Source organism: Amycolatopsis alba DSM 44262 (genome assembly GCF_000384215.1).
GTDB lineage: Bacteria > Actinomycetota > Actinomycetes > Mycobacteriales > Pseudonocardiaceae > Amycolatopsis > Amycolatopsis alba.
In genome coordinates this window covers 6,721,911-6,777,658 of sequence record NZ_KB913032.1, presented here as the reverse complement: position 1 = coordinate 6,777,658, position 55,748 = coordinate 6,721,911, and the positions used below count along the sequence as shown (strand labels likewise).

Here is a 55,748-nt window from a genome sequence, read left to right as displayed (position 1 = left end):
TGCCACTGGTCCTGATGTTCTCGTTGTCGCGCAGTCGGCGTTCGAAGTCGAGAACGTTGTCCGCTGGCCGGGACACCGACGTCAGGAGCAGAGATCGAGGTCGGCCTGCGGCGGTCTTCGTGGCGAGATCGAACAGCCCGCTGCTCAGCGGATAGCTGAGTTTCTCCTCGTCGATCCCGAACACGGTGGGCAGCCACACGCACCGACCGTAGGTGAGGCGTATCAGCCTCGCGAGCGCGAAGTCCTCGGCGGAATCGCCCAAGACGGCGACGGCGGGCCAAGCATCGAGGGCTGGTGACTGGACGGCCACGAGCCCGGTGGTCGTGGCCGTCCAGTCACCAGCCCTCGATGCGCAGAGCAGCTGCCACAGCGTGGCCGTGTCAAGCTCTGGTTCGGCGGACGTCAAGTCGGGTGGTGATGCGACACCCGCGTGTGAGGCGACCGCCGCTCCCGCCAGACCACCCCACGAGGGAGGACAATGCAGCACGTGACCGGCATACGCGCCTGGTATCGACTCGGCCGCCGGGAACTCCGCCGATGAGGCTTCCAGGAAATAGCTCACTTTTGGTGACTCATCCCCACCCGTCAACCGGTACGGCGAGCAAGCTCGTGCGACGGCCTCCCGCGCTTCCATGGCGCCGGGACCGGGCTCAAGTTCTTCGTCGAAGTGTTCGGCGATCTTCGCGGCGCGCGCTTCGCCGGTTAGTGGGTTTCCGGAGTCGTCGTTGACAATGAAGCTTCCTGACGCGAAGTGACAATATTCGCCGACGGTGTGACTGAATGCGACGATGTAGTCCGGGTCGTAGGCGCGGCACGCTCGCAGCAAGATCGGGTCGACAACACCGGCTCGATGCGGAACAAGGGCGAAACCAGCTCCGCCCCAGATCTGTCCGGCGAGGAAGAGGGCGCGACGGGCCCAGTAGGACCAGTTGTCGCCCCCGTCGAAAACGATCGCCACCCGGGCGGGTCGCAGACCACGGTTGATCACCGAGTACTTCATCGGTGTCGCGTCGCTCACAGTCATGTCGTGACAGACGGGTACAAGATCGAAGTCGTTACAGGCAGGTCTGGTGACCGTCGGGGGTCCGCTTCTGCAGACAGTAAACTACTCTCAGTCACCAGCAGTGGGGGTACTGCCCTGATCATAAGACAGGGAGACCGGAACAGGCGGTGAGGGTGACCGCCGCGGCCGCCGCGGTGAAGAGGGCGACGCCCTTGATCATGAGGATGCTCCTTGGCGCGAGGTGATTTGTAGTCGTGTGTGGTGTTCTGTGTGTTACGCCGGTCATGTCTGACCCTCGAGAGGTGGGCCGTGTCATGCCAACCGTGTAAGCCAGGGATGGACCAAGATCGGGTCGCTGGCGGCGAAGGCCTGGGTGGGGTCAGGCGTTATGACCAGTCCCGTTACGGACGGCTTGTAGACCTGCGTCGGCAGTGCGCGGCAGGACTGGCGTAAGTTCGACCGCGCCCAACGACGGCCAACGCCGCTGCTTGATCGAGGCGTGTCATGCATCGCCTATAACGCTGGCGATGCATAATCGGCGTCATGACCATGACGTTTCGCGGACAGGTATTGAGGGGCCGCAGCCTTGTCCAGCCCAGATGTGACGTCTAGTGGCTGCCGCAGTGGTCCGGCGGTCATTAACGCTCGGGCCTGCAGCTGAGTCGTGGCATGCACGCCGCACGGTCGCCGAGAAGAACGCGGCCTGGACCAGCCAACCCGACACGTTCCTGCTGGCCTGGGCTGAGGGCGTACTGCGCGACGCGCTGCGCCGGTCGCCCCTGCTCGACGCACGATCGTACGAGATCTTCGGCCAGGGCTCGCGGGTGAACAACACTTATATCGAGCAGGCGAGCGACATCGATCTCGTCCTCATGGTCAAGATGCCGTTCGAATCGAACGTTGATGCCCTCGACGAGCCCAGCATGGACAACTTCAGGGAAAGCTACCAGGTCGGCCCCTACAGCTGGGAGGAGTTCCGCGAGGACGTCATGGCCGCCCTGGGTGAGTCTTACCTCGTGCGCATGGGTCGCCGATGCGTCAACGTCGATGCCCCGAACTCGATCTTCGGTGCGATGGTCGACATCCTCGTCGCGACGGAATACCGCTTGTACTCGGCGTTCCCGTCGCCGGGCGTCGAGGTCTACGAGCAGGGCGTCTTCTTCCGCGACCGCGAAGGTCGACGGATCGTCAACTTCCCCAAGCAGCACAGGCGCAATGGCGACCAGAAGGACCTATGTACCGGTGGCCGTTTCAAAGAGGCTGTCCGGACGGCCAAACGCGCCCGGAGGCTGGCCGAGCGAGAGCGGATGATCGCTGAAGGCGCGGCGCCGTCATACCTGCTTGAGTGCCTCCTGTACAACGTTCCTGACATTGTCTATCGGACGTCCTCGCCCGGGGATGCCTACCGCGGCGCCCTTGAGTGGCTGCGCCGGAGTCACCGCGAGGATCCGATGTTTTTCGCCGAGTTGCCATGCCAGAACGGCATCAATCGGCTCTTCGGCGAAAGCCCTGATCAGTGGGAGGCCTGTGAGGCTGGAGGGATCGTCGATGTCCTTCACGAGATCAGAAGTCCCAGGCCGGTAGTCGCAGCATGACTTGGATGGCGGCGCAGACGACAGCGGTGCTCGCGATCTTAGGCGCCGCGCTTACCGCCCTGCTGAGCTACGGGTTGAACCGGCGCGCCGCGCGCCGTGAGCGTCGCGCCCTTGCGTTCAGCGAGGCGCTCAGCGTCATCGAGGACTACGCGGAGATGCCATACCGCATCCGGCGACGCCCGGGAACTTTGGAGGGGCGTCAGCAGCTTACCGAGGAGGTGAGCAGGATCTATTCGCGGCTGGCGTTCCACCAGGCGCTGCTCGACATTGAGACGCCCAAGGTCGCGGCCGCTTACCGGCAGCTCGTGAACGAAGCGAAGGTCCAGGTCGGCGGACAGATGAAGACAGCATGGCAGAAACCTGTTCGCGTCGACGATGCGGCGATGAATCTCGAGGAGCACTACGATCGCAAGCGCGTGGACCACGCTCGGGATCATTGCGTGGCGACCATGCGCGCCGTGCTTGGGCACAGGCGTATTCCTGCGGCGCTTCCCTACGAGCCTCCCGCACAGGAGGGGCAGTAGATTCATGAACCCACCACACCTGGACGTTGCTGTGGCGGCAGCACTGGAATAGCGAGGATGAGGCACAAGTAATCCGAAAATAACTAATATTACATTACTAGGAAATAAATGAGTCTGGGTCACTACATCGATGGGTGCGAGAGCCTAGAATAGCTAGCTGTAGAGGCGTTTTGAGCCTTGATGATCAGTTTGTGTAACGCGCAACGCGACAGTGCCCGCGCTCGGGAAGCGAAGCGTGCACCTGACTCGTGAAGACGTGCTCGTGCCGGAGGACTTCGCTGCCGAACTCGGCCCGGCGATGACTGTCGCTCCCCGACGGCGGGATCTCAGGCCCTATAGGCTGGCTGTGGTCCTGACGATCGGACGTTGTTGAGCCGTTAACCTGGGAAGAGGCCAGGTGCTGCTGCCGGCGGGCTAGCGGACCCGTGTATCGAGCACTGAACAGCTGGCTGGACAGTCTGGGTAGGTAGGTGTCGCTCCGCGGTCTCGTCAGAGTTGAATCCCCGTGTAGGCGGTCTGGCCATAGCCGCCGTTTTCGACGTCGACGAACCCCCATTTGTCAGGGGCCGCGCTATCGGGGATGCGGTAAGCCCACGTCATTTCCGCCGATTCCTCGGGTTGGATCGCTCCTGTGTTACATTCAGGGTTTCCCTTGATCTTGTAGAGGCTGTCGATCGTGTCGAACTCGCGTCCTTTTTTGTCGACGAACCTGGTGGCGACAGGAAGAGCGCAGGTAAGGTCCATGGAGCGGGCTCCGTTATTGCGCACATGTGTTGTGACAACGAAGAATTTGTAGCCGGTGCCTGCGGGCTCTGCCGTGTACTTCGCGTTGGGGCTTCCCTGACGATAGCTGGTTTTGTTCAGCTGAATGAAGCTTTCAAGCCGCGTGGACTTGACTGTTATCTGGGCTCCGCCCTGAGTGAGTGTCGCAGGCAGTTGTGACGGTTCGACAGGTTTCGATGGGCTTACTGATGTTGACGAGTTCGATGGCGCCGAGCGAGTGCTACCTCGAGAGGATGACGTGTCGATGCTTCCGTCAGCTCGGACCCAGTGGCCTGAGCCGTCGAAGCACGGCGGGGCCTGACTGCTCGTCTGGCAGGGATTGCCGGCGCCGCTGGTCGCGGAACAGGCTGCGGAAACCGCTGCCACGACAGTAAGTGCGGCGATCAAGCACGATTGAATCCGGTGCGTCTTCGGGCTGTGATGTGTTGGCGTTGACGTACTGGGTTCATTCATAAGGGGGAGACACTCCGTGCACGACGTGGGTGCACCCTCATGGGCGCACGCTACCTCGAACGTCGCGCAGGCCGACTGGGTCGTTAGCGCCTGTCGGTAGAGACAGGTCGAAATGCCCGGGTCCACTAGGGCCGAACGGCCCTGGTCTGACGGTGGCTGCGAAGGGCTGCCTCCCGACAGGAAGTCTACGAGTAACGTTTCGTCCTTCGCGTGAGTCATTGAGCGTGTTCGCGCGCCTAGACTGGTTCACATGGCCAAGGTCGCTCGGCATCATCACACCGTGCCTCGCTTCTACCTGGAGCGGTTCGCGCGTGACGGCCGCGTGGGAACAGTCGAGCTTCCAGGTGAAAAACGGTTCGTGCAGCGGATCGGAGACGCTGCGACGAGAAACAACTTCTACACGCTCGACACAGTGAAGGCCGAGGACGCAGACCTTTTCGAGCGTGAGCTAAGCAAGCTGGAGGCTAAAGCAGCGTCCGTCTTTCGGGAAGTACTCGATAAGGGCACGTGGCCACTCTGTGAAGAGGCGCGGCGATCTGTAGCCGAGTTCGCCGCAGTCCAGTATCTGCGTGGCCCAGATCAGCGGCGCCTCATGGAACAGATCATCGCGCTGACAACGAAACTGGAACTGAGCCTGGCCGGCAAAGCCAGCATCTTCGACCATGCCAAAGAGCGACTGGGGAGAGAGATCACCGAGGAGGAGGCGGACCTGCTCTGGGCTGATGTAATCAGGGAGAGCGGCCCGCCAATCGAGTTGTCCGCTCGAGGTCACATCGAGCAGCTGCTGCGTGTCGTTCCGGATGTGTTTCGTTACCTCATCTGCCGTCCATGGGTCTTGACGAGGTTCAGCCGCCGGAGGTTGTTCACCTCGGACACGCCGCTCGCGCTTCTCAGACGCCCTGACGATCAGTCAGGGGTCGCGCCAGCCTTGGCGACAGCGTGGGGGCTCGCGCTGCCGCTGTCGCGCGAGGTCGGGCTGCTCATGGCCGACTCGTTGCCGATCGCCGAACACACGGCTTTCGAGGTCATCGTGGCAGGGCGCTTCGACACTGAAGGGCCACCTTCAACGCGCCTCGCTGCGCTGTTCAACGGTGTCACCATGAGAAACGCTCGTAGATGGCTGTTCCATCATCCCGATGATCACGCACTGATAGGCACGAGCTTGCCGACGGCGCGCGATGTCGAGATCGGGATGTCGTCCGTTGACTTCGTCGCGATGGGCGAATCGTTCCGGACTCAGCTCAGGCGGGACCGGTAGGCCGTGTGCAGGTCTCCGTTCTTGTGCCCGTGGTGAACCGCAACGCGGGTGGCTAAAGGTGCTCCGGACCGCGAGTGGCCGGGGCACCGGGTCGTGGGAGAAGATGGGTGAATGGTCCGTCGACCTGCCTCCGCGAGGACCGCGAGCGCCGGGGTGACCCAGACTAGGCACGCGGTCGAGTCCGGCCTGCAATGGGTGTTCCGTGAGCAGCCGCTCGAGGACTACGGGATCGATGCCCATGTCGAACTGGTCGACGGCGAAGAGATGCTCGGCAGGCTGATCGCGCTGCAGATCAAGAGCGGTCGAAGCTACTTCGGTTCCCCGGCTGATGGCGGCTGGTGGTTCCGCGACCAGGCCGCTCACTTCAAGTATTGGCTCCGGTTCTCGGTCCCGGTGATCGTGGTGCTGGTCGACCTGGACACCGGACTGTGCCACTGGCAGCTGGTCACCGATGCGACAGTCGAGAAGTCGGGTTCGAAACAGTGGAAGCTGTTCGTGCCGGAGGCGCACGTCCTGGACAGCTCCGCCGTCTGGCCGTTGAGGGAGGCCGCCGAGAGCAGTGCCGGACAAAGCCGCCAACCGCTCGGCGGGCCGATCGGTTCGTTCTCCGCGTCGGATCTCGAGGTGCACAGCGCGGTGCAGGGCGACGGCGTGCTTCCCGCGTACGTGGTCCGCGCCCATGACCGCGCTCTGGACGAGCTGGTCGCTGGCGTGACGAGCCCAGCGGCCCGGTCGGGCTGCGCGATCCTCATCGGGGATTCCTGCACGGGCAAGACCAGAGCTCTGTACGAGGCGTTGCACCGGCGCGGGAGCGGGCCGGGCGCGACCAGCCTGGCCGATGCGGGCTGGCGCGTGTGGCCCGAAATGAATCCTCTGCCGCCCCGGCGATTTCTCGAGGAGCTCAAGCTGGTCGGGTCGCGGACGGTCGTCTGGCTCAATGAGGCGCAGCGCTACCTGGCCGACCCGGCGGAGGACGTTCGAGCCGGGATCGCGGCCGAGCTACTGGCGCTGCTCGGCGACGAGTCTCGCGGACCTGTCCTCGTACTGGGCACGTTGTGGCCTGACCGCTGGCAGGAACTCACCCACGAGCCCGAAAAGGCCGAGGTCGACCCCTTTGCCTCGGCCCGGCAGCTCCTCGAGGGCAACCACCTTCGCGTGCCGGACCGGTTCACGAACGCCGAGGTCACCGTGGCGCGGCAGTCAGGTGATCCGTTACTGGTGGCCGCGGCGAACCGGTTGGCGGGGACCTCGGTGACGCAGGAACTGGCCGGGGCGACAGACCTCTTGCGTCGGTACGAGACGGCTGGCGCAGCGTCGCAGGCCGTCGTGCACGCTCTGATGGACGCACGCAGGCTCGGGCACGGCGAATGGTTCTCGACGTCGTTCTTGCACGCCGCGACGCGCTGCTATCTGCACGGCGACGCCCGGCGCGGTGCCGACGAGGATCCGTCCTGGTTCGATGCGGCGATCGCTGGCCTGCTGGAGCCGGGGGCGGCAAGCGGTCCGTTGCTCCGCCGTGATCTTCCCGGCTATCGGCTCGACGATTACCTGGACGAGCGCGGCCGGGTGCACCGCCGGTTCGAGTTTCCGCTCGCGGAGTTCTGGACGGCTGTTGCCGAGAGTGAGATGACTTCGGACAGTCGGCTGCGGATGGCGGCCGGTGCCGCGGCACGGCTCCGGTGGCGGATCGCCGCTGCTCTGTACGAACTTACCGGTACGATCGACGCCGGTAAACAGCTGAGTGCGCTCGCATCGCATCGCCTGTTCGAGGCAGCACCGGACGCCGCCGAGCGCTTCGCACGACTGGCTGCCGCAGCTGGTGTGCCGGAGGCTTTGACCTTGGTGGCTTTGCACGGTAGTGGCCGTGGTCGCGGTGATGGGATGTCGTTGCTGCGGCAGGCCGGGGAACTTGGTGATCCCAAGGCCCTTGACCACCTAGCCTTCAAACTGGAAAGCACTGGGGACAAGGAAGGTGCGGAAGCCGTCGCACGGCGGGCCGTCGCGTTCGGGTCATGGGTAGCGACCGTGTCTGTCGCCGAATGGCGGGACGGCGACTTCCCCCGTGAAGCGGAGAAATTGGTCCAAGGCCTGCCCGAAGATCTGCGATGGGCGGCGCTGGCGGAATTCGCGACGAGACGGGACGGGCTCGAGGACGCCGAGGGCGCGGAGCGGCTCGCCTTGGAAGCAGCAGCCGAGGGCCACCCCGGCGTGGTGTGGACGCTCGCGGACGAACGGCAAGACAGAGGCGACAAGACCGCGGCTCGCCGGTTACTGGCACGAGTCCCTGATCCCGACGCGCCCGAGGACGCGTTGCGCGTTGCGTTGATCGGTGCGCGTGCCGGCGACTATGAGCGGGCGAGGAGGCTGCTGGCGAGAGTGTCCGGTGCGCGTGAGGTCGACGACCAGGCCGCGGTCATCGCCGAAGCGTCGCCGCACCTTATCCGAGTGCTCCGTGACGTCCTGGAAGCACTCGGTGAGCACAAAGTCGTCCGGCGGCTGCTCGATCGGCTCGAAACCGGTCAGCCGCGTGAGCTCTCGACGGGCGCGGACACCTGGTCGACGGCGGACACCGCGCAGACGGAAGACGACGTCGTCCAGGCGTACGTGACCCTTGCTGGCTTCCACGCCCGGCGGGGTGATTTCACCCAAGCCGAGTCTCTGGCCATGGCGGCCTCCGTTCTGGGAGAAACGGCGGGGCTGGTGGCGGTCAGCGAGCAGTTGCTGGATCGGGGCGATCAGCGAAGCGCCGAGCGGCTCGCGCTGTGCGCTGTGAACTCAGCGGACACGGAATGGTCTGATGCGTCACCAGGAAAAGCGCTGGCCGCGGCGCGCGGAGACGATGCTGTGCTGAAGTGGGGTCTCGAGGCGGACGGCAGCACGGCCCAGCCGTGGTAGACAGCTTGATCCGCACAGCCGCCCCAGCAACAGCAGCCCACGTAGGTCTTCCAGCGGCGAGTCGAGGGCGACTCGAACCTTCCTGTCGAGACTGGGACGACGGGTCCAGCCGGATGTCGGCGTCCCGGCTGAGTGGGGTGCAGTGATCAGTGCGGTGTGATCTCGTTCGGCAAAGGCCAGCCCTGTGAACGCCACCTCGACGACGGAAGTCGCCATCATCTTGCCGACGCTGACCGCGATCATGATCACCACTGTTACAAGCCGCCGATCTGCCGCCGCTGATGGTCGTGGAGACAGGGCTGGTCGAGGCGCTCAAAGCGCTGGCGAGTAGCCAAGTAGCCAGGCTGCCGATATTTGGCAGACGACCGCCAGCTTGTCGGCTGGATCACTCACCAGCCGCACTGGTGGCCCTGACCTCTTCCAATGGACGAGTGATCCGGATGTGAATTACTGCGGCCTCGGAAGGCATGTCGTGAACTTACGTCCAGATGCCTTCGAGGCCGTTGTCGGTGGGTGGCTAGCCTCCGGCCTGGGCGAAAGCAGTGAGCACGTCGATGGGACCCTGCCGGGCTTCGTCCGGCATTTTCGCCAAGAGTTAGCGATCTCCTTGCACCGCCGGTTGGTGACCTGGCGTACGACGCGATCTCCCTCACGGGTGAGGGCGACCACGATCTCTCGTCGGGTGCCGGTGCTGTGCTGTCGGTCGACCATGGGACTGGCCGTAGAGCACGTCACGCCGAGATGCTTGGCCAAGTCGACCTGCCGGACAGCGCGGCATCGGCGATGGCGTCGATGATCAAGGTGGCCACCTCTCGCAAAGCGGACGACATGAGGACGCAGCGTGGCCGAGCAGAGTCCTACTTGGATGCAACTACTCTCAGTCATCAGAAGCAGGGTACTGCCTGCTTTTGAAGCACGGAGTATGCGAAGCATGAAGTCACTGGGAAAAGATCCACAAAGACTGAATACTTCTGCGCGCACGAATTTGTTTAGGATGTGTCGTTTAAGCGGTGGAAAACCTTGAATGTTGGACGGCTTTCAGAGTGTCGATTCGCGCTGCAACCCAATTTTCCGTCGTTCGGCTTGGAGTGTCCACTCTGGATCTTCTCGTTCGTTCCTGGGCCGTTTCACGATCGGTAGCACTTGCACCTGTCCGCCCCCGGGTGGTCACCACTGAAGATCCGACCCGCTGGATGCTCTGAGTTGGGCGCAGGTGCCCGTTGTCTCTCGGTGGCTCTACCGGCGCATGGCCAGGCCGGATCTCTGGGGCAGAATGGAGGTCAATGTCGACCAGACTGGCGACGTCTGCGCTGGTCAGATGGTTCTTGGACTAGTCTGAGATGCGTCTCAAGTCCTACCCGGCCAACCCTGCAGACTGGGCGTCTCCGGTTAAAAGCCCGGTCGGTGTTCACCAGGTGAGGCACTGCCCGATTCGTCTGCGGCTTGCCGTTGCCGGTGGCCCCGAACGTCGTTCGGGGCCACCGGTTTCATCTAGCCACATATAGAAGTCAGCCGTGCTGGCTGGCCCACCATTTCTGGCCGGTTTCGGGCAGCGTGGCGATCGGGTCGTAGTACGGGTAGTGACGCTGCAAGGCTTCGGGGTCCTCGTGCTCGATCCCGGTGCGGTAGTTCTTGGTCCAGTAGGAAATCCCCAGCTCACGGTCATATTCGGTGAGCTGGTGGACCCAGCGTTTCCCGACGTACGGGACGTCGCAGACGATGCGCGGCGTGGCGTAGCCGGGCAGATATCCCATGATCGCGTGCTGCAATTCTTGGGCTTCCCAGACGGCCACGCGCCAGTGTTCGGCATTGGGGATGCTGTCACACATGTAGAAGTAGTACGGCAGGATGCTCGCTTCGCCCTGCAGCGCGAAGCACAGGTCCAGCAGCTCGGCCGGGGTCGCGTTGACGCCCTTCATGAGCACGCCCTGGTTGCGCACGTCGCGAACGCCGACGTCGAGTGCGGTCCGGGCGGCTTCGGCGACCAGCGGGGTGACCGACTGCGCGTGGTTGACGTGGGTGTGGATCGCGAGGTTGACGCCGCGGCGCTGGGCGGTGCCGGCGACGCGCTCGAGGCCTTCGACGACCTTCGGCTGGATCCAGTGCTGCGGCAGGGCGGCGAGCGCCTTGGTGGCGAGCCGGATGTCGCGGACGGTGTCGATGTCCATGAGCCGCATCAGGAACGACTCCAGCTGCGGCCACGGCACGTTGGCGACGTCGCCGCCGGAGACCACCACGTCACGCACGCCGGGGGTCTTCTTCAGGTACTCGATCATCGCGTCCTGGCGGTCGACCGGCTTGAGCGAGAGCTTGTGCTTCTCGACCTGCTCGGTGGAGTTGCCGACCAGGTCCATCCGGGTGCAGTGCCCGCAGTACTGGGGGCAGGTGGAGATCATCTCGGCGAGGACCTTGGTGGGGTAGCGATGGGTCAGCCCCTCCACGACCCACATCTCGGCCTCGTGCAGCGAGTCCCGCTCGGAGTGCGGGTGGCTCGGCCATTCGGTGTCGCGGTCGCTGCGCACGGGGAGCATGTAGCGGCGGATCGGGTCGGCGTACCAGGCCTCGGTCACCTTCGCCGGGTCGGTGCCCGCGTTGGGCGCCATCGTGTTGATCATCTGCGGCGGCAGCAGCATCGACATCGTGGCCATCTCGCGCTGGTCGGCGAGCATGTCCTCGTAGAAGCGCTCCTCGAGCTGGTCGCCCATCAGGGCGCGCAGCTGCTTGGCGTTGCGGATGCAGTGCACTCGTTGCCACTGCGCGTCGCGCCACTCCGCCTCGGTCACGTCGTGCCAGCCGGGGAAGCGGCGCCAGTCGGGTTCGATCAGTTCGACTCGGGTGTAGTCGTAGGGCTGATCGTAGGCGGCCACCGGCGAGGTCGGTTCCTGGATCGCAGTCACTTGTACTCCTCGTCGTCGGAAACGCGTGAAAATATCCTGTCACATCGTTCGAACGACGTAAATATTCCTGTCTTGCTGGGCGTGTCAGGCAGACACTGCCTCCTGCTTCGAACGGTCGCGAAGATGTTCGACGGCAGCGATTCCGGCGATCAAGGCAGCGGCGAGGAACAGCAGACCGGCCGAATAGTCGAGGTGATGAACCGCTTCAAGCCGCGTCGATGGCGCGTTCTGCTCGCGGACGCCGACCGCGGTCATCACACCGGCGCCGCCGAACACCAGCACCGAGACCAGCGGCCCGAGCACGGGTACGACGACACCGTTCTCGGCGAGACGAGGACCGGTCGTGACGACCACCGCGACGACGGTGGCGCACAGCAGCGCCAGCAGGAGCGCGCCAGGGATCGCCGCGTCGTGGTCGATCAGTTTCTCCGGCACCCCGCCGGTCCCCAGATCCAGGATGAACAGCACGAGCGCGGACAACACGGCCCCGCCGACGGCGAACTGCACCCTCCACCGCGACGCCCCCACCAGGCATCCGGCGGCGACACCCACCGCGGCCGCCAGCCAGCCCAGCACCGGCTGGAACGCCACGGAGTACACCGCCAGCAGCAGGGGAGCCATCGCCCCGACCTGCACACTCGCCGAGGTCGCGGCGGCGAAGAACGCCCGCGATCCGGCGATCGCGCACGCGATGATCCCGCCGACGAGCACGATCAGCCCGCCGATGGCCACGACGACCTCCGGATGCCTGCCGATCGATTCGACCGGCAGATCGAGGAGTTCACTGACCTTCAGCACGTCGACAGCCTGCGCGGCCATCGGCAGCAGCACCGCCAGGATCGCGGCGACGGCGAACCTCGCCGACAGCGGACGCGGCTCGGGCCACTCCGGATCCAGCGCACGGGCACCGCGCGTGAGAACGGCCAGCACCGCTCCGGCCACGCTCATCGCGGTGAGGATCAGATGCCAGACCAGGCCACCGGTCGCGAGCATCAGCCACGACGCACCCGCCAGGCTCGCGGCGAACAACTGCGTCCCCACCGTGAGCCCGATCAGCACGAGCCCGGCCGTGCGGGCGCCCCGCCGATGAAGATCCTGCGCCGCGGCGAGCACCGCCAGCAGCACCACCGGCGGCCCTGCCGGCGCGATGATCGCCAGGGATGGATGCCCGCCCAGGTCCGGGAAGAGATGGACGAGAGCCGTCGGGAGGGACAGCACGACTCCCGCCACCAGCAGCCACGGCCACCATCTGGTCAGGAACACGGCGGCGAGCACCGCGACCAGCGGCACCAGTGAGACCGCCACCAGATCGGACGGCCAGCCCTGCGGTGCCGCCAGCGCGATGAGTGGCCGCAGGATCGAGGTGCCCCGGACAGCGGTGAAAACGACCACCGCCCCGAGCCCCAACGCCGCCGACAAAGTGGTCCCGACGACGGCCGACTTCGTTTTTTCAGCTCCCCAGCTCATTTCATCGACCCTAACCACGGCGTGATCATCCGCACGCTGCAAACTCGGAAGGGTGACCAAAGCGCGAACCACGCTCCTGCTCGGCGGGCGCATCTACAGCCCCTCCGCCCCCGACGCCACCGCCATGGCGATCACGGACGGCACCGTCGTCTGGGTGGGGCAGGACGGCCCGGCCAAGGCACTGCATCCCGACGCCGAGGTGGTCGACCTCCACGGCGCTTTCGTGGCACCCGCCTTCGTCGACGCGCACGTCCACGCCACCGCGACCGGCCTGCATCTCACCGGGTTGAACCTCGCCGGCGTCCTCGGCGCCGCTGACCTGCTCGCCGCGGTCCGCGACGCCGTCCGCCCCGGTCAGGTGCTGGTCGCGCACGGCTGGGACGAGTCCCGCTGGGCTGACGGCAGGCTGCCCAGCCGCGCGGAGATCGACGAGGCCTCGAACGGGACCCCGGTCTATCTGAGCCGGGTCGACGTCCACTCCGCGCTCGTCTCCAGCGCTCTGGTCGCACTCACGACCGGCGTGCACGACGCGCCGGGTTGGTCGCCCGACGGACCGCTGACCCGCGACGCGCACCACCTCGTCCGCGCCGCGATGCGCGAGGCGATCACCCCTCGGCAACGACGTGAAGCCCAGCGCGCCTTCCTCGCCGAGGCCGCCGCACGCGGGGTCGCCAGCGTCCACGAATGCGCGGGCCCGGACATCTCCGGCGCCGACGACCTCACCGACCTGCTCGCGCTCGCCGCGGAACCGGGACTGCCGGAAGTCGTCGGCTACTGGGGTGAACGCGGCGGTGTCGACGCCGCCCGCGCACTGGGTGCCAGGGGAGTGGCCGGCGACTTGTTCGTCGACGGCGCCCTCGGCTCCCGCACCGCCGCGTTGCACGAGCCGTACACCGACGTCCACGGCACCTCCGGGACGCTCTACCTCGACGCCCCCGCGATCGCCGAGCACATCAGCGCCTGCACCGAGGCGGAACTGCAGGCCGGCTTCCACGTCATCGGCGACGCCGCCGTCGCCGAGGTCGTCGAAGGATTCCGGCTCGCGGAGAAGACCGTCGGCCGCCGGGCACTGGCCGCCCGCCACCACCGGCTCGAACACGTCGAGATGATCGACGTCGCCCAGGCGCGGGAGCTCGCAGGCTGGGGTGTGGTCGCCTCGGTCCAGCCGCAGTTCGACGCGGAATGGGGCGGCCCGCACGGCATGTACGTCGATCGCCTCGGTACCGAGCGGGCCCCGAAACTCAATCCCTTCGCCGCCATGGCCGCCGAAGGGCTCCTGCTGGCTTTCGGCTCCGACGCCCCTGTCACGCCTGTCGACCCCTGGGCCACCGTCCGCGCCGGGACCTACCACCGCACCCCCGGATCGGGACTGTCCGCTCGCGCGTCCTTCACCGCCCACACCCGCGCGGGACACCGCGCCGCCGGAGTCAACGACGGCGTCACCGGCAGCCTGGTCCCCGGCGCTCCCGCGCACTACGCGATCTGGGACGCCACGGACCTCGTCGTCGCGACACCGGACTCGCGGGTGCAGCGCTGGTCGACCGACCCGCGGGCGGGCGTGCCGCCGCTGCCGAACCTGGAGGAGGGGGCGACGCTGCCCCGCTGTCTGCGCACGGTCCGCGACGGGCAGGTCATCCACGACGTGTTCACCCGCACGGCCTAGGGTTCAGGCGTGTCTGAGACCGTCACGAACGTGGCCCCCGAAGCAGCGTCCCGGAAGCGGTTCTCTCGCGCCTGGCTCCTGCGTTTCCTCGTCGCCGCAGCGTCGGGCTTCACGCTGTACCTGAGTTTCGCGCCGCGTCCGCTGTGGTGGCTCGCACCGCTGGCGTTCACCGGCTTCGCGCTGGTGGTCCACGGACGCCGGTTCCGTGGCGCGTTCGGCTACGCGTTCGTTTTCGGGATGGGGTTCTTCCTGCCCCTGCTGACCTGGCTGCTGGACTTCCTCGGTCCGGACTTCGGGCCGTGGCCGTGGCTCGGGCTGGCGATGGCGCTGTCGGTGTATCTCGGCTTCGGCGGCGCTTTCGCCACCGTCGTGTGGAGGCTGCCGCTGGGACCGCTGTGGGCGGCGCTGGTGATCGTCGCCCTGGAGACGCCCCGCGCCTGGTTCCCCTTCGGTGGCTTCCCGTGGGGCCGCGTCGCGTTCAGCCAGCCCGAAGGCGCGTTCGTCTCGCTGGCCTCGATCGGCGGCGCTCCGCTGGTCGGTCTCGCCGTCGTGCTGACGGGGTTCGGTCTCGCGGCCCTGTGCCTGCGGCTGAAAGGTGCCGATCCCGCCCGGTCGCTCGTGGCCACGTCGGCACTGACGCTCGTGCCGGTGGTGGCCGGGCTAGCGGTGTGGCCGACGGTCGGCACCGAGGCCCAGGACGGCGAACTCACCGTGGCCACGGTCCAGGGCAACGCCCCCGACATCGGGCTGGCGCTGGAAGGGCGCCGCGACGAACTCCGGAACAATCACCTCGACGAGAGCGCCCGGCTGCTCGAACAGCTCAAGGCGAGCAACACCAAGGTCGATCTGCTGGTCTGGCCCGAGACCGCGATGGCCATGCGCACCGGCGACGCCGGCGTCGACCAAATGGTCCGCGACTACGGCACGCAGGCGATCATCGGCGCGCTGGTCCGGCTGCCGGACGGTTCGGCGCAGAACTCCGCGCTCGTGTGGGATCCGGTCACCGGCCCTGGCCAGCGCTACGCCAAGCAGCAGCTCGTCCCGTTCGGCGAGTACGTCCCGGCCCGTGAAGTCGCGAAGCTGGTGACCCCGTTCGTCGACAGCGTCGCGAACATGAAGCCGGGCAACGGCGCCAACGCCGCGCTGTCGGTCGCGGGGACCAAGGTCGGCGTCTTCATCTGTTACGAGACCGCGTTCGACTACCCGGCGCGCGAATCGGTCGCCGACGGCGCGGAACTGCTCGTCGTGCCGACCAACAACGCTTGGTACGGACCGGGGGAGATGAGCTACCAGCAGCTGGCGATGTCGCGGCTGCGGGCGGTCGAACACGGTCGGGCTGTGATCGTTTCCGCGACCAGCGGAGTCAGCGCGATCGTCGCCCCGGACGGTTCCATCACGGCCTCCACCAGCCTGTTCACCGCAGACTCCCTGGTGGGGCGCGTACCGCTGAGGCAGCAGACTACGCTGTCGGATCTACTCGGTGTAACGACGGAGTACGGGCTGCTGGCCCTGGCGATCGCCGGGGTTACCGGCGGGTACGTGCTCCGTTTCCGCACCCGGCGCGCGAGCGCCGCCAAGGCAACGAGGGAAGCGGCGGGCTGACCCGCCGGAACACGGAGGAAAAGCGGATGGCGCAGGCGCCACGGGGGGCCCAGGGAATCGACCCGGTGCTGGTGGTGGTCCCGACGTACAACGAGCGGGAGAACATCGGCCCGATCCTGGAACGTCTGCTCAAGGCACTCCCGGACGTGAACGCCCTCGTCGTCGACGACGGCAGCCCCGACGGGACGGGCGACATCGCCGACGAACTCGCGAAGGCCGACGAGCGGATCCAGGTCATGCACCGGACCGAGAAGGCCGGTCTGGGCGCCGCGTATGTCGCCGGATTCCGCTGGGGTCTCTCCCGTGACTACGCCACCATCGTCGAGATGGACGCCGACGGCTCGCACGCGCCGGAGGATCTGCCACGGGTGCTGGCCGCACTCGAGGACGCGGACCTGTCCATCGGCTCCCGCTACGTTCCCGGCGGCAGCACGGTGAACTGGCCATTCCAGCGCAAGGCGCTGTCCTGGGTGGCGAACTTCTACGCAAGGATCGCGCTCGGCACCAAGATCAACGACATCACCGCCGGCTTCCGCGCGTACCGCCGCACGGTGCTGGAGAAGCTGCCGCTCGACGAGATCGCCTCGCGTGGCTACTGCTTCCAGATCGACCTCGCGTTCCGCACGGCGCTCGCCGGCTTCGAAGTGGTCGAGGTGCCGATCACCTTCACCGAACGTGAGGTCGGTCAGTCGAAGATGAGCGGTTCGGTCGTGCGCGAGGCGATCGTCCTGGTCGGCGTGTGGGGGATCAAGCGTCGCTGGCAGCAGCTTCGCGGGCTGGTCAAGAAGGGCTGACGCCCAGCACGCTCACGCCGAGCTTCCCCAGCGCCTGCACCGTCGGTTCGTCCGGCGCCGCGTCGGTGATCACGCCCGCGACGTCGGACAGGGGGAGCACGGTGAACGGCGAGGCCGCGCCGATCTTCTCCGAACTGGCCAGCACGTAGGTGTCGGCGGCACGTTTGGCGAGCGTGCGTTTCATCGCGGCCTCGTCCGAGTCGCCGGTCGTGAGTCCCGTCTCGGGGTGCACGCCGGTGACGCCGAGGAAGAACAGGTCGGCGTTGATCCCGTCCGCCGCCTCCGCCGCGGCCGCTCCGCAGGTGACGGCGGAATGTTTGAAGAGCCGTCCGCCGATGAGGAACACCTCGACCTTCGGATGCGTGACGAGCGCGGCCGCGACCGTGGGACTGTGCGTGACGATCGTCGCTTCGAGGTCGATGGGGAGAGCCTTCGCCAGCGCGAGCGCGGTGGTGCCGCCGTCGAGGATGACGGTCGATCCGAGCCGGATCAACGCTGCTGCACGTTTCGCGATCCGTTCCTTGCCCGCGACGCTGACCGCCATCCGCGTCGCGTAGTCGGCGGTGGCGGGGGAGACGGGCAGAGCTCCGCCGTAGACCCGCTGACAGAGTCCGGCATCGGCGAGTTCTCGCAGGTCACGGCGGATACTGTCTTCTGATACGCCGAGTTCGGCGGCGAGGTCCTTGGCCACGATCCGGCCTTCGGTCTTCAGGCGTTCGATCAGCAGGTCTCGTCGTTGCGCAGCCAGCATTTGCACGTTCCTCCTTGTTCTTGCCGATTGTTGCACATTATGCTCCGCCGCATGAGCAAACCTCTGATGATCCTCATCGCCGGCCCGTTCCGCTCCGGCACCGGCGACGACCCCGAACTCCTCGCCCGCAACCTCGCCCGGCTCGAAGAGGCCGCCTGGCCGATCTTCCGCAGCGGACACGTGCCGATGATCGGCGAGTGGGTCGCGCTCCCGGTGCTGCGCGGCGCGGGCGGGAAGACCGTGGCCGACCCGGTCGCCAAGGAGGTCATGTACCCGACGGCCGACAGGCTGCTGCACCACTGCGACGCCGTCCTGCGCCTGCCCGGTGAATCCACCGGCGCCGACCAGGACGTCGCCATCGCGCTGTCCCGCGGCCTCGACGTCTACCACCGGGCGGAGGACATCCCCGGATATCAAGCCGCCTAGTTCCTGGCCGACCCTCCTAGTTCCTGGCCGACCCTCCTCGACCGTCCATAAAGGATGCTTTCGCGACGCGCGGTGCCGCCGGGCCGCGCTGGGCAGGGGTGATCGTGAGTGGCGATTCGGGTTAGAACCCGAATCGCCACTCACGATCACCTGGACCGACGCCGCACTGCGCTAGAGCGGACGCTGGTGTTGTGAAAGCCACTTTCGCAACACCAGCCGGCGAGACCGGCCTGCCCTTTCTGTCGAATCGCCGCGCACACCCCTCGATCAAGCCGCCTGAAGTTCCGCCAGCACGGCCTTGATCGCCGGGCTGGCCTCGGCGCTGCGACGCCACGCCGCGTGCACCTCGCGCGTCGGCGGGCGCCGCAGTGGCCGGGCGACGAGTCCGTCACTCAACGGTGGGCGCGCCAAACGCGGGATCAGCGCGAGGACCTCGCCCGAGGCGACCAGCGACAGCTGCGTGGAGAAGTCGTCCACCAGATGCCGCACGTCGGGTTCCTCGGGCGAACCGGCGAACAGCCGCCGGAACCACTGATGACACACCGTGCCGGGCGGACTGGTCACCCACGCGTGCCCGGCGAGGTCCGCACCCTCCAGCGGTGACCCGGCTCCGGCCAGCGGGTGCGTCTCGGCCATGACGACATCACCGAGGTCGGTGTGCACCAGGTGCCGGGACAAGGCGGGCGACAGCGGGACCGGCAGACCGTCGGCGTCGTGCAGGAGTGCGAGATCGGCGGTTCCGGCGTCGACACTGTGCAGCGCCTGGCCGGGATCCTGCTCGGTGATCCGCAGGCGGAGGTCGGGGTGGCGCTTCAGCAGCCGTGGATGGACGGGAGCGAGCAGTCCGCGGATCGCGGTGGAGAACGCGGCCACCCGCAGGACGCCACGAGGCGCGCCCTCCGCGACCGACTGAGCGGCCTCGGTGCAACGCTCGAGCGCCTGGAACACCTCCAGAGAGGAGTCGACGACGGCTTGCCCGGCCGGAGTCAGCACGACGCCGCGCCCCGCCGGAGCGAGCACCGGCGTCCCGATCTGGCGTTCCAGCCGTTTGATCTGCTGCGACACCGCCGAGGAAGTGAAGCCCAGCTCGTCCGCGGCTCGTGCCAGCGTTCCCAGCGCGGCCACCGACCGCAGTGCCCGTAAGGCTCCGACCTCGATCATGAAGCCAGGCTACGCACTATTGGCCAAAAAGCATCGCTGGACCGCAGGTATCGGCGCCGACAGGATCGGCAGCATGACCGAATCGCTCTTCGGCTCCAACCTCGTCGCCATGGTCACCCCGATGGAACCCGGCGGCACACTCAGCGAACCCGGCCTCGCCCGCCTGGTCGACCACCTGCTCGCCACCGGCTGCGACGGCATCGTCGTCGGCGGGACCACCGGCGAGTCACCCACCCTGACCGACACCGAAGCCGCCCTGCTCGTCCGCGCCGTGGCGAACCAAGCCGGGAACCGGGCACGCGTGATCGCCGGCGTCGGAACCTACGACACCGCCACCAGCATCCGCCGCGCGCGGGACGCCGAGGCGGCCGGGGCCGACGCGCTCCTGCTCGTCTGCCCCTACTACTCCAAGCCGACACAGGCCGGAATTGTGGCGCACTGCCTGGCGGTGGCCGACGCCACCGAACTCCCGGTGATGCTCTACGACGTCCCCGCCCGCACCGGGACGACCATGGAAGCGGCCACCCTCGTCGAACTCGCCCGCCACCCCAAGATCCGGGCCGTCAAGGACGCCAAGGGCGACCTGTTCGAAGCGATGTCCGTCATGACACGCACCCCGCTGGCCTACTACTGCGGCATCGACGAACTCAACCTGCCCTACCTCGCCGCCGGCGCCACAGGGCTCGTGAGCGTCGTGGGCAACGCCTTCGCCGACCGCAACGCCGAGCTCATCCGCGCCGTACGCGGGGGAGACCTCGACACCGCACGGGCGCTCAACGCCGCACTGCACCCGCTGGCGGACGCGATCATGCGGACTTCGCAGGGGGCGATCATTACCAAGGCGGCACTCGCCGAACTCGGCGTCATCCCGCACGCGACGGTCCGGCTTCCGCTGCTCGAATCACCGCCGGAGCACCTGCGGCGACTGCGAGAGGCGCTGGCACCGCTCGTCGCGGTCGCCTGACCCCGGACATGACGAAACCCCCGCGGAGGGAGGTCGCGGGGGCTTCGCCGTGTTCGTGGTGGGGCTAGCTACTTGTGCCGTGCGTCAGGCGGACCGGGTGGTCCTTCGTCCCTTCAGCTCGGCGAGACGTTCGTTGAGCAGATCTTCGAGCTCCGGAATCGAGCGGCGCTCCAGGAGCATGTCCCAGTGCGTCCTCGGGGGCTTGACCTTTTTCTGCTCCGGCTGCCCGCCGTCCACGATCTCGGACTCGCTGCCGTGCAGCCTGCACTCCCACACCGAGGGGATCTCGGCGTCGTCGGAGAAGGGCACCTCGAACTCGTGGTTCTTGGGGCAGGCGTAGCGCACGGTGCGCCGAGGGGCGAGGTCGTGGTTGCGGTCGGTCTCGTAGCTGACCGCTCCCAGCCGGCTTCCACGGAGAACACGGTCGGCCATGATGGGGGTCCTTTCAGTCAGCTCCGGGTGGAGCCAGGGTGATGCTCACCCTATGCAACGACGGAGTGGGCCAGAGGATTCCCTGGACACCATGTCCTTGCTCACGATGAGCTGTGTCACCCGGTGGCAACAGCTTCTCCTAGTAGGAGTGGTTTCGCGCTCTGGCGTGACGTCAATACGGCCATCTTGGTGCGGATATCCCCCAGATGGGCTAGTAGTACGCCTGTCACGTCAACCGTAACTGACCGTGTTGGGCCGAGGTAGGCCCCAGGTCGCCCAGTCGAAAGTGCCGACGGCACAATACCTGATAACGGACAGTGTTCAGTTCACCCTCGGAACGTGATACCGATGAACTTTCAACTAGCGCTTGCTCGGTATCCGCCACCACCACGGTGTCCCCGGCCCGCAACACCTCACCGTCGGACACCCTCGCGTTGAACCGTCCCGTCTGCCCGCACCAGCACAACACCTCGACCTGCACCGGCTGCAACTCGTCCGCCAGTTCGAACAACCGCGCCGCCCCCGGAAACAACACACTCCGGAAATCCGTCGCGATCCCGAAGCAGTACACGTCTATCTGGACGTCATCGGCCAGTTCAGCCAGCTGATCCACCTGAACAGGTGACAAAAACTGGGCCTCGTCGACGATCAGGTAGTCCACGTGCCGCCCCGCCGCCCACTGCTCACGCACCAGCAACCGCAGATCGGTCTCGTTCCCCACCTCGATCGCCTTGCGCGTCAACCCGATCCGGCTGGTGATCTGCGGCTCACCGGAGCGGTCATGCCGCACCAGCACCATCCCGCGACGACCCTGCCGCGCGTGGTTGTGGTCGATCTGCAACGCCAGCGTCGACTTCCCGCAGTCCATCGGCCCGTAACAGAACTTCAACTTCCCGACGACCGGCACACCCCGCCGTGAACCCGCCACCGGCACCGACGACAACGCGTCCGTGGGGTCCGGGCCACTCTCCTTCAGTACGGTCACGACGGTCGACCCTATCGGCACGCTCCGTCCTCACAGCACCGCCGGTGGTCGGTTACCCGCCGCCTCGATCGCCCGGCGCACCGGCACCAGCCACACGAACACGAAACCGAGCACGAAGAAGATCACCAGCGCGATGATCGCCCAGCGGAACGAACCGGTGATCTGCCCGACCGCCGCGAACAACAGGGGACCCAGCCACGACGTGCCCCGCTCACCGACCACGTACAACGAGAAGTACTGCGCGTCCTTCCCCTCCGGGATCATCTGCCCGAACAACGACCGCGACAACGCGTTCGTCCCGCCGAGCACCAGCCCGATCCCGACCGCCACCGCGTAGAACTGCAGCGGCTGACCGGCCTCGATGAAGAACGCGAAGCACAACACGACCACCCAGGCCACCAGGCTGCCCAAGATCGTCTTCTTCGCCCCGACACGGGCCGCGATCGCCCCATGGATCATCGCCCCGGCATACGCCAGGAACTGGATCACCAGGATCGTGACGATCAACACCTGAGTGCTGTACTTCAGCTCGTCCTTCCCGTACTGCGCCGACACCGACACCACCGTCGTGATGCCGTCGGTGAAGATCAGGTAGCTCCCGAGGAACGCCAGCGTCAGGGGATAGGCCTTCGCCTCCCTGATCGTCTGCTTCAGCTCCTTGAACCCCGCCGTCAGCACCGACAGACCCCGCTCGGCCGACGTCGGCACATGAGTCTGGGGGAGTGAGCGCACCGCCGGGACGGTGAACACCGCCCACCAGATCCCCGACGTCAGGAAGCAGATCTGGATCGCCAGATGCTCGCTTACCCCGAAGAAGCCATGCCCCATGAAGAACCCCAGCTGCAGCGCCAGCGCCAGACCACCGCCGAGATACCCGAACGCCCAACCCTTCGACGACACCGCGTCCCGCTCATCCGGCTCCGCGATGTCCACCAGGAACGAGTAATAGACGACCAGCGCACCGCCATAACCGATATTGGCCAGGATGAACGTCCAGACACCGACCTGCCAGTCCGTCCCCGCGATGAAGAACATCGCCGCCGACGCCACCGCGCCCAGGAACGCGAACCCGCCGAGAATCCGCCGCTTGTGCCTGCTCCGGTCCGCGATCGCGCCGGCGATCGGCAACACCAGGACCTGCGTCACCGTCGCGACCGACAGCAGATACCCCCACAACGACCCGGCCGGGAAATGCAGCCCGAACAACGAGACGTCACAGTTCTGCAGGGTGCTCGAAGCTCCACTCGAATCGGTGCACGCCTTGTCCCCGTTAAGGGTGAAATTCGTCTTGGCATCCGCGGACGCGATATCGCTCAAATAGAGCGCACCGAACACCGTGATGACCGACGAATAGAACGGCGAATTGGCCCAGTCGTAGAGGTACCAAGCCCGCCACACCCGCTTGCGGTCACGGGTCACGGCCACCGTCATGCACTGCTCCTGAGGTCGTAAACGTCGAGGTCAGCGGGAGACTACTGGTGATCACACCCGCCTGTCCGGCACGAGTCCGGACCGTGTTCGTTTCGACGTTTGACGAACCCTTCCCGGCCACTTGCCCGACCTTCGTCGGCGTGTCGCTGCCACGAACCACGTGTGTTTCATGTGAGGCTGGTGGTCAAGCTGTGACTCTTGTGAAGCAAGTGTCCGTTATTTACTGTTCCGCTCATGAGGACCCATCGCCTTCGCACAGCACACCGCGTAGTGGCGAGAACGCTCCTGCTCGCCCTCGCCGTGACGGGCCTGCAGATCGCCACCACCGGATCCGCCGCCGCGGATCCCCACGGCTCCTACTGGGCCAAGCTCCGCATGTGTGAATCGAGCGGGCGCTACAACATCAACACCGGCAACGGCTACTACGGCGCCTACCAGTTCGACCTGCCCACCTGGCGCAGCGTCGGCGGCCAAGGGCGACCCGACCAGGCCAGCCCCCGCGAACAGGACTACCGGGCTCTCTACCTCTACCGCATGCGCGGCTGGCAACCCTGGGAATGCGCAGGCAAACTCGGCTTCCGCAACGACGACGACGCCCGCAGCAAACGCGTCCCGTCCTACGACGACTCCGCCTACATCGGCGGGGGAGGACAACCCGCCCCGCCGCCTCCGCCCAAGCCGAAACCCACCCCGCCCGCCCCTCCCGGCGGACCCAAACCCGACTGGCCAGGCGTCGTCTACGCCTACGGAGACTGCGCGGCACCCCTCAAGCAGTTCCAACTGCGGATGAACGCCTATGGCTACGGCTTCACCGGCACAGGCTGCTACTACGACAAAACCCGCGAAGCCGTCCTCGCCCTCCAGCGCGCCAACGGCATCAACGACTCAGGCCGCCTCGGCCCCAAGACCTGGGACGCCGCCTGGAACGGCAAACCACCCCGGTGACCACCCGCGCGGCTGCGGGAGCAGCGTCCCGAGCGCCACGTTCGAGACGATGAGCGTCTCGGGCGGGCGCTCGGGACGCTGCCAGCGCACCCGAGGGGAGCGGCAACCGAGTCAGGACAGCCAGGCGCCCCGCTCACGAAGCACCTCACGCAGCAGATCAGGCCGGTCCGTCACGATCCCGTGCACCCCCAGATCCAGCAACGACCGCATCTCCGCCGGATCGTCCACCGTCCACGTGTGCACCTCGAAACCCCCACGCGCCGCCTGCCGCAGGAACGCCCGGTCCACCACTTTCAACCGGCCCTGCCGCACCGGCACCTGCGCCATCGCGCCCCGAGACAACGCCCTCAACGACACCAACGGCAGAAACCCGTTCGCCCACATCACCGCCACCGAACGCGGCCCCATCGCCGTCACCAGCTTCGGACCGGCCAGCTTCCGGATCCGCGCCAACCGCGCATCGGAGAACGACGCCGCCGCGACCCGGTCATGGGCCCCGGCCCGCTCGACCGCCCGCACGAAAGGCACCACCGCGTGATTCGACTTCACGTCGACGTTGAACCGCGCCTCCGGCAACTCCTCAAGGACGTCCTCCAGCCGGGACAGCGGCGCACGGCCGCCGATCTTGACCGTCCGCAGCTGCGCCCACGTCTGCCGGGAGATCAACCCCGCGCCATCGGTCGTCCGGTCCAGCGACGCGTCATGATGCACGACCACCACACCGTCCGACGTCGCGTGCACATCCGTCTCGAGATAGCGGTAACCCTCAGTCACCGCCTGCTGGAAGGCCGGCAACGAGTTCTCCAGTCCTTCCAGCTCACCGAGGTGCCAACCCCGATGAGCGAAGGCACGGGGAAGCGGGTCGGCGAGGTACGGAAACAGTGTCGGCACCCCACTAGTGTGCACTTCGGTCGTGGCCCCGGCGTGAGCGTCCGATGGCCAGCTAGGGTCTGCTTCGTGAGGGAAGTGGCCGAACACCCGAAAACGTCCGCCGAAGAGGTGTCCGAGCTCCGCCGCGCGGGGGCACCCAAGCACTGCGGATGGTGTGGCCGTCGGCTCGAACAAGGCGGCAACGTCGGCAGACGCCGCCGCTACTGCGGGCAATCCTGTCGCCAGCGGGCCTACGAACGCCGCACCGCCCTGCAGCGCAGCGGCCTCCCCGAAGACGCCGTCGTCCTCTCCGACACCGAGATCGCCACCCTGCAGGACAGGCTCTTCCAGCTCCGCTGCGCCGCCGAAGACGTCGTCACCGCGGCCGACGACGGCGCCTCCATCGCAGAGCTCCGCAACCTCGCCGGCGAGATCGCCCAGGCGGCCAAGGACCTCGAACAGCTCCGCTGACCTACACGATCCCGTCCAGCGCCCGATACGTCCGGTTGCTCGCGGCCGCCGCCCGCTGCTCACGCCCCGTCGCCTCGATGTAGTTCTGACTGGTCGCCAGGCTCGCGTGCCCCAGCAGCGCCATGATCTCCGACGCCGTCGCCCCATCCTCGGCCAGCCGTGTCGCGAACGTGTGCCGCAACGCGTGAAGGTTCGCCCCGACCGGCACGCGGTCGTGCAGGCCCGCCCACCGGTAGCAGGACTTGACCAGGTACTCCAGCGCGCCGCGGCCGATCGGCTCGCCGGCACGATCCCGGAGGAGGGGAGTGGAGGGCCCGAACCGCTGCTGCGCGAAGCGACGGCGGCAAGAGGCCAGATACTCCTCGATGATCTTCTCCATGATCGGCTGCACCGGAATGGACCGATCGCGACTTCCCTTGCCGTGGACGTGCAGGCGCATCTCACCCTGGCGGCCGACCAGCGACCGCGTCGTCAGCGCTCGCATCTCCGCGGCGCGCAGTCCGGCGACGAGCCCGAGCGCGATCACCAAGACGTCCCGCTCCGGCCAGGGATCCCGCGTCCGGCGCGAACCGTCCGCGGCGGCCGCGAGCAGCTGCTCCGGGGTTTCCTCGCCCCGCAACGGTTTCGGCGTCAACGGTGGGGCTTTCGGCCGGGCGACCGCGCCCATCGGATTGCCCGCGAGCAACCCGTCGGACACGCAGAAGGTGAGGAACTGGTTCCAGGTCGACCAAGCGCGCAAGACCGAACTCTTGGCGTGGGTGTCCGCGAAGGCGCCGAAGGCGTTGCGAAGGGCCTGAGCGGTGAGCATCTCGACAGTGAGTTCGTCAGGGGAGCGGCCCTGCTCGCGGAGTAGAAGAGTGGTGATGCCCGCGAGGTCGCGACGGTACGCGTCGGTGGTGTGAGGAGAATCCTTACGGGGACGACGTGCGGCGAAAAAGGCTTGCTGTGCCTCGGAAACCCTCATGGGAATCTTGTACCGCATGGCACCGACAGTCTTACACTGGGTTATATTCCGTTTCATGCATAATAGTGATTATGCATGAAACGGAGTGATGGGTCCGGAAACCCCTCGCGGGGGATCTCGGCCCGCTCGCCGTCTTCCGAAGTGTCGCGAATGGGTCACTCCTGACACTTTTCGTCCTGAACGACCCATTCGCGACAACTGGGTCCAGCCTGGCGACGTCAGGTCGCAAGGTGACCGGCAGGGCTGGCCGAGTCGGCGAAGTGAGCCAAGGCTGACGTCCTCGTTGATCTTCGACGGCCGAGATGTCCATATTGATTCGTCACAGTGACGTATTGAGGCTGGGTGATCGGACGCCCGATCTGCGTCCTCGGGGGCGTCCGCGGTCATCTTGAGGGCCAGCGGGCAGCCGGGCTCAGGGAGAACTGAAGGGAGCCGCGTCCGCGTCCGGCGTGGCGCAGGGAGCTTTCCCCGCGTGACATGCGGCGAAAGCTCCCTCCAGACGCTCCTGAGGACCCCTCTCGACCCTCGATATCCAGGTCAGCCAAAGTGCCGATAATGTACATTATGTCAAGTAGTCGAGATGTCAGCGCTCCCCGGCGCTTCAAAACGTGTGGTGGACGCAGACAGAACGGCCGCGAGGCCTTCTTGCAGGTCCTTGACGAAGTACTCGGGCATCTCCAGCGACGGGAAGTGTCCCCCGGCTTCGGGCGTCCTCCAGCGAACGATCTGCCGGTAGCGCTGCTGCGCCCAGGGACGCGGATACTTCTCGATGTCGCGGGGGTACATGGTGATCGCCGACGGGACGTCGACTCGAAGTTCGGGGTCCAGCGAGTTGTGGCTTTCGTAGTAGATGCGGGCCGACGACGCACCGGTTCGCGTCAGCCAGTACAGAGTGACGTCGTCGAGAATCCTGTCCCTGGACATGGTTTCGAACGGGCTGTCTTCGGTGTCCGTCCACTCGGCAAACTTGTCGAGGATCCAGGCGAGAAGCCCGACCGGTGAGTCGACGAGTGAGTAGCCGATGGTCTGAGGCCGAGTCGCCTGCTGCTTCGCGTACGCCGCGCGGTGGTGCCAGAAGTCGTGCGTTTCCTCGGTCCACCTGCGTTCGACTGCGGTCAGCCCATCCGTCGTCAGTCCGCGTAGTCCCTCCGCGAAGGTCGTGTGGATGCCGAGGACGTGTTCCGGGAACCGGCCGGCGAGAACCGTGGTGATGTTGCCTCCCCAGTCTCCCCCGTGTGCCACGAACTTGTCGTAGCCGAGCCTTCCCATCAGGTCCACCCATGCGGCCGCGATCTTTTCGGTCCCCCACCCGGTGGTGGCGGGTTTGTCGCTGTAGCCGAATCCTGGCAGTGACGGAATCACGACGTGGAACGCCGGTGTGTCCGAGTCTTGGGGATCGGCCAGTTCGTCCGCTATGTCGATGAATTCGGCGACGCTGCCTGGCCAGCCGTGGGTGAGGATCAGCGGAGTGGCATCGGCGCGCGTGGACCGGCGGTGCAGGAAGTGGATTCCCAGACCGTCGATGGTCGTGCGGAACTGTCCGATGTCGTTGAGGCGCTCTTCGAACGGCCGCCAGTCGTACTCGGTGCGCCAGTAGTTCACGACATCGACGAGGTCGGCGAGCGGGACGCCCTGGTCCCATCGGCGTGGGTCGGGTGCGGGGCGGTGGACCGTCTCGGCTTCCGGCAGTCGCGCCGCGGCCAATCGTGCGCGCAGATCGTCGAGTTCGGCGTCGGTCGCGCGGGCTTCGAATGCTTGCACGTCGCTGGTTGAACGGGGCATGTGACCTCCTGACCATTGCGGAACCGGCTAAGACGGTTCTAACACGTCGCGAGGTCAGGGTGCAACCGGCTAAGGTGGTTCCATGGCTGCTGGGTTTCCTGATTTCCGCCTCGGTAGCGTGCTGGCGACCAGCTTCACGGCGACGTTGACGGAGCGCTGCGGCGAGGCCCTCGAGCGCATACCCACGCCGCAGAGGCTCGTCGACTGGCTGGCGGTGAGCGGTCTCGCCGTGGACTCCTGCACCACGGCTCAGCTCGAACTGGCTCGGGAGCTGAGGGAATCGATTCACGCGGCCGCGACCGCGGCGGCGATCCACGACGCTCCCCCGGCGTCCGCTGTCCGGATCATCAATGACCGCAGCATCCAGGGTCGGGCCGCGGCTGTACTGACACCCGAGGGCACTCGTGAGTGGCGTCTGAGTTCGGCGTCCTGCGTGGAAGACGCCCTTGGTGTGATCGCCGCCGACGCGATCAGCGTGATCTCCGGCGAGCGAGACGGAAAGCTGGCCTTGTGCGCCTCGCCGACGTGCCAGGCCGCGTTTTTCGACACCAGTCAGAGCCGCACGCGTAAATGGTGCGATATGGGTACTTGCGGGAATCGTCAGAAGAAGGCGCGCTTCAACGCCAATCAGCGCGAGAACCCCAGTTGAGACAGGCTTGTGTCGGCAATGTGGACGTTCATCGTGCAGGGAACCCTGCCGTCGGCGTCGGCCAGCTTCGCTGCCTGTGTCAGGAATTCCGCTTCGAGCGAGCGTACGACCGCAGGGTCGAGTGGCATGAAGTTGTAGATCATCGAGAGGCGTGACCACACCTGTTCCGCGGTGCCGCCGAGGTCGATGGGTTCGGTGTCCCAGGCGATGGGTGAGAAGCCGGCGGGGACGAGAATCTCGTCGATGCCATCCCGGTGCAGGGTGCGCTTGTCGCCCAGTGGGGGAATCTGCTGTTCCGGCGGGGCGCCGTCGAACGCCGGGCGGATCAGTTTCTGGAACAGCTCGTAGCTTCCGCTTCCGCCTGCTTGGCCGCTGCTGACGATCAGCGCCAGGTGTCCACCGGGAGCCAGGACCCTGGCCAGTTCGGCGGCGACCTGGTCGATGTCGGGCATCAGCATGAAGGCCATGTGGGAGACGCACGCGTCGAAGCTGTCGTCGGCAAAAGGCAGTTCCTGTGCTCGTCCTGTCGTCAGCGGCACGCCGCGGAGTGAGGGGCGCTGACGCGCGAGAGCAAGGTCGGCGCTTGAGAGGTCGACTCCGGCGGCCTGGTGGCCGCTCTTGACGAGCAGGTCGAGAAGGAAGCCGTCACCACAGCCAAGGTCGAGTACCCGGACGTGTCCTGAGACGTGATCTCTGAGGATTTCGTAGCTCGACCGCCCGTCGGGTGCGCGGCCGTGGCTCATCATCCTCGACGTCGCTGCCGGATGCCGGGCGTGGAATTCGCGCAGGAAAGCCTCTTGAGCCGTTGTGGTCACGATCCCCCGTCATTCCTCGTCGCGTGATCCGAGCCGTTGGGTGATCCGGTCGAACAGCTCCCCCAGCGGCTCGCCGACGTCCTTGCCGAATTCGGTCAGCCCGTAGGTGACCTGGGGTGGTGTGGTCGGTTCGACGCGCCGCCAGATCAGGCCGTCCTGGACCAGTGCGCGCAGGGATTGGGCGAGCATCTTCTCGCTGATGCCCCGGATGCTCTCGCGTAGCTCGTAGAACCGGAGATCGTTGCCCTGCAAGGAGATCAGTACCCAGATTCCCCAGCGGCTGGTGACGTGATCGACGACGTCACGGGCGGGGCAGTCGGTGTGAAACACCTCATACCGCGTCTCGGTGCCGGCTTGGGTGAACTGCGCGCCTTCTGCCACGTCGGGAGCTTACCTCAAGGTATGTGCTTACGAAAAGTAAGCCCGGCTTCTAGCGTCGTGACCCACAGAGGACATCGGATGAAGGAGCTGTTCATGATCGTGGTGACCGGGGCTACCGGGAACATCGGCCGGCCGTTGACCGAGGCGCTCGTCGAGGCGGGCGAGCAGGTGACGACGGTGTCGCGGCACGCGGCGGCGGCACCGGAGGGCGGTCGGCATGTAGTGGCGGATCTGGCGGAACCTGCCGGCCTCGAGCCCGCTTTGGACGGGGCGAAGGCGTTGTTCCTGCTGCTTTCCGGTGATCTGCACGCCACCGGCGCCAATCCGGCCGACATCATCGACCGGGCGGCGGCGAGCGGGGTTCGCCGGGTCGTCCTGCTATCCACGCTGGGTGTGGCGACGAGGCCGTTCGGCACGACGCGGATCGCGATGCGCGAACTGGAGGACGTGGTGAAGGAGTCCGGTTTGGACTGGGCGATTCTGCGGCCGGGCGGGTTCGCCTCCAACGCTTTGTGGTGGGCGGAGTCCGTGCGCTCGCGGCAGGTGGTCGCCGCGCCGTTCGGTGACACCGGGGTTCCGATCATCGATCCGGCGGACATCGGGGAGGTCGCGGCGGCTTGCCTGGTGGACGATCGGCATCGCGGTGAGGTGTACGAACTGACCGGTCCGACGGTGATCACGCCGCGCGAGCAGGCAGCGGCTCTCGCTGACGTGCTGGGTTCTCCGGTGCGTTTCCAGGAGCTCACCCGTGCCGAGGCCAAGGCGGGGATGGTCCAGAGCATGCCGGCGGAGCTTGCGGACGACACCTTGGACATCATCAGCTCGCCGACTCCGGCCGAGCTGCGGGTGAGTTCGGACGTGGAGCGGGTGCTCGGTCGTGCGCCGCGGTCGTTCGCCGAGTGGGCTGCCAGGAATGTCGCTGCCTTCCGCTGACGAGGCACGCTAGGGTCGTCCCTGGAAATCGAGCCGGGGGGTCACCGAGATGTCCGAGACCACCGCTGTGCGCGTCGATCCGTCCAACGAACGGATGTTGAAGGCGTGGAACGGCGACGAAGGCGCGCTGTGGGCGAAGCGCGCGCAGCGGTTCAACGACGGTGTCGCCGCGTACCGTGACGTCTTCTTCTCCGCGGCCGACATCCAGGCGGGCGATCGTGTCCTTGATGTCGGTTGCGGGGCCGGTCAGACGACGCGGGACGCGGCGCAGTTCGCCACCGAGGGGTCCGCGCTGGGTGTGGACCTTTCCGGGGAGATGCTCGGCCTCGCCCGGCGGCTCGCTGATGAGGAACGTGTTCCCAACGTCTCGTTCGAGCAGGTGGACGCTCAGGTTCACGCGTTTCCCGAAGCGGGCCTCGACGTGGTGATCAGCAGGCATGGATCGATGTTCTTCGGTAGTCCCCTGGCCGCGTTCTCCAACCTCGCTCGGGCGACGCGACCAGGGGGCCGTCTGGTGCTGTTGACGTGGCAGCCGTTGCGGCTCAACGAGTGGATCACGACGTTCCGGACGATCTTCGCGGCCGGTCGTGAGGTTCCGTCGGTGAATCTCGCGCTCAGCGATCCTGCGGAAACCGAGGGGCTGCTGACGTCCGCCGGGTACGCCGATGTCCGGTGCACCGCGGTGAACAAGCCGATGTACTTCGGTCAGGACGTCGAGGACGCGGCCGATTTCATCGTCGAGCAGCACGGCGGGCGGTTGAGCGACCTGGACGACGCCACCCGCGCGAAGGCCGTCGAAACGTTGCGCGCCGATCTTGCCGAGCACCAGACCGACCGAGGCGTTTTCTACGGCTCGGCGGCCTGGCTCGTCGAGGCCCGGCGTCCTTGACCTACGGCTTGCGGGCGATCAGGTAGGCCTGCGGGCTGGACTCGAACTCTCCGGACGGCTCACGGACAAGCTTGGAGAGCACACTGAACCCGGCCTCCCCCAGCTGTTCGGCGATCTTCTCCGGTGAGAGCCGGTACGCGTCGCAGGTGATGTCGTGCCCGTACGCGTGCTCGATGTGGCGTACTTCGTCGCCGACCTGGAACGCGACCATCAGGTGGCCGCCTGTGGCGAGGACGCGGTGGAAGTCGGCGAAGATCTCCGGCAGGCGTTCGCGTGGGGTGTGGATGATCGAGTACCACGCGACGACGCCGGCCAGCGCACCGTCCTCAAAGGACAAACCGGGCATCTCCCCGATCTGGAAGTCCAGGTGCGGGTACCACTTCCGCGCGACGGCGACCATCTCCGGCGAGAGGTCGATGCCGCGGATGTCGAGCCCGAGGCCGTGGAGGTAGTCGGTGATACGGCCGGGGCCGCAGCCGATTTCGGCGACGCGTCCGCCGCCGGCGGCCTGGACCAGTTCGGCGTACGCGCCGAGCATGGCGCGGTCCCAGGTGGATCCGGCGAGGTGGTCGCGGAGGAGTTCGGCGTAGTCGGCCGCGACGGTGTTGTAAGCGGTGCGGGTGATGTCGAGGTAGTCGGTCACGGCGGGCACCTTAGTGGCGGGCTCCGACAACAATCGTCGCGTACAGGTCGTCATCGGTGCTCACTTCGGGCTTCAAATCGTTGTGCGCCATGGCTTCCGCGGTGTTCGCGGATTGGGTTTCGCCGGTTTCGATCAGCAGGTGACCGCCGGGAGCGAGCCACTGGAGAGCTTCGGCGGCGACGCGGCGGTGGACGTCGACGCCGTCATGGCCACCGTCGAGTGCGACGCGGGGTTCGTGGTCGCGTGCTTCGGGCGGCATCATCGCGATGGCGTCGGTGGGGACGTAGGGGGCGTTGACGACGAGGAGGTCGACGCGGCCCCGCAGTGAGGCGGGAAGGGGTGCGTAGAGGTCGCCTTCGAAGACCTCTCCCCCGGCGTTGGCGACGTTGATCCGGGCGCAGCGGACGGCGGCGGGTTCGATGTCGGCCGCGTAGAGCTGTATTCCGGGGAGCTCGGTGGCGATGGCGGCGCCGAGCGCGCCGGTGCCGCAACAGAGGTCGAGGACGACCGCTCCTGGTCCGGCGAGGGCGACGGCGTGCCGGACGAGGAGTTCGGAGCGTTGGCGTGGCACGAAGACGCCGGGTTCGACGGTGATGCGGAGTCCGTGGAATTCGGCCCAGCCGAGGATGACTTCGAGTGGTTCGCCGTCGACGCGGCGCCGGATCATGGTGTCGAGTTCGGCGGGTGTGCGGGCTTCGGCGCTGAGCAGCCGGGCTTCGTCTTCGGCGAAGACGCACCCGGCCGCCCGGAGCCTGGCGACGACGGTCACTGGTCGCGCAGCCTGGCGAGGATCTCGTCGAGGGCCTGGCGGACGGTGTCGGGGACGCCGTTGGTGCGCAGGTCGGTGAGGAAGTGTTCGTTGAGCCCGCCGGGGGTCATGTGCTTGCCGGTGAGGGTTTCGAGGGAGCCGCTCTGCTGGAGCAGGGATTGGCCGAGCTGTCCGAAGATGTGGCTGGTGAAGGCGGTCGCCGTGGTGTCCTCGATGCCTTGGTCGGTCATCCAGGCGGCGATGGTGCCGAGGTAGTCGAGGTGGGCGGCGAAGGTGGCCGTGGCGCCGCTGAAGATGTCGAGGTCTTTCTCGGCGGCGGGGACGACGCTGCCGCCGATGCTGTCGAAGAGGGTGCGGGCTTCGGGGTTGTCGGGGTACATGGCGGTGAGGCTCTGGCGTCGGGCGGCCGGGGGCAGCGGGATGCTCCGGACGACTTCGCGGGCGGGGGCGGCCCAGTCGCGCAGCTGGTCTAGGGAGACGCCGGCGAGGGCGCTGATCAGGACGTGGTCGGGCCGGAAGGTGAGTGCCTGGAGGACTTCCTGGGCGATCGGCGTGCGGACGGCGAGGACGATCGTCGTGGCGCTGTCGACGACGGCTTGGTTGCTGTCGCGGACTTCGACGTTGGCGAAGCGGGCGGAGAGTTCTTGCCCGACGCTGCGGCTGCGGGGTGAGAGGTAGATCGAGGGCGGGTCGGCGATGTCCTTGCTGAGGCCTTCGACGATGGCGGCGGTGATCTCCCCGGCGCCGATGAATCCGTATTCCATGGTCACTCTCCTAGGCTCCGGTGTGGCCGTCGACGCGTTCGCGGATGAGGTCGGCGTGGCCGTTGTGGCGGGCGTATTCGCCGATCATGTGGACGTAGAGCATGCGGAGCGAGAACGGGTCGCCGCCGAGGTCGAAGGTGTCGTCGAGGGAGCCTCCGGCGGCGGCTTCGTCGGCGAGACGGATCTCTTCGAGGAGGGTGTCGTAGGCCTCTTCGGCCTGATCGGCGTCAAGGGCTTCGAAGTCGTGGTCTTTGCCGAGGGCCGGGTCGTAGAGGGGCCCGATGTCCTGTGCGGCGTAGTGCAGCCGGAACCAGATGCGTTCGACCTTGGCCAGGTGCCGGATGAGGCCGAGGAGGGTGAGGTTCGAGGGCGGGACCGATGCCGTGGCGAGCTGTTCTCCGGTGAGGCCGGCGAGTTTGTGGAGGAAGGTGCTGCGGTGCCAGTCCAGCAGGGAGGGCAGGAGAACGCGTTCGTCGGCGGCGGTGTCGCCGGACGGACGTGTCACCTCGGGGGCGGTCCATGTCATGACGGCGATCATGCCATCGGGTGAAGTGGGCTTGTGGTGGACGGGACGTGAGCGGGGTCACCGAGCGTGGGTTGAATCCTTTCGTGTGGGTCGTGGCTCTTGTAAGGGCCGGGACAAGCCCGGCGTGAGAAGGAGGTCGTCGTGGAGTCCGAGTGGCCGAGGGAGTCTTTGGTCGCGGCGGCGCAGGGTGGGGACGCGGACGCCATCGCCGCCTTGGTCTCGGGTTCCCATCCGCATGTGCAGCGGTTCGCTCGCTCGTTGTGTGCTTCGCCGGAGGACGCGGAGGATTCGGCGCAGGAGGCGTTGATCATCCTGTACCGCAAGATCGGCACTTTGCGGGCGACCGGCGCGCTCGCGTCGTGGATGTTCCGGATCGTGCGCAACGAGTGTCTCCGCCGTGCGAAGCGGGCGTTGCGCGGGGACGATCTGGCGGCTTCCGGTGCGATGGTCTCGGCGGAGGACGACGCCTTGGAGCGGCTGGAGGCGCGGCGGGTGGCGGCGGCGATCGCCGGGTTGCCCGCCGATCAGCGTCGCGTCTTGATCATGCGTGACATCCAGGGGTATCCGGGCCGGGCGGTCGCGGACGCGCTCGGGCTGAGCCCGGCCGCGATGAAGTCCCGGCTGCACCGGGCGCGGGCGACGGTCCGGGCCTTTCTCACCGATCCCGATGTCTGTTGAGGAGTTCGTTCATGCTCGAAATCGGATCCACCGTCCCTGACCTGGTCCTGGAGGACACCGCCGGGAAGGCCGTCCGGCTTTCGGACTTCCGCGGCAATGTGCTGGTCTACTTCATGCGTTCGACCACGTGTCCTGTCTGCACCGGGCATGTGAAGGATCTCGCGCGGCGGGCCGGGGAGCTGGCGGCCGCCGATGTGCGGGTGCTGATCGCCGTCCCCGAGGGCCGGGCCGAAGCCGCCGCGTGGCGGGCGAAGCGCGGGTTGTCGCTTCAGGTGGTCACCGGCCGTGGTGGCACCCCGCATGAGGCTTTCGGGCTGGCGAAGAAGATGTTGCAGCAGTCAGGGAGCGTGCTGATCGACCGCGAGGGAGTGGTCCGCCACGCGCATGCGGCGACCATGCCGACCGGCGCCTATGACAAGAAAGGCATCGCCGAGGCGGTCGCGGGGCTTGCTCGGGTGCGTTGACTGAAGGTGTGAATCAGTGCTTCACTTCTTGGGTGCCGTACCGACGTACACCGAAGGTCCAGGAGCGCCTCGACGCCCAGCGTGACGCCCTTCTCGCCGCCGCCATCGAGCAGCTCGCCGAGCGCGGGTACGCGGGTTGCTCGGTGTCGGCGGTGGCGGAGCGGGCCGGGGTGGCCGTGGGAAGCGTGTACCGCCACTTCCCCACCAAGGCCGCGCTGGTCGTGGAGTTGTTCCGGAAGGTCGTCACCCGTGAGGTCGAGGCGGTGCGCACGGTGTCGGAGCGGCCGGGGACACCGGCCGAGCGGGTCGTGGCGGTCTTCGACACCTTCGCGAACCGTGCGTTGAAGACCCCGCGGATGGCGTACGCGCTGCTCGCGGAGCCTGTCGACGCGCCGATCGAGGCCGAGCGGCTGGTGTTCCGGCGCGCGTTCCGTGACGTCGTGGCCCAGCACGTGGCCGACGGTGTCCGGTCCGGGGTGTTCCCCGCCCAGGACGCCGAGGTCACCGCGGCGGCGCTTGTCGGCGCGGCTGCCGAGGTGCTGATCGGCCCGTTGACCACCGGCAGTGCGGACGAGGTGTCCGGGCTGCGCACTTTCGTCCTGCGTTCTTTGGGAGGTTCCGATGCCGGTCACTCATGAGGTCACCAACCAGGTGCCGCCGCTGGCGGAGTACGACGTCGCCGCCGATCCGGCCCTGCTGGAGGGTCTGGAGCGGGCGGGCGCCGGCTGGGCGGTGGCGGAGGTGCACGCGCTCGGCAGGCTGGCCGGGAGCGAGCAGGCCCAGGAATGGGGCAGGCTGGCCAACGAGAACGAGCCGGTGCTGCAGACGCACGACCGGGTCGGGAACCGGATCGACGAGGTCGAGTTCCATCCGTACTGGCACGAGCTGATGGACGTCGCGGTGTCCTACGGGCTGCACGCGACGCCGTGGCGGGATTCCCGGCCGGGTGCGCACGCGGCGCGGGCGGCGAAGATGTACGTGTGGAGTCAGGTCGACGCCGGGCACACGTGCCCGATTTCGATGACGTACGCGGCGGTTCCGGCGTTGCGGTTCAATCCCGAGCTGTCCGAGCGGTACGAGCCGTTGCTGGCGGCGACGGAGTACGACTTCGGGCTGCGTGAGCCGAGCACGAAGCGCGGGCTGATCGCCGGGATGTCGATGACGGAGAAGCAGGGCGGTTCCGACGTCCGGGCGAACACGACCACGGCACGGCCGCTCGGTGACGGCAGCTACGTGATCGTCGGGCACAAGTGGTTCACCTCGGCGCCGATGTCGGACATGTTCCTGACCCTGGCCCAGGCGCCGGGTGGCCTGTCGTGCTTCCTGCTCCCCCGTGTCCTGCCGGACGGCTCGCGCAACGGGATCCGGTTGCAGCGGCTGAAGGACAAACTGGGCAACCGGTCCAACGCGTCGTCGGAGATCGAGTACGACGACGCGATCGGCTGGCTGGTCGGCGAGGAGGGCCGCGGGGTGCGCACCATCATCGAGATGGTGAACAACACCCGGCTGGACTGCGCGGTCGGGAGCGCGTCGGGGATGCGGTACGGCGCCGTGCGGGCCATCCACCACGCGCGGCATCGTCGCGCGTTCGGCGCGGCCCTGGCGGATCAGCCGCTGATGGGCAATGTGCTGGCGGACCTCGTCGTGGAGTCCGAGGCGGCGACGACGGTCGGGATGCGGCTGGCGGCGGCCACCGACCGGCCGGGTGACGAGCAGGAGCAGGCGTTCCGGCGGCTGGGGCTGGCGGTGACGAAGTACTGGGTGTGCAAGCGTGGTCCGTCGCATGCGGTGGAAGCGCTGGAGTGCCTGGGCGGCAACGGGTACGTCGAGGAGTCGGGGATGCCTCGGCTCTACCGCGAGGCTCCGCTGATGTCGATCTGGGAGGGTTCCGGCAACGTGGCGGCGCTGGACGCGTTGCGGGCGATGGCCAAGCAGCCGGAGTCGGTGGCGGCGTACTTCGCCGAGGTCGAGCAGGCGGCGGGTGCCGACGCCCGGCTGGACGACGCGGCGGCGAGGCTGCGCAAGGAGCTGTCCGATCTGTCGGACATCGAGTACCGCGCGCGGCGGCTGGTCGAATCGATGGCGCTGGTGCTGCAGGGTTCGTTGCTGGTGCGGCACGGGACACCGGCGGTGGCCGACGCGTTCTGCGCGTCGCGGCTGGGCGGAGACTGGGGCGTCGCGTTCGGGACGCTTCCGTCCGGTGTGGACACCAGGGCGATCATCGCCCGCGCCGAAGTCTGAGCGGGACACCTTCTTCCCACGCTCAGTACCTGCCTGACCACGTGCAGCGCCGGGCAGGCGCGGTGCACGGCGAACAGCCGCAGGATTGCGGAATTCGGGGGCATCCAAGGGCTCGCGTGTCGGCTACGTTCCTCGGTCATGGTCGATCGCCGAAGATGCCTGGTCCTGGTTCCTCTTGCGCTGCTCGCCTCCGGTTGCGCGTCGGCCACTCCAGCGCCGATCTTCGCCGCGGCAAGTCCGTCCACGGAGAGCGCCCCGATGATGGACGCGGCGGTCCCGTCCGGCTCACCGTTCGTCGCGGTGGACGGACGGGACCTGAGGGCCTGCGCCGACGGGGAGTGCGAGGTGCTGGTGCGAACCGGAGACCAGATCCCCAACGACGGCGGAGCCGGGCCGCTCGCGGTGACGGTCCAGGCCGGGAAGGTGGGTCTCGCGCCCGCTTCCGGCGGGATGGGCGGGGCGGTGTCCGGTCCACCAGGGATGGTCCATCAGATCAACCGGCAGGTGATCGTCGTCGTCGCGGTTCAGGGCGGCGAAGGCATCATCCGGCTCAGCAAGAAATAGCGGATCAGGCCAGGCCGGCGACGAACTCGCTGAGCAGCCGGTTCGCCGTGCCGGAGGTGTAGAGGCGCTCGAAGTCCGCGCGGGCGACCCGATGGTGGAATTCTCCTCGATCGCCCGGATCCCCGGCGTCGTGGACGGTGTTGGTGAACCACGTCGCGAAGGCCTGGTAGTTCCACACGTCGTTCAGGCGGGTGTCGGAGTAGGCGTCGAGCAGGCCCGGATCGTCGTTCTTGTAGTAGTGGACGAGGGCGTCGGCGAACGCGTCGGCGTCGTACAGGGCGAGATTCATGCCTTTCGCGCTCATCGGCGGGACGATGTGGGCGGCGTCGCCGAGCAGGTGGAGCCTGCCGTGACTCATCGGGCTGAGGACCTCGCTCCTCAGTGGTACCAGCTGTTTCTCGACGATCGCGCCCTTCGTGGTGATCGGTTCGCCGAACCTCGTACCGAGTTCGCTCCAGATCCGTTCGTCCGGCCAGTCTTCGGTGGTGTCGTTGAGCGGGCACTGGAGGTAGAACCGGCTCGCTTGTGGCCCGCGGCCGAACTGGGCCGCGAATCCACGCCGGTGGATCGCCATCAAGGTCTGCTGGTGGGCGGGCACCTCGGCGAGGATGACCAGCCACGCGTAGCCGTACTCGTGGGTGTGGCGGGTGATCCGGTCCTCGGGGACGGCGGCGCGGGTCACGCCGTGGCTGCCGTCGCATCCGGCGATGAAGTCGCCTTCGATGATCGACCCGTCGCCGAGCCGGACGCGGGGGTTTTCGTGGTCCTCCACGGTCACTTCGGTGTCGAACCGCAGGTCGCCTCCCTCCTGCCGGAACCCGCTGATGAGGTTCCGGACCAGAACCTGCTGCGGGCAGAACCGGCCTTCCCGGTGTTCCTCGACGGAGAGTCCCAAGGGCCGGGGCTGTCCGTCGACGCGGAAGCCGAGGTTCGGCTCCGTGGGTACCCCGTCGCCGACGCGGTCTTCGAGGCCCCGTTTCCGGAATGCGCGGGTCGCTCTGGTGTCGATGACCCCGGCGCGTTGCCGGTGCTCGACGTACTCGCGGCTGCGTCGTTCGAAGACGACACAGCCGATTCCCTCGCGCAGCAGGAAGTTGCCGAGCGCGAGGCCGGAGACACCTGCTCCGATGATCAGCACGGGTTTGGTCTCTTTCACGGTGGACATGGTTCGAGTTTCACCGAGTTCGAGGTGTCCTACTACCGGTATTCTGACTAACCATGCTGGAATTCCGCCGAGGCCTGCAGCCGGGTGACACCGGCCGGGGATCACTGGTCCACGGGCAGATGGTCGGGCCGCACACCCATGTCCGAGGTCAGCTGCTCTACCCGTCCACCGGCGCGCTCGCGACCACCACCGAGCGGGGGACCTGGGTCGCGCCGGCGAACCGGATCACCTGGACGCCGCCCGGCTTCGAGCATTCCCATCGGGCGTACGGCGAGACCGACGTCAGGCGGATCGATCTGCCCATCCGGTTCTGCCGCTTCCTGCCCGCGCTGCCGTCGGTCTTCGCGGTGACACCGCTGCTGCGCGAGGCACTCCTGGCGCTCAGCGACGGGCGGACTCGCGAATCAGGATCCCGCCACCGGCTCCGCGGCCTGATCATCGACGAACTCGTCGACGCCCCGCAGCAGGAGCTGTACCTGCCCGAGCCTGCCGACGACAGGCTGCGGACGGTGACCTCGCTGCTGCACGCCGACCCGTCGAGCTCCGCGACGTTGCGCGAACTCGGGCGGAGCGCCGGCGCCAGCGAACGCGTGCTCAGCAGGCTGTTCCACGACGAGCTCGGCGTGAGCTTCCGGCAGTGGCGGAGCATGCTCCGCGTCCAGCACGCCCTCGTCCTCCTTGGGGACGGGCACGCGGTGACCACGGTGTCATCCAGGCTGGGCTGGGCGAATCCCACCAGCTTCATCGAGGCCTTCGTCGCCGTCGTCGGAGAGACTCCCGGCCGCTATCAGGCCGGACTCCGACGCTGTACCTACTAGTATGTACGACATGCATGCGATGCAGTACGAGATCACCCTCCCCGCCGACTACGACATGGGCATCATCCGCGAACGCGTCGCCACCCGCGGACATCTGCTCGACGATTTCGGCGGTCTGGGGCTGAAGGTGTACGGGATCCGTGAGCGCGGCGTCGACGGCTCGACGCTGAACCAGTACTCGCCCTTCTACCTGTGGCACGACGAGGCCGGGATGAACGCCTTCCTGTTCGGCGGCCCGTTCAGCGGCATCGTCGACTCGTTCGGACGTCCCGTCGTGCAGCACTGGACCGTGCTCGGGTTCGAGGAAGGACCCGCGTTCGGCACTCCCCCTGTCACGGCGGGAAAACACGTCGTCTCGATCCCCGCCGAGACCGACCCGGTCGCCTTCCTGGGCGAGACCCTCGACGGGCTCCGCGAGCATTTGCGGCAGGACGGCGCGCATTCGGGCGCGTTGGCCGTCGACCCGCGGACCTGGCAGGTGGTGCGCTACAGCCTGTGGGCCGGTGAGGCACCGGAATCCGACGAGGTCCGGTACCGGATCCTCCACCTGTCCTCGCCGCACCTGGACGAGCTGCGGCGAGGACAGCAGTGGGATCAGCCGATCAGCGCGGCGAACAGCACTCCGGGGTCGGCTTCGGGCGGGCCGGCTGGCCACTGATCCCGGTACGGGTACCAGAGCCCGTCCTTGCCCAGCCGCACCTGCACGCCTGTGCCATGGACGGTGCACCGGTTGCGCTCGACGTCCAGGCCCTCGCCGGGATCGTCCACCACCTCGGTGAAAGCGGCCCGCGCCCGGCCCATCGCCTGCGGCGGCGGTGTCCACGCGGTCTCCAGCACGTCGAGACCGGCCCGGCCACCATGCCGCCAGGCGAGTACCGCGCGGTCGAAGTCCGCGCCGTTCTCGTCCGGTCGCAGCCGGTCGGAGGTCTCCGGACAGGTGGCGGCGAGGCGGACGGCGTCCTGCTTGCGGGTGAGCTTCGGTTGCGACGCCAGCAGCGCGGTGGCCGCCTGACTCGCGTTGGCGGCCAGCAGCGCGAAGGTCTCCGCCGGGATGCCGGGCGCTTCCGGCACCGTCGGGCCACCCGCGGGCACGAACGCGGCGAGGTCCGGCAAAGGGCCCGGCTCGTCGGCGTAGGCCCGCTCCGCCGGGATGTCGTCGTCCCCGGTGCGCACGAACCGAGGCGCGTTGCGGTGCTGCAACTCGTCGAGGAGTTCCCGTTCCCCCTTGCCGCGCATCAGCAGCAACACGAAGGGATCCGCGTCGAGCAGCCACGAGGCCTGGAACGACAACGCCGCGGCGTGACGGCACGGCAGCTCCCAGCCGGGACAGTCGCAGTCCGGATCGAGGTCACCGATCACGGGCAGCAGATACACCCCGGCGTCGTCGGCGGCCTCGACGAGGTCGTGCGGCATGTCCCGGTCCAGTAGCGCGGCGAGATGCCCCGCGCGGGAGGCGACCCGGTCCAGGAACCGGTCCCATTCGTCACCGGTCAGTTCCGCGAGACGGACCTCGGTCCGGTACTGGCCCTCCTCGTCGTCGACCACGGCGGCGATCCGCCCAGGGCTGACCGTGATCGGACCGACCCGGCCCGCCGCGGCGTACTTGCGGCCCTGTTTGAGCTGCCGCAAGTCCAGCGCGGTGTCCTCCATCGCGCTGATCCACGCCCGGCCCCACCAGGAGCGGGCGAACTGGCCGTGCCCGCCCTGGCGCCCGAAAGCGGGGAAGCCACGGACGCGATCGTCAGGCGTACTCATCGGCGGCTCCTCAGCTCGACCAGATCGGCCAGCTCCGCGTCGGTCAATTCGGTCAAGGCGGCCTCGCCGCCGGCGAGCACCGCGTCGGCGAGCGCGCGTTTCTCCCGCAGCATCGCCGCGATCCGGTCCTCGACCGTGCCCTCGGCGATGAGCCGGTGCACCTGCACCGGCCTGGTCTGCCCGATCCGGTACGCGCGGTCGGTGGCCTGATCCTCCACCGCCGGGTTCCACCAGCGGTCGTAGTGCACGACGTGATCGGCGCGGGTCAGGTTCAGCCCGGTCCCCGCCGCCTTGAGCGACAGCAGGAACACCGGCACCTCACCGGCCTGGAACCGGCGCACGAGATCCTCGCGCTTGGGCACCGGCGTGCCGCCGTGCAGCAGCTGCGTGCCGATCCCGCGCTGCGCGAGATGCCGTTCCAGCAGCCGCGCCATGGCGACGTACTGGGTGAACACCAGCACCGCGCCGTCCTCGGCGAGGATCGTGCCCAGGAGTTCGTCGAGCAGTTCGAGCTTGCCGGACCGGCCGTCCAGCACCGCGTCCGCCGGTTCCTTGAGGTACTGCGCCGGATGGTTGCAGATCTGCTTGAGCCCGGTGAGCAGCTTGACGATCCGGCCCCGGCGCGCGATGCCCTCGCTGCCGGCGATCTCCGCCATCAGCTCGCGCACCGTCGCCTCGTACAGGGCGGCCTGCTCGGCGGTGAGCGTCACCGGGCGGTCCGTCTCGGTCTTGGCAGGCAGCTCCGGCGCGATCCCCGGATCCGATTTGCGGCGGCGCAACAGGAACGGGCGGACCAGCCGGGACAGCCGCTCCGCCGCGTCGGGGTCCTTTCCGGACTCGACCGGTTTCGCCCACACCCGGCGGAAGTCCGCCATGCTGCCGAGCAAGCCGGGTGTCGTCCAGTCCAGGATCGCCCACAGCTCGGAGAGATTGTTCTCCACCGGGGTGCCCGTCAACGCCACCCGCGCCGACGACGTCAGCGTCCGCAACGCCTTCGCCGTGCCGGAGCGATGGTTCTTGACGTGCTGGGCCTCGTCCGCGACCAGCAGTCCCCAGTGGACTCCTCCCAGCGGCTCCGGGTCGACGCGCAGCGTGCCGTAGGTCGTGAGCACGAAGCCGTCGCCGAGTTCGTCCAGTGAACGCTCGGTGCCGTGGAACCGCCGCACCGGGACGCCGGGGGCGAACCGGGTGATCTCGCGTTCCCAGTTGCCCAGCAGCGAGGCCGGGCAGACGACCAGGGTCGGGCCGTCCGCGCGATGCAGATGGAGCGAGATCAGCGTGATCGTCTTGCCGAGGCCCATGTCGTCGGCGAGGCAGCCGCCGAGCCCGATCGACGTCATCGCGGTGAGCCACTGCAGACCGCGCAGCTGATAGTCGCGCAGCGTCGCGGCGAGAGCGCGTGGCGGGGCCTGTGGTTCGGGAGGCGCGAGCAGCCGCTCCCGTAGCGCGGCGAGCCAGCCGTCGGTGAGGACGTCGACGCGTTCGCCGTCGACCTCCGCCGTCCCGCTCAGGGCGGCGCCGAGCGCGTCGATCGGCGTCAGCGGTTTCAGGGCGCGATCCCGTGCCTTTGCCGCCAGCGCCGGATCGACCAGCACCCACTGATCACGCAGCCGCACGACGGGACGGTGCGCCTCGGCCAGCGCGTCCATCTCCGAGGCCGTGAGCGGTGCGCCGCCCAGAGCCAGCTGCCAGTCGAACTGCAGCAGCGAGCCGCCTGCGAAGAAGGAGGGGAGGTCGTCCGGGGGCGCGTCACCCCCGCCGACGACGGCTTTCGCGCTCAGGTCGCGGACGAGATCGGCGGGCCAGTGGACGTCGATGCCCGCCGTGGCCAGCAGGGGCGCGGCGGTGGTGAGCAGCTCGACGATGTCGGTGTCGCCGAGCCCGACCTCGTCGGGGACCGCGGCGCCGAGCAGAGGTTCCAGCGGTGGCCACAGCTGGGCGGCACGGCGCAGGGCCAGCATCACGTCGATCCGGGCCCTCGGGCCGAACCGGTCGTCACCCGACCAGAGCGCGGCGGCGTCGATCAGGACACCGGGGTCGGCGAGGCTGTGCACCTGGACGACCCCGCTGAAACGGCCGATGGTGAAGTCGTCGCCGGGCGCCTCGATCCGTACCGAGACCCGGACCCCGGAGTCCAGCCCGGCCGCGACCTCGGCGGCCCAGTCCCGTAGCTGCGGGACCCGGTGCGCGGGCGGAGCGGCGAAGGCCTTGACTCTGGTCGCCTGCGCGGCAGCGGGTGTGCGGGGCAGGGTGTCGGCCACCGCGTCGAGAAACGCGCGCAGCAGCGGATACCGCGCGGGAAGCAGATTCCCGTCACCGGGGATCGCCCGTGCGCGTGCCGGCATCGCCTCGGACAGCTCGCGCAGCCAAGCCGCGTCAGCGGGTTCCAAGGGGCCCGCGCGCCAGGCGTCCACATCGGACTCCGTGAGCCCTGGAAGCAACCGGCCCGCCTCGGCGAGCTTCAACGCCGCGGTGGCCGCCGTGCTCCAGAAACGCGCGGAGGGATCATCGCTCTCACGGAGCCGCAGCAGCGCGGGGAGCGCCTCGGCCATCGGGAGCCGTACGCAGGGCACCGTGGCGAGCTCGGGGAGGGCGACTGTCACCTCCCCGGTCCCCGGCGTATCCCCCTCGGCGTTCCAGAAGACGAATCCGCTGGTCCGAGGCGGGTTCTTCGGTTCGAAAACGACACTGCCGAAACCGTCGTGAGACGTCACTCAGCCCCAATCTCTGTACGGTGTACAGTTCAGGATAACACAACTCTGTACAGTGTAGAGAGAACGTGATGACGGACGCGGACCACACCGGAACGGGCGATCCACGGCGGACCATCGAACTGCTCTGGGGTGTGCGGGAGAAACCCCGCCGCGGCCCCAAACCCAAGCTCACCGTCGAGGAGATCGTCACCGCCGCGATCGAAATCGCCGACACCGAGGGCATCACCGCGCTGTCGGTGCGCCGGGGCGCGGAGAAGCTCGGCGTCTCCCCCATGACGATCTACACCTACATCCCCAGCCGCGCCGAACTGCTCGACCTGATGATGGACCGGGTCCACGGCGAGCTGACCGATCCGCCGGAGAGCCACGACTGGCGGGTCACGATGACGATCCTCGCCGAGGACGCCTGGGAGATGTACCACCGGCATCCATGGCTGCTGCAGCTCACCACCGGCCGTCTCCCCCTCGGCCCGCACACCTTCGCCAAACACGAGCGCGAACTGGCCGCCGTCGACGCGATCGGGCTCACCGATCTGGAGATGGACGCCGTCGTGGCCATGGTCAACGGCTTCGTCCAGGGCATCGCGCGGGGTTCGGTCGAGTCGGCGAGTCTCGTGCGCCGGTCCGGGCTGACGGACATGGAGTGGTGGACGGCCAGCGCGCCGGTGCTCGCGGAGATCCCTGAAGCCGACGCGGGACTGTTCCCGCTGGCAGCGCGGATCGGACAGGCAGCGGGGGAAGCGCACGGTGCGGCGAGCGCGCCGTTGCACACCTTCCGGTTCGGGCTGGCGCGGATCCTGGACGGGGTCGAGCAACTGGTCGGCGGCTCGGACGCCTCCGGAGCCGAACTGCCCTTGTGAGCGGCAAGGACGGTTCTATTGAGAGGTAAGGCAAACGTGTCGTGCTCGACCGCTGGCGTATCTGCCGGCTTCGGGTGTCGTGAAAGCCCGCATCGGGTCGGGGGGCTGGTGGCCGGCGACGTTGCGAAAGCCACTTTCGCAACGTTGAAGGTTGCGAAAGTGGCTTTCGCACCACCCGAAGCCGGCACGCCGATGAGCGAGCACGACAGCTTCGCCTTGCCCCTCAGTGGAACGGTCCTTGCCGCTCAGGAGGCCGGCGGGCGGGCGAGGTCGGCCAGCTGCCGGACGACGTCGTCGTACCGCGCCTGATCCGCGACCGCCCGCGCCTGCGCACGCTCCAGTTCCTCGCCCAGCGCCGTCGCCCGCGCTTCGGCCAGGACGCGGGCGGCGCGCTCCCGCGCCAGATCGGCCTGCAGGCCGGCACAGTCCTTTTCGGACACCGTCATCCGCGCCTTCGCCTCGTCGAACCGGTCCAGCAGGGCTTCGCGTTCGGCCGCCGCCCGCACCAGAGCCGTGTCCCGCTCACCCAGATCTGCCGCCAGACGGGCCTTTTCCTCCTTGACGGCCGCGAAATCCTCACGCAGTGTCCGAAGGTCGGAGGTCAGGGCGTCGCGGTCGCGTTCGGCCGCCACGGTCGCGGCTTCCGCGGCGCCCCGTGCGCGTTCGTGGGCGGCGATCTCGGCCCACGAACGTCGGCGGGTCTCCTCCGCGTCCTTCAGGGCCTGCTCGGCGGCGCGTTCCGCCGTGGCCTTGGCCGTCTTGTCGTCCCGTGACGCGGTGAGCGCGGTCGCCCGCGCCGTGTCCGCCTTCGCCGCGGCCTGCTGAGCGTCCTCCGCCTCGCGCCTGGCCGTGGCCGCCTCGGTCTCGGCTTCGGTGACCCGGCCCAGCGCCGCCTCGTCGGCGTCGTCGAACCGCGACCGCATCGCGCCCAGCAACTCCACGAGCGACGCCGCCGTCGGGGTGAACTCGTCGGCGATCCGGCGCACTTCGAGGAGCGGATCCGCCACGCTCGCCACCGCGGCCGCCCGCCGGGCCCGCGACGCCGCATCGGCATGCGCCTTGCCGCAGTAGGCCGAGGGGCGACCGCCTTTGCGTTTCCCTTCGGCGTCCACCGCGGGCGGGGGCAGAGGATTGTCGCAGCCTTCCAGCGCGCACAGCCGGACCTCGTCGGCGTCCGTATCGATCACCGCAGCAGGGTAGCGCCGGTCCCACCGATAGGGTCGATCGTGTGCGTCTCCTGTTTACCTTCGCCGGCGGCAACGGTCACTTCCGGCCGCTCGTCCCCCTCGCCCGCGCCCTCGCCGCCGCAGGTCACACGATCGCGTTCACCGGCGAGCCGATGATGGTCCCGATCGTCGAGGCGGCCGGTTTCACCGCGTTCCCGTCGGGACCGGACCTCGGCAGTGACGGCAAGCGTCGCCCGTTGCTGCCCGTCGACCGTGAGCGTGAGGACGCCGACCTCCGTGACGGTTTCGTCCGCCGCACCGCACCCCGGCGCGCGGCCGACGTCCTTGCGCTCTGCGCGGACTGGGCACCGGATCTGCTCGTCTGCGACGAGGCCGACCTCGGGGCGATGATCGCCGCCGAGAAGCTCGGACTCCCCCACGCGACGGTCCTGGTCACCGCCGCCGGTGCCCTCATCCGCCCCGACCTCGTCGACGACGCGCTCAACGAGGTCCGGGCCGTCCACGGGCTCGCCCCGCAGCGGAACCTGGAGTCGGCCTACCGGCATCTCGTGCTCTCCCCGTTCCCCGCGAGCTTCCGCGATCCCCGCTTCCCGCTGCCGCCGACCGCGCGGTCCTTCCACATCCCGGTTCCCGGCCCCGGCACGGCGCCGGACTGGCACGTCGAAGGCCGCCCGGCGCTCTACTTCACCCTCGGCACCATCTTCAACACCGAATCCGGTGACCTGTTCGCCCGTGTGCTGGCCGGGCTGAGAGACGTCGACGCGACCTGTGTCGTCACCGTCGGGAACCTCATCGACCCCGCGGAGTTCGGCAGGCAGCCGGACCACATCCACCTCGCGAAATACCTGCCGCAGGACGATGTCCTCCCGTACTGCGACGCGGCCGTCACCCACGGCGGGTCGGGCAGCCTGCTGGGCACGATCAGCCACGGACTGCCGATGGTGCTGCTGCCGATGGGCGCCGACCAGCCCCACAACGGCGATCGTGTCACGGAACTCGGGCTCGGCACCGTCCTCGACGTCATCCACGCGACCCCGGCGGACATCCGTGACGCGGTGTCCTCGGTGCTCGGGGAACCGTCCTACCGGGAAGCGGCCGCGCGGTTGCGCGACGAGGTCACCGCGTACCCGCCGCCGGAGAAGATCGTTCCGCTCCTGGAAGGGCTCCTCCGGTGACCACCGAACTCGACGCGGCGATCACACAGGCGTTCCGCGAAGAGTCGGGTCAGGTCATCGCCACGCTGATCCGGGTCACCGGCGACTGGGACCTCGCCGAGGAGTGCGCCCAGGAGGCGTTCGCGCTCGCGCTGCACACCTGGCCCCGCGACGGTGTCCCGGCGAAACCCGGCGCCTGGCTGACCACGACCGCGCGCAATCGCGCCACCGACCGGATCCGGCGAGAGGCCGTCGGCGCGGAGAAACTGCGGGAAGCCGCCGAGCTGACCGCGGCCGCCGAACCGGAGTGGGACGAGAGCGGTGTCCACGACGACCGGCTCCGGCTGATCTTCACCTGCTGCCATCCCGCACTGCCGATGGAAGGTCAGGTCGCGCTCGCGCTGCGGACCCTGGCCGGGCTCACCACCGCCGAGATCGCCCGCGCCTTCCTCGTTTCCGAGGCGACGATGTCGCAGCGCCTGGTCCGGGTGAAACGGAAGATCCGCACCGCGGGAATCCCGTACCGGGTGCCACCGTCGGCTCTGCTGCCCGAACGCACGGCCGCGGTGCTGGGGATGCTGTACCTGCTGTTCAACGAGGGGTACTCGGCCAGCGCCGGCACCGATCTGCTGCGCACCGACCTTTCCGCGGAGGCCATCCGGCTCGCCCGGATCCTCGCCGGGCTGATGCCCGGTGAACCGGAGGTCCTCGGTCTGCTGGCGCTGCTGCTCCTGCACAACGCCCGCCGTGCCACACGGGTCGACGACGAAGGCACGCTGGTCTCGCTCGAAGACCAGGACCGCGCCCGCTGGAACACCGCCGAGATCGCCGAGGGCACCGAGTTGCTGGAGACCGCGCTCCACCGCGGAGCCCCTGGGCAGTATCAGATCCAGGCCGCCATCGCCGCCTGTCACGCGACGGCGGCCCTCGCGTCCGACACCGACTGGGCACAGATCGCCGCGCTCTACGGGGAGCTGCTGCGTTTCGTGCCCTCGCCGGTCGTCGAGTTGAACCGGGCGGTCGCCGTCGCCATGGCCGAAGGGCCCGAGGCCGGACTCGAACTGGCCGACAAGCTCACCGCGGACGGCAGTCTCCCCGGCTACCACCTGCTTCCCGCGACCCGCGCGGACCTGCTCCGGCGTCTCGACCGGTTCGGCGAGGCCGCCGAGGCCTACCGCGAGGCGCTCACGCTGGCAGGCACCGACGCCGAGCGCGCCTATCTGTCGGGAAAGCTCGCCGAAATCTCCTGACATCGGCTGTCTGTCCGCGGGGACGCCGTTCGTCGGTGGGCGACAGGTACCGAAAAGGAAAGGGGCTTCTCATGCCCATGCTCGACGTCCCCGGCGCCCGGCTCCACCACACCGTCACCGGCAGCGGGCCGGTCCTGCTGTGCATTCCCGGCGGGGCCGCGGACTCCGGCATGTTCGCCCCGATCACGGGGCCGCTCGCGGAGCACTACACGGTGATCACCTACGACCCGCGCGGGATCTCCCGCAGCATCCTCGACGATCCCGATGAGAAACAACGAGTCGAGGTCCACGCTGACGACGCGCTGCGCCTGCTCGACAGTGTGAGCGAGGAACCCGCGGTGATCTTCGCGTCCAGCGGTGGGTGCATGCAGGCGTTCGACCTCGTCACCCGCCGGCCGGGACGGGTGCGGACGCTCTTCGCGCACGAACCGCCGCTGACGTATCTGCTGGACGGGCAGCCCGACATCGATCCCGACGAGCTGCTGCACATCCACCGGGAGCACGGCATCGAGGCGGCGGTGGCGAAGTTCATGGCCGAGGCCGGTTTCGAGGCGGGCGAAGGTGCTCTCTCGCCGGAGATGCGGAAGAACATGGAGTTTTTCGTCGTGCATCTGATGAAGATCATCGGGGGCTTCCGGCCCGACTACGAGGCGCTGAAGGCCTCCGGGACGCGGATCGTCGTCGGTGTCGGGGAGACCTCGGCCGGGCAGCCCGCGCACGAGGCCGCTGTCCTCGCCGCCGGTCGCCTGGGGGTCGAGCCGGCCTATTTCCCCGGTGACCACGGCGGTTTCGCCTCGGAGGCCGCGGCGTTCGCTCCGTTGCTCCGGAAGACTCTCGACGGCTGACCCCGGATGTCAGGAAAGGGTCGTTCAGGACGAAGAACGCCCCTTTCCTGACGGCAGGTCAGGCGCGGGCGTGCACGATCAGCCCGCCGACCAGAGCACCGAAGCCGCCGATCGCCGCCAGTGTCCGGACCAGGTTCCACCGCTCCCAGACACCCTCGAACTTCGACCGCAGCGCCTCGAAGTCGGTGCTGTCGCCGTTGAAGCCTGCCTCGAGCGCGTTGTTCAGCGGCACGTTGATCGCCATGGTCACGATCAGCATCACCAGCAGCAGGACGAATCCCACGATGATCCACGGCAGCGCGGACCGTAGTTCCGAGCGGAAGTGCAGCGCCGCAGCCGCCGCGGCGAGCAACGGCGCGCCACCGAAGCTGAGTGCGAACCAGCCGTTGAGGATCGCGATGTTGATCTCCCGCATCCCCGTCACGTACGTCCGGGCGTCGGCCCGCGCCAGCCCCGGCATGACCGAGCACGTGTAGGCATAGAACAGGCCGGCGATCAATCCCGCCGCGATGACGGCCGCGATCAGGACGATCTCGCTCAGCGTCGACATTCCGGTCGTCTCCCTTCTCGTTACAGCTTGTTTCATCGATTCCAGACCCCAGTGGCCGCAGCCTTCGCTGCGTAGTCGGAGAAGTCCCTCGCGGGCCTGCCCAGCACCTTCTCGACGTCATCGGTGAGTGATTCGTTCCGACCGTCGAGGACTCGCGCGAACAGGTCGGTCAGTCCTTCGATCTCCTCTTCCGGCACACCCTGTTCGGCCGCCCCCGCAGCGAACTCCGCTGCGGAAACCGGAATGTACTGGACATCTCGCCCCGAAGCCTTGCCGATTTCGGCCGCCGCGTCCGCGAAACTCAGCAACCGAGATCCCGTCAGCTCGTAGACCCGGCCGTTGTGCCCGTCGGTGGTCAGCGCGGTCACCACGACGTCGACGATGTCCTCGACATCGATGAACGGTTCGGTCACCTGCCCGGCGGGCAGCACGATCTCGCCGGCGAGGACGGGTTCCAGCAGGAAGTGCTCGCTGAAGTTCTGCGCGAACCAGCTGGCCCGCACGACCGTCCATTCGGCACCGGAGTCCCGCACGCCCTGTTCGCTGACCACGGCCTCCTCCTCGCCGCGGCCCGACAGCAGGACCAGCCGCCGGACGCCGTGGTCCACCGCCAGCTTCGAGAAGTCGCGGATCGCCTCGGCAGCGCCGGGGAAGGCCAGGTCGGGGTAGTAGGTCACGTAGGCCGCGCTGATCCCGGTGACCGCGGCGGTCCAGGTCGAGCGGTCGTTCCAGTCGAACCCCGGCCGCGACGCCTTCCGGACCTCGATACCCTGCTCGCTCAGCCGCTGCGCCACCCGGCTCCCGGTCTTGCCGGTGGCGCCGAGGACCAGGACCGTCTCGTTGTTCTTCGTCTCTGTCATGCCTCTAGTCAAGCGCCTCAGCATGAGACGAAACATAGTTCAGAGGCTCTTTTCCATGTTTCATCGTCTACACTCTGCGGCATGGATCCTCTCGCCGGTCTGCTCGACGGACCCCGCGCCCGCAGTGCGTTCCTGCTGAAGTCGGTCATGACCCCGCCGTGGTCGCTGCGCATCGAGGACGAGGCGCCGCTGACGGTGATGGCGCAGGTCCGCGGCGATTCCTGGGTCGTTCCCGAGCACGGGGACGCCGTCCGCCTCGGCACCGGCGACATCGCCATCGCCCGCGGCCCGGACCCGTATCTCGTCGCGGACGACCCGGCCACCCCGCCGCAGGCGATGATCCTGCCCGGACAGGAATGCCTGACCCCGGACGGACAGCACCTCACCGAGCTGTCCGATCTCGGCGTCCGCACCTGGGGCAGCGACCCGGACGGCCCCGTCGTGCTGCTCACCGGCACCTATCCGCTGGAAGGCGAGGTCAGCAAACGGCTGTTGAACGCGCTGCCGCCGCTGGTGGTCGTGCGCAACGACGAGTGGGAGAACCCGCTCGTGCCGCTGCTCGCCGGGGAGATCGTCAAGGACACGCCGGGCCAGGAAGCCGTGCTGGACCGGGTGCTCGATCTGCTCCTGGTCGCCGCGCTGCGGACCTGGTTCGACCGGCCCGGCGCCGAGGCACCCGCCTGGTATCGAGCGCACCGTGACCCCGTCGTCGGACGGGCACTGAAACTGTTGCAGCACAAGCCTTCCGAGCCATGGACCGTGGCAAGTCTCGCGGCCGACACCGGGGTCTCCCGCGCCGCGTTCGCCCGCCGGTTCACCGCCGCGGTGGGCGAACCGCCGATGACGTACCTCGCGAGCTGGCGGATCGCGCTCGCCGCGGATCTCCTGCGCCAGCATCCCGACGTCACGATCGGCGCGGTCGCCAGGCAGGTCGGCTACGGCAGTTCGTTCGCGCTCAGCACCGCGTTCAAACGCGAGCACGGCGTCAGCCCGCAGGGTTACCGCACCGGCGTCGCGTAGCGCTCGACCAGTTCCGCGCCGATCCGCGCGAGTTCCGCCTGCACCGACGGCGGCCCCAGCACCTCGATCATCGAGCCCCAGCCCGCGAGCTGCCGGGCGATCATCCACGCCACCGGCGCCGACACCGTCACCCGCACCCGCCCGTCGTCGAGTGTCTCCTCGACGTGCGCCTGCCGTCCGAAGTGGTCCTGGAGGATCGGCAGCTGCCGTTCGGCGATGAGCACGGTCGCGTCCAGCCCCGAACGACGTCGTTCGACCTGATCGACCACCTGCTCCCACGCCCTCGACAGCTCGAAGTCGCCCGGCCGCCCGGCGGGCAGGTCGGTCACCTCGACATCGGACATGCGATCGGTCCTGAAGGTGCGCTGTCCCTTCTCGGTTCCCGCGATGAGGTACCAGACGTCGTCCTTGTCCACGAGCCCCCACGGATCCACGACCCGCTCGACCGGTTCCGCGTCCTTCTTCGTATAGCCGAAGCGGACTTTGCGGCGTCGCACGATCCCGGCCTGGAGCACGGTGAGCGGTTCGGGCCGGTCCTTCTCCCGCTCACCCCACCGCGACGGATCGATGACGACCGCGTCGGCGGCGGCCAGGGCATCGGCCCGGAAAGTGTCCGGCAGCGCCCGGACCAGCTTCCGCAGCGCGGATTTGACCTCGGGCGAGATCGACGCCGCCGGGCCCGCGAGCAGGAACAATGCCTGCGCCTCCGAGGCCGACAGTCCACTGAGGTCGGTCCGGGCGCCGCCGATCAGTGACCATCCGCCGCCACGGCCGGGCTGCGGATACACCGGAACACCCGCCGCAGACAGCGCCTCGAGGTCACGCCGGGCCGTGGCCACCGAGATCTCGAGTTCGTCCGCCAGTTCGGCGGCCGTGACACGGCCGCGGGCCTGCATCAGCAGAAGGGTGGCCACCAGGCGATCCGCACGCATGTGCCCAGTCTCGCAGCCAAACCGCTCACCCCATGCGCACTTTGTGCACGCGGCTACCAGTGGGCAGGAGCGGACAGGGACTCGGGCAGGGTCGTCGTCGCGTCCCCCTTGGCCGCGTCCAGCTGCGACTGGATGAGGAACAGGGCGTCACGAAGGTCCGCGCCGCGGATGTCGGCGTCCCGCAGATCCGCCCCGATGACGTCCGCCTGCCGGAGATCGGCCCCCCGCAGGTCCGCGCCGATCAGGTACGCCCCGCGAAGAAGCGCACCGCGCAGGTTCGCCCCCTTGAGCTTCGCGCCGATGAGGTCGGCACCTCGCCGGTCCTTCTTCTTGCCCGGCACGACGGCTCGGGCGAGTTCGCTCGCGCGCAGCAGCAGGCCGTTCACCGCGCCCCGGTGCGTATGGACGTCCGTTTTCCGCAGTACGCCGGGCGTTTCCAGCGTCATCCGCTCGGTCCGGTCGATCATCTCGGCGAGGTGTTCACGGATCGTCGCGGACGTCGGCAGCGCAGCCGCCTCGGTGAGGTAGTAGAGCAGCTCCTGCAGATCCCGCATGACCGGGAAGACCGCGAACATCGTTTTCGCCGTCTTCGGCGCTTTCCGCCAGTCTTCGCCGTCGAAGGTGACCTGGGAAACCTTCTGGCCCGCGCCGAAGCAGTCATAGACCGTGCAGCCGGTGAAGCCCTTCGTGCGGAGCTTGTCGTGAATGCCGCACCGGGAGTCCTCACGCAGGTTCGGGCACGCCTTGCCCGCCGGCTTGGTGATCGCGAAATCGGCTGACGCCGCGAAGGCGGGGACGACGCAGCACAGGCCGAAGCAGTTCTCGCAGTCGGCTCGCAGGCTGGAAAGGGCTGGCACGGTGGTTCGGGCTCCCGGTTGCTCGGCAGGTGTTCCGTGCACAGGGTACGGAGGGGCCGGGGTGCACTTTCCGTGCAGGGCACCCGCCGCCAATGGCCGCCAGACGAAGGTCGGGTCCTGCCCCATTCAGTCGATATCGGACATGCCGAACGCTCCATAACCTCGATCCCCATGGGATCGGCAGATGCCGTCCCATGCGGTCGAGCTGGGCCGCTTTTCCGCCGCTGTGGTCTTGACCGGCCGGTTCCCTGCGAACGACAGGACGAACACATGCGAGAGATGAGACAAGCGCGTTGGCTGTCCCGTGCCGGACTGGCGAGCGCGGTCGCGGTGGCGATCAGCGTGACCGCCGCTCCCGCGCAAGCCGCCGAAGGGCAGATCCTCGCCGCCGGGGCCGCTGAAGCGATCCCGAACAGCTACATCGTCACGCTGAAGGACTCCGGCGTCGTGGGCGCGCTGGCGAACCGCTTCGGCGCGAAGGTGGAGCAGGTCTACAGCAGCTCGCTCAAGGGCTTCTCCGCAACGCTGTCGGAAAGGCAGGCCAAGCGGCTCGCCGCCGACCCCTCGGTGGCGTCGGTCGAGCAGAACCAGGTCTTCCACGCGGACGCGACCCAGACCAACCCGCCGTCGTGGGGTCTCGACCGCGTCGACCAGCGCAACCTCCCGCTCGACAACAAGTACAGCTACACCTCCACCGGCGCGGGCGTGAACGTCTACGTGATCGACACCGGCGTTCGGATCAGCCACCAGACCTTCGGCGGCCGGGCCCGCAACGGCTACGACTTCGTCGACAACGACGCCGTCGCCCAGGACGGCAACGGCCACGGCACCCACGTCGCCGGCACCATCGCCGGTGCGCAGTACGGCATCGCCAAGGGCGCCACCGTCTACGGCGTCCGCGTCCTCAACAACTCCGGCAGCGGCACCACCGCCGGTGTCATCGCGGGCATCGACTGGGTCACCAAGAACCACGTCAAGCCGGCCGCGGCCAACATGAGCCTCGGCGGCGGCGCCTCGACCACGCTGGACGACGCCGTCCGCCGCTCGATCGCCGCGGGCGTCACCTACGGCGTGGCCGCCGGTAATTCCAACGCGAACGCCTCGGGCTTCTCCCCCGCCCGCGTGACCCAGGCGATCACCGTCGGCTCGACCACCAACACCGACGCGCGGTCCAGCTTCTCCAACTACGGCAACCTGGTCGATATCTTCGCGCCGGGCACCAACATCACCTCGTCGTGGAACACCAACGACACCGCGACGAACACCATCAGCGGCACCTCGATGGCGACCCCGCATGTGGTCGGCGTCGCGGCCCGCTTCCTGCAGAACAACAAGACCGCCACACCCGC

General features: G+C 68.0%; 53 protein-coding genes (2 of these 53 cut by a window edge). 27 read left to right on the top strand and 26 right to left on the bottom strand.

Annotation, left to right across the window (positions count from 1 at the left end; translation table 11 throughout):
- Window positions 1-1,024, bottom strand: partial view of a hypothetical protein gene (locus AMYAL_RS0131905; protein ID WP_020635350.1) — the 5' portion only. Its footprint begins 53 nt before the window's first position; 1,024 of the gene's 1,077 nt are visible here — the first part of the coding sequence; it begins with the start codon at window positions 1,022-1,024; its stop codon lies off the left edge, out of view.
- Between the two features lie 590 nt (window positions 1,025-1,614).
- Here AMYAL_RS0131905 and AMYAL_RS0131895 point away from each other — a divergent pair.
- Window positions 1,615-2,598, top strand: a complete 984-nt coding sequence (locus AMYAL_RS0131895; protein ID WP_020635349.1) for a nucleotidyltransferase-like protein — start codon at window positions 1,615-1,617, stop codon at window positions 2,596-2,598.
- 5 nt (window positions 2,599-2,603) lie between these two features.
- Complete coding sequence (locus tag AMYAL_RS0131890) at window positions 2,604-3,122, top strand: hypothetical protein (protein WP_143267644.1); 519 nt, start codon at window positions 2,604-2,606, stop codon at window positions 3,120-3,122.
- A 489-nt stretch (window positions 3,123-3,611) separates the two neighbouring features.
- Here AMYAL_RS0131890 and AMYAL_RS49465 read toward each other — a convergent pair whose 3' ends face one another.
- Window positions 3,612-4,271 carry a hypothetical protein gene (locus AMYAL_RS49465; protein ID WP_143267645.1) on the bottom strand — a complete coding sequence of 220 codons (660 nt, stop codon included), beginning with the start codon at window positions 4,269-4,271 and terminating at the stop codon, window positions 3,612-3,614.
- A 337-nt stretch (window positions 4,272-4,608) separates the two neighbouring features.
- Here AMYAL_RS49465 and AMYAL_RS46525 point away from each other — a divergent pair, with 337 nt between their 5' ends.
- Complete coding sequence (locus tag AMYAL_RS46525; protein ID WP_051137575.1) at window positions 4,609-5,616, top strand: DUF4238 domain-containing protein; 1,008 nt, start codon at window positions 4,609-4,611, stop codon at window positions 5,614-5,616.
- A gap of 153 nt (window positions 5,617-5,769) precedes the next feature.
- Window positions 5,770-8,511, top strand: a complete 2,742-nt coding sequence (locus AMYAL_RS0131875) for a DUF4365 domain-containing protein (protein WP_020635345.1) — start codon at window positions 5,770-5,772, stop codon at window positions 8,509-8,511.
- A 1,508-nt stretch (window positions 8,512-10,019) separates the two neighbouring features.
- Here the strand turns inward: AMYAL_RS0131875 and AMYAL_RS0131865 are convergent.
- Both AMYAL_RS0131865 and AMYAL_RS0131860 read right to left on the bottom strand, forming a co-directional pair.
- Window positions 10,020-11,408 carry a KamA family radical SAM protein gene (locus tag AMYAL_RS0131865; RefSeq protein WP_020635343.1) on the bottom strand — a complete coding sequence of 463 codons (1,389 nt, stop codon included), beginning with the start codon at window positions 11,406-11,408 and terminating at the stop codon, window positions 10,020-10,022.
- A gap of 84 nt (window positions 11,409-11,492) precedes the next feature.
- Window positions 11,493-12,875 (bottom strand): hypothetical protein, encoded by a 1,383-nt coding sequence (locus AMYAL_RS0131860; RefSeq protein WP_020635342.1) that lies wholly within the window; start codon window positions 12,873-12,875, stop codon window positions 11,493-11,495.
- Window positions 12,876-12,927: 52 nt separating this feature from the next.
- On the opposite strand from AMYAL_RS0131860, the gene AMYAL_RS0131855 reads away from it, so the two are divergent.
- From AMYAL_RS0131855 to AMYAL_RS0131845, 3 genes are read left to right on the top strand one after another with little or no spacing between them, the layout of a single operon-like run.
- Window positions 12,928-14,538: an amidohydrolase gene (locus AMYAL_RS0131855; RefSeq protein WP_020635341.1), complete on the top strand. Its 1,611-nt coding sequence runs from the start codon at window positions 12,928-12,930 to the stop codon at window positions 14,536-14,538.
- A 9-nt stretch (window positions 14,539-14,547) separates the two neighbouring features.
- Window positions 14,548-16,140, top strand: a complete 1,593-nt coding sequence (gene lnt, locus AMYAL_RS0131850; protein ID WP_020635340.1) for an apolipoprotein N-acyltransferase — start codon at window positions 14,548-14,550, stop codon at window positions 16,138-16,140.
- Between the two features lie 26 nt (window positions 16,141-16,166).
- Window positions 16,167-16,934 carry a polyprenol monophosphomannose synthase gene (locus tag AMYAL_RS0131845; RefSeq protein WP_020635339.1) on the top strand — a complete coding sequence of 256 codons (768 nt, stop codon included), beginning with the start codon at window positions 16,167-16,169 and terminating at the stop codon, window positions 16,932-16,934.
- On the opposite strand, the gene AMYAL_RS0131840 is transcribed toward AMYAL_RS0131845, so the two are convergent.
- A complete protein-coding gene (locus tag AMYAL_RS0131840) occupies window positions 16,921-17,685 on the bottom strand; it encodes a DeoR/GlpR family DNA-binding transcription regulator (RefSeq protein WP_020635338.1) in 765 nt (254 codons plus the stop codon). The genes AMYAL_RS0131845 and AMYAL_RS0131840 overlap by 14 nt on opposite strands.
- 51 nt (window positions 17,686-17,736) lie before the next feature.
- Between AMYAL_RS0131840 and AMYAL_RS0131835 the strand changes: the two genes are divergently transcribed.
- Window positions 17,737-18,111, top strand: coding sequence for a DUF4406 domain-containing protein (locus AMYAL_RS0131835; RefSeq protein ID WP_245193173.1), 375 nt, complete (start codon window positions 17,737-17,739; stop codon window positions 18,109-18,111).
- A gap of 267 nt (window positions 18,112-18,378) precedes the next feature.
- Here the strand turns inward: AMYAL_RS0131835 and AMYAL_RS0131830 are convergent, their stop codons facing one another.
- The gene (locus tag AMYAL_RS0131830; RefSeq protein WP_020635336.1) at window positions 18,379-19,272 is read right to left on the bottom strand and encodes a LysR family transcriptional regulator; all 894 of its coding nucleotides are present in this window, start codon (window positions 19,270-19,272) and stop codon (window positions 18,379-18,381) included.
- A gap of 73 nt (window positions 19,273-19,345) precedes the next feature.
- On the opposite strand from AMYAL_RS0131830, the gene dapA reads away from it, so the two are divergent.
- Window positions 19,346-20,236, top strand: coding sequence for a 4-hydroxy-tetrahydrodipicolinate synthase (gene dapA, locus AMYAL_RS0131825; RefSeq protein ID WP_039795901.1), 891 nt, complete (start codon window positions 19,346-19,348; stop codon window positions 20,234-20,236).
- 84 nt (window positions 20,237-20,320) lie between these two features.
- On the opposite strand, the gene AMYAL_RS0131820 is transcribed toward dapA, so the two are convergent.
- From AMYAL_RS0131820 to AMYAL_RS0131810, 3 genes are all read right to left on the bottom strand, one after another.
- The gene (locus AMYAL_RS0131820) at window positions 20,321-20,668 is read right to left on the bottom strand and encodes an RNA polymerase-binding protein RbpA (protein ID WP_005151365.1); all 348 of its coding nucleotides are present in this window, start codon (window positions 20,666-20,668) and stop codon (window positions 20,321-20,323) included.
- A 226-nt stretch (window positions 20,669-20,894) separates the two neighbouring features.
- Window positions 20,895-21,653 carry a thymidine kinase gene (locus AMYAL_RS0131815; protein ID WP_026467616.1) on the bottom strand — a complete coding sequence of 253 codons (759 nt, stop codon included), beginning with the start codon at window positions 21,651-21,653 and terminating at the stop codon, window positions 20,895-20,897.
- A 30-nt stretch (window positions 21,654-21,683) separates the two neighbouring features.
- The gene (locus AMYAL_RS0131810) at window positions 21,684-23,084 is read right to left on the bottom strand and encodes an MFS transporter (RefSeq protein WP_020635333.1); all 1,401 of its coding nucleotides are present in this window, start codon (window positions 23,082-23,084) and stop codon (window positions 21,684-21,686) included.
- Window positions 23,085-23,354: 270 nt separating this feature from the next.
- On the opposite strand from AMYAL_RS0131810, the gene AMYAL_RS0131805 reads away from it, so the two are divergent.
- Entirely contained in the window at window positions 23,355-24,029 is a 675-nt protein-coding gene (locus AMYAL_RS0131805) for a transglycosylase family protein (protein WP_020635332.1), read from the top strand.
- Between the two features lie 111 nt (window positions 24,030-24,140).
- Here the strand turns inward: AMYAL_RS0131805 and AMYAL_RS0131800 are convergent, their stop codons facing one another.
- Window positions 24,141-24,920, bottom strand: coding sequence for a glycerophosphodiester phosphodiesterase family protein (locus AMYAL_RS0131800; protein ID WP_020635331.1), 780 nt, complete (start codon window positions 24,918-24,920; stop codon window positions 24,141-24,143).
- 66 nt (window positions 24,921-24,986) lie between these two features.
- Here AMYAL_RS0131800 and AMYAL_RS0131795 point away from each other — a divergent pair, with 66 nt between their 5' ends.
- Entirely contained in the window at window positions 24,987-25,370 is a 384-nt protein-coding gene (locus AMYAL_RS0131795) for a hypothetical protein (protein ID WP_026467615.1), read from the top strand.
- Window position 25,371: 1 nt separating this feature from the next.
- Here AMYAL_RS0131795 and AMYAL_RS0131790 read toward each other — a convergent pair whose 3' ends face one another.
- Window positions 25,372-26,352 (bottom strand): tyrosine-type recombinase/integrase, encoded by a 981-nt coding sequence (locus AMYAL_RS0131790; RefSeq protein WP_026467614.1) that lies wholly within the window; start codon window positions 26,350-26,352, stop codon window positions 25,372-25,374.
- A 549-nt stretch (window positions 26,353-26,901) separates the two neighbouring features.
- Complete coding sequence (locus AMYAL_RS0131785) at window positions 26,902-28,116, bottom strand: epoxide hydrolase family protein (RefSeq protein WP_020635328.1); 1,215 nt, start codon at window positions 28,114-28,116, stop codon at window positions 26,902-26,904.
- Window positions 28,117-28,198: 82 nt separating this feature from the next.
- Between AMYAL_RS0131785 and AMYAL_RS0131780 the strand changes: the two genes are divergently transcribed.
- On the top strand, window positions 28,199-28,765 hold the full coding sequence (locus tag AMYAL_RS0131780) for a CGNR zinc finger domain-containing protein (RefSeq protein ID WP_020635327.1): 567 nt from the start codon (window positions 28,199-28,201) through the stop codon (window positions 28,763-28,765).
- On the opposite strand, the gene AMYAL_RS0131775 is transcribed toward AMYAL_RS0131780, so the two are convergent.
- Both AMYAL_RS0131775 and AMYAL_RS0131770 read right to left on the bottom strand, forming a co-directional pair.
- Window positions 28,744-29,511 carry a class I SAM-dependent methyltransferase gene (locus tag AMYAL_RS0131775; protein WP_245193171.1) on the bottom strand — a complete coding sequence of 256 codons (768 nt, stop codon included), beginning with the start codon at window positions 29,509-29,511 and terminating at the stop codon, window positions 28,744-28,746. The genes AMYAL_RS0131780 and AMYAL_RS0131775 overlap by 22 nt on opposite strands.
- A gap of 78 nt (window positions 29,512-29,589) precedes the next feature.
- Window positions 29,590-29,961, bottom strand: a complete 372-nt coding sequence (locus AMYAL_RS0131770; RefSeq protein ID WP_020635325.1) for a winged helix-turn-helix transcriptional regulator — start codon at window positions 29,959-29,961, stop codon at window positions 29,590-29,592.
- Between the two features lie 93 nt (window positions 29,962-30,054).
- On the opposite strand from AMYAL_RS0131770, the gene AMYAL_RS0131765 reads away from it, so the two are divergent.
- Window positions 30,055-30,894, top strand: coding sequence for an SDR family oxidoreductase (locus tag AMYAL_RS0131765; protein WP_026467612.1), 840 nt, complete (start codon window positions 30,055-30,057; stop codon window positions 30,892-30,894).
- A gap of 49 nt (window positions 30,895-30,943) precedes the next feature.
- Window positions 30,944-31,783: a class I SAM-dependent methyltransferase gene (locus AMYAL_RS0131760; protein ID WP_020635323.1), complete on the top strand. Its 840-nt coding sequence runs from the start codon at window positions 30,944-30,946 to the stop codon at window positions 31,781-31,783.
- A 1-nt stretch (window position 31,784) separates the two neighbouring features.
- On the opposite strand, the gene AMYAL_RS0131755 is transcribed toward AMYAL_RS0131760, so the two are convergent.
- The 4 genes from AMYAL_RS0131755 to AMYAL_RS0131740 are packed head-to-tail and all read right to left on the bottom strand — an operon-like array spanning window position 31,785 to window position 34,497.
- Window positions 31,785-32,426 (bottom strand): class I SAM-dependent DNA methyltransferase, encoded by a 642-nt coding sequence (locus AMYAL_RS0131755; RefSeq protein WP_020635322.1) that lies wholly within the window; start codon window positions 32,424-32,426, stop codon window positions 31,785-31,787.
- A 10-nt stretch (window positions 32,427-32,436) separates the two neighbouring features.
- Entirely contained in the window at window positions 32,437-33,195 is a 759-nt protein-coding gene (locus tag AMYAL_RS0131750; RefSeq protein WP_020635321.1) for a putative protein N(5)-glutamine methyltransferase, read from the bottom strand.
- Window positions 33,192-33,959, bottom strand: a complete 768-nt coding sequence (locus AMYAL_RS0131745) for an NAD(P)-binding domain-containing protein (protein ID WP_020635320.1) — start codon at window positions 33,957-33,959, stop codon at window positions 33,192-33,194. Before AMYAL_RS0131745 ends, AMYAL_RS0131750 begins: the two co-directional genes overlap by 4 nt.
- Before the next feature lie 10 nt (window positions 33,960-33,969).
- On the bottom strand, window positions 33,970-34,497 hold the full coding sequence (locus tag AMYAL_RS0131740) for a DinB family protein (protein ID WP_020635319.1): 528 nt from the start codon (window positions 34,495-34,497) through the stop codon (window positions 33,970-33,972).
- Window positions 34,498-34,626: 129 nt separating this feature from the next.
- Here AMYAL_RS0131740 and AMYAL_RS0131735 point away from each other — a divergent pair, with 129 nt between their 5' ends.
- The 5 genes from AMYAL_RS0131735 (at window position 34,627) to AMYAL_RS0131715 (ending at window position 38,432) form a co-directional block, all read left to right on the top strand.
- Entirely contained in the window at window positions 34,627-35,163 is a 537-nt protein-coding gene (locus AMYAL_RS0131735) for an RNA polymerase sigma factor (protein ID WP_020635318.1), read from the top strand.
- An 11-nt stretch (window positions 35,164-35,174) separates the two neighbouring features.
- Entirely contained in the window at window positions 35,175-35,627 is a 453-nt protein-coding gene (locus AMYAL_RS0131730) for a peroxiredoxin family protein (RefSeq protein WP_020635317.1), read from the top strand.
- Between the two features lie 32 nt (window positions 35,628-35,659).
- Window positions 35,660-36,265, top strand: a complete 606-nt coding sequence (locus tag AMYAL_RS0131725; protein WP_020635316.1) for a TetR/AcrR family transcriptional regulator — start codon at window positions 35,660-35,662, stop codon at window positions 36,263-36,265.
- Window positions 36,249-37,868, top strand: a complete 1,620-nt coding sequence (locus tag AMYAL_RS0131720) for an acyl-CoA dehydrogenase family protein (protein WP_020635315.1) — start codon at window positions 36,249-36,251, stop codon at window positions 37,866-37,868. The genes AMYAL_RS0131725 and AMYAL_RS0131720 overlap by 17 nt, the downstream gene beginning before the upstream one ends.
- 138 nt (window positions 37,869-38,006) lie before the next feature.
- Window positions 38,007-38,432: a hypothetical protein gene (locus AMYAL_RS0131715; RefSeq protein WP_051137574.1), complete on the top strand. Its 426-nt coding sequence runs from the start codon at window positions 38,007-38,009 to the stop codon at window positions 38,430-38,432.
- Between the two features lie 4 nt (window positions 38,433-38,436).
- Here the strand turns inward: AMYAL_RS0131715 and AMYAL_RS0131710 are convergent, their stop codons facing one another.
- Entirely contained in the window at window positions 38,437-39,597 is a 1,161-nt protein-coding gene (locus AMYAL_RS0131710; RefSeq protein WP_020635313.1) for a 4-hydroxybenzoate 3-monooxygenase, read from the bottom strand.
- 53 nt (window positions 39,598-39,650) lie between these two features.
- On the opposite strand from AMYAL_RS0131710, the gene AMYAL_RS0131705 reads away from it, so the two are divergent.
- Together AMYAL_RS0131705 and AMYAL_RS0131700 are read left to right on the top strand one after the other, a co-directional pair.
- Window positions 39,651-40,415, top strand: a complete 765-nt coding sequence (locus AMYAL_RS0131705) for an AraC family transcriptional regulator (RefSeq protein ID WP_020635312.1) — start codon at window positions 39,651-39,653, stop codon at window positions 40,413-40,415.
- Between the two features lie 10 nt (window positions 40,416-40,425).
- Window positions 40,426-41,073 carry a DUF4865 family protein gene (locus AMYAL_RS0131700; RefSeq protein WP_039795899.1) on the top strand — a complete coding sequence of 216 codons (648 nt, stop codon included), beginning with the start codon at window positions 40,426-40,428 and terminating at the stop codon, window positions 41,071-41,073.
- Here AMYAL_RS0131700 and AMYAL_RS0131695 read toward each other — a convergent pair.
- A complete protein-coding gene (locus AMYAL_RS0131695; protein WP_020635310.1) occupies window positions 41,010-42,170 on the bottom strand; it encodes an SWIM zinc finger family protein in 1,161 nt (386 codons plus the stop codon). The genes AMYAL_RS0131700 and AMYAL_RS0131695 overlap by 64 nt on opposite strands.
- Window positions 42,167-44,884 carry a DEAD/DEAH box helicase gene (locus tag AMYAL_RS0131690; RefSeq protein ID WP_020635309.1) on the bottom strand — a complete coding sequence of 906 codons (2,718 nt, stop codon included), beginning with the start codon at window positions 44,882-44,884 and terminating at the stop codon, window positions 42,167-42,169. The genes AMYAL_RS0131695 and AMYAL_RS0131690 overlap by 4 nt, the downstream gene beginning before the upstream one ends.
- Before the next feature lie 68 nt (window positions 44,885-44,952).
- On the opposite strand from AMYAL_RS0131690, the gene AMYAL_RS0131685 reads away from it, so the two are divergent.
- Window positions 44,953-45,744 carry a TetR/AcrR family transcriptional regulator gene (locus AMYAL_RS0131685; RefSeq protein ID WP_020635308.1) on the top strand — a complete coding sequence of 264 codons (792 nt, stop codon included), beginning with the start codon at window positions 44,953-44,955 and terminating at the stop codon, window positions 45,742-45,744.
- Between the two features lie 245 nt (window positions 45,745-45,989).
- Here AMYAL_RS0131685 and AMYAL_RS46520 read toward each other — a convergent pair whose 3' ends face one another.
- On the bottom strand, window positions 45,990-46,931 hold the full coding sequence (locus AMYAL_RS46520) for a hypothetical protein (RefSeq protein ID WP_039794456.1): 942 nt from the start codon (window positions 46,929-46,931) through the stop codon (window positions 45,990-45,992).
- A gap of 41 nt (window positions 46,932-46,972) precedes the next feature.
- Between AMYAL_RS46520 and AMYAL_RS0131665 the strand changes: the two genes are divergently transcribed.
- From AMYAL_RS0131665 to AMYAL_RS0131655, 3 genes are all read left to right on the top strand, one after another.
- Complete coding sequence (locus AMYAL_RS0131665; protein WP_020635304.1) at window positions 46,973-48,106, top strand: glycosyltransferase; 1,134 nt, start codon at window positions 46,973-46,975, stop codon at window positions 48,104-48,106.
- Window positions 48,103-49,335 carry an RNA polymerase sigma factor gene (locus AMYAL_RS0131660; RefSeq protein ID WP_020635303.1) on the top strand — a complete coding sequence of 411 codons (1,233 nt, stop codon included), beginning with the start codon at window positions 48,103-48,105 and terminating at the stop codon, window positions 49,333-49,335. The genes AMYAL_RS0131665 and AMYAL_RS0131660 overlap by 4 nt, the downstream gene beginning before the upstream one ends.
- A 71-nt stretch (window positions 49,336-49,406) precedes the next feature.
- Window positions 49,407-50,180, top strand: a complete 774-nt coding sequence (locus tag AMYAL_RS0131655) for an alpha/beta fold hydrolase (protein WP_026467609.1) — start codon at window positions 49,407-49,409, stop codon at window positions 50,178-50,180.
- Window positions 50,181-50,238: 58 nt separating this feature from the next.
- Here the strand turns inward: AMYAL_RS0131655 and AMYAL_RS0131650 are convergent, their stop codons facing one another.
- Together AMYAL_RS0131650 and AMYAL_RS0131645 are read right to left on the bottom strand one after the other, a co-directional pair.
- Complete coding sequence (locus AMYAL_RS0131650) at window positions 50,239-50,730, bottom strand: anthrone oxygenase family protein (RefSeq protein WP_020635301.1); 492 nt, start codon at window positions 50,728-50,730, stop codon at window positions 50,239-50,241.
- Between the two features lie 32 nt (window positions 50,731-50,762).
- Window positions 50,763-51,590: a Rossmann-fold NAD(P)-binding domain-containing protein gene (locus AMYAL_RS0131645; RefSeq protein WP_020635300.1), complete on the bottom strand. Its 828-nt coding sequence runs from the start codon at window positions 51,588-51,590 to the stop codon at window positions 50,763-50,765.
- Window positions 51,591-51,671: 81 nt separating this feature from the next.
- Here AMYAL_RS0131645 and AMYAL_RS0131640 point away from each other — a divergent pair, with 81 nt between their 5' ends.
- On the top strand, window positions 51,672-52,610 hold the full coding sequence (locus AMYAL_RS0131640; RefSeq protein WP_020635299.1) for an AraC family transcriptional regulator: 939 nt from the start codon (window positions 51,672-51,674) through the stop codon (window positions 52,608-52,610).
- Here AMYAL_RS0131640 and AMYAL_RS0131635 read toward each other — a convergent pair.
- A complete protein-coding gene (locus tag AMYAL_RS0131635; RefSeq protein WP_020635298.1) occupies window positions 52,589-53,542 on the bottom strand; it encodes a helix-turn-helix transcriptional regulator in 954 nt (317 codons plus the stop codon). The two genes, AMYAL_RS0131640 and AMYAL_RS0131635, sit on opposite strands and share 22 nt — an antisense overlap.
- Before the next feature lie 53 nt (window positions 53,543-53,595).
- A complete protein-coding gene (locus AMYAL_RS0131630) occupies window positions 53,596-54,399 on the bottom strand; it encodes a pentapeptide repeat-containing protein (RefSeq protein WP_020635297.1) in 804 nt (267 codons plus the stop codon).
- A 270-nt stretch (window positions 54,400-54,669) separates the two neighbouring features.
- Between AMYAL_RS0131630 and AMYAL_RS0131625 the strand changes: the two genes are divergently transcribed.
- Window positions 54,670-55,748 carry the 5' portion of a S8 family peptidase gene (locus tag AMYAL_RS0131625; protein ID WP_245193169.1) on the top strand. 103 nt of this gene lie beyond the right edge of the window, so only the first 1,079 of its 1,182 coding nucleotides appear in the window; it begins with the start codon at window positions 54,670-54,672; its stop codon lies off the right edge, out of view.

What these genes read in the sequence shown, in the direction of transcription:
- AMYAL_RS0131890 (WP_143267644.1), top strand. Translation starts at nt 2,604, where the DNA reads ATGGCGGCGCAGACGACAGCGGTGCTCGCGATCTTAGGCGCCGCGCTT.
- AMYAL_RS46525 (WP_051137575.1), top strand. Translation starts at nt 4,609, where the DNA reads ATGGCCAAGGTCGCTCGGCATCATCACACCGTGCCTCGCTTCTACCTG.
- AMYAL_RS0131860 (WP_020635342.1), bottom strand. Translation starts at nt 12,875, where the DNA reads ATGAGCTGGGGAGCTGAAAAAACGAAGTCGGCCGTCGTCGGGACCACT.
- AMYAL_RS0131845 (WP_020635339.1), top strand. Translation starts at nt 16,167, where the DNA reads ATGGCGCAGGCGCCACGGGGGGCCCAGGGAATCGACCCGGTGCTGGTG.
- AMYAL_RS0131840 (WP_020635338.1), bottom strand. Translation starts at nt 17,685, where the DNA reads ATGCTGGCTGCGCAACGACGAGACCTGCTGATCGAACGCCTGAAGACC.
- AMYAL_RS0131835 (WP_245193173.1), top strand. Translation starts at nt 17,737, where the DNA reads ATGAGCAAACCTCTGATGATCCTCATCGCCGGCCCGTTCCGCTCCGGC.
- AMYAL_RS0131830 (WP_020635336.1), bottom strand. Translation starts at nt 19,272, where the DNA reads ATGATCGAGGTCGGAGCCTTACGGGCACTGCGGTCGGTGGCCGCGCTG.
- dapA (WP_039795901.1), top strand. Translation starts at nt 19,346, where the DNA reads ATGACCGAATCGCTCTTCGGCTCCAACCTCGTCGCCATGGTCACCCCG.
- AMYAL_RS0131820 (WP_005151365.1), bottom strand. Translation starts at nt 20,668, where the DNA reads ATGGCCGACCGTGTTCTCCGTGGAAGCCGGCTGGGAGCGGTCAGCTAC.
- AMYAL_RS0131810 (WP_020635333.1), bottom strand. Translation starts at nt 23,084, where the DNA reads ATGACGGTGGCCGTGACCCGTGACCGCAAGCGGGTGTGGCGGGCTTGG.
- AMYAL_RS0131790 (WP_026467614.1), bottom strand. Translation starts at nt 26,352, where the DNA reads ATGCGGTACAAGATTCCCATGAGGGTTTCCGAGGCACAGCAAGCCTTT.
- AMYAL_RS0131785 (WP_020635328.1), bottom strand. Translation starts at nt 28,116, where the DNA reads ATGCCCCGTTCAACCAGCGACGTGCAAGCATTCGAAGCCCGCGCGACC.
- AMYAL_RS0131780 (WP_020635327.1), top strand. Translation starts at nt 28,199, where the DNA reads ATGGCTGCTGGGTTTCCTGATTTCCGCCTCGGTAGCGTGCTGGCGACC.
- AMYAL_RS0131775 (WP_245193171.1), bottom strand. Translation starts at nt 29,511, where the DNA reads ATGATGAGCCACGGCCGCGCACCCGACGGGCGGTCGAGCTACGAAATC.
- AMYAL_RS0131765 (WP_026467612.1), top strand. Translation starts at nt 30,055, where the DNA reads ATGATCGTGGTGACCGGGGCTACCGGGAACATCGGCCGGCCGTTGACC.
- AMYAL_RS0131760 (WP_020635323.1), top strand. Translation starts at nt 30,944, where the DNA reads ATGTCCGAGACCACCGCTGTGCGCGTCGATCCGTCCAACGAACGGATG.
- AMYAL_RS0131745 (WP_020635320.1), bottom strand. Translation starts at nt 33,959, where the DNA reads ATGGAATACGGATTCATCGGCGCCGGGGAGATCACCGCCGCCATCGTC.
- AMYAL_RS0131740 (WP_020635319.1), bottom strand. Translation starts at nt 34,497, where the DNA reads ATGATCGCCGTCATGACATGGACCGCCCCCGAGGTGACACGTCCGTCC.
- AMYAL_RS0131730 (WP_020635317.1), top strand. Translation starts at nt 35,175, where the DNA reads ATGCTCGAAATCGGATCCACCGTCCCTGACCTGGTCCTGGAGGACACC.
- AMYAL_RS0131720 (WP_020635315.1), top strand. Translation starts at nt 36,249, where the DNA reads ATGCCGGTCACTCATGAGGTCACCAACCAGGTGCCGCCGCTGGCGGAG.
- AMYAL_RS0131715 (WP_051137574.1), top strand. Translation starts at nt 38,007, where the DNA reads ATGGTCGATCGCCGAAGATGCCTGGTCCTGGTTCCTCTTGCGCTGCTC.
- AMYAL_RS0131710 (WP_020635313.1), bottom strand. Translation starts at nt 39,597, where the DNA reads ATGTCCACCGTGAAAGAGACCAAACCCGTGCTGATCATCGGAGCAGGT.
- AMYAL_RS0131705 (WP_020635312.1), top strand. Translation starts at nt 39,651, where the DNA reads ATGCTGGAATTCCGCCGAGGCCTGCAGCCGGGTGACACCGGCCGGGGA.
- AMYAL_RS0131700 (WP_039795899.1), top strand. Translation starts at nt 40,426, where the DNA reads ATGCATGCGATGCAGTACGAGATCACCCTCCCCGCCGACTACGACATG.
- AMYAL_RS0131695 (WP_020635310.1), bottom strand. Translation starts at nt 42,170, where the DNA reads ATGAGTACGCCTGACGATCGCGTCCGTGGCTTCCCCGCTTTCGGGCGC.
- AMYAL_RS0131685 (WP_020635308.1), top strand. Translation starts at nt 44,953, where the DNA reads ATGACGGACGCGGACCACACCGGAACGGGCGATCCACGGCGGACCATC.
- AMYAL_RS0131655 (WP_026467609.1), top strand. Translation starts at nt 49,407, where the DNA reads ATGCCCATGCTCGACGTCCCCGGCGCCCGGCTCCACCACACCGTCACC.
- AMYAL_RS0131650 (WP_020635301.1), bottom strand. Translation starts at nt 50,730, where the DNA reads ATGTCGACGCTGAGCGAGATCGTCCTGATCGCGGCCGTCATCGCGGCG.
- AMYAL_RS0131645 (WP_020635300.1), bottom strand. Translation starts at nt 51,590, where the DNA reads ATGACAGAGACGAAGAACAACGAGACGGTCCTGGTCCTCGGCGCCACC.
- AMYAL_RS0131640 (WP_020635299.1), top strand. Translation starts at nt 51,672, where the DNA reads ATGGATCCTCTCGCCGGTCTGCTCGACGGACCCCGCGCCCGCAGTGCG.
- AMYAL_RS0131635 (WP_020635298.1), bottom strand. Translation starts at nt 53,542, where the DNA reads ATGCGTGCGGATCGCCTGGTGGCCACCCTTCTGCTGATGCAGGCCCGC.